This is a genomic window from Saccharothrix sp. CB00851, assembly GCF_001905065.1.
GTDB lineage: Bacteria > Actinomycetota > Actinomycetes > Mycobacteriales > Pseudonocardiaceae > Actinosynnema.
In genome coordinates this window covers 1-43687 of sequence record NZ_LWLC01000019.1, presented here as the reverse complement: position 1 = coordinate 43687, position 43687 = coordinate 1, and the positions used below count along the sequence as shown (strand labels likewise).

The 43687-nt window shown below is 73.0% G+C and carries 33 protein-coding genes and 1 pseudogene; 18 read left to right on the top strand and 16 right to left on the bottom strand.

Going from position 1 to position 43687, the window contains the following annotated elements; translation table 11 throughout:
- Nucleotides 1-200: 200 nt before the first annotated feature.
- Nucleotides 201-1691, top strand: coding sequence for a flavin-containing monooxygenase (locus tag A6A25_RS19585; protein ID WP_073892090.1), 1491 nt, complete (start codon nt 201-203; stop codon nt 1689-1691).
- A 3-nt stretch (nt 1692-1694) separates the two neighbouring features.
- Here the strand turns inward: A6A25_RS19585 and A6A25_RS19580 are convergent, their stop codons facing one another.
- A complete protein-coding gene (locus tag A6A25_RS19580) occupies nt 1695-2231 on the bottom strand; it encodes a TetR/AcrR family transcriptional regulator (protein ID WP_073892088.1) in 537 nt (178 codons plus the stop codon).
- Nucleotides 2232-2348: 117 nt separating this feature from the next.
- On the opposite strand from A6A25_RS19580, the gene A6A25_RS19575 reads away from it, so the two are divergent.
- The gene (locus A6A25_RS19575) at nt 2349-3269 is read left to right on the top strand and encodes an SDR family NAD(P)-dependent oxidoreductase (RefSeq protein ID WP_073892087.1); all 921 of its coding nucleotides are present in this window, start codon (nt 2349-2351) and stop codon (nt 3267-3269) included.
- Here the strand turns inward: A6A25_RS19575 and A6A25_RS19570 are convergent.
- The 4 genes from A6A25_RS19570 to A6A25_RS19555 all read right to left on the bottom strand — a co-directional run bounded on the left by A6A25_RS19570 (nt 3244) and on the right by A6A25_RS19555 (nt 7510).
- Nucleotides 3244-4053 (bottom strand): TIGR02569 family protein, encoded by an 810-nt coding sequence (locus A6A25_RS19570; RefSeq protein ID WP_198932776.1) that lies wholly within the window; start codon nt 4051-4053, stop codon nt 3244-3246. The genes A6A25_RS19575 and A6A25_RS19570 overlap by 26 nt on opposite strands.
- A gap of 73 nt (nt 4054-4126) precedes the next feature.
- A complete protein-coding gene (locus tag A6A25_RS19565; protein ID WP_073892083.1) occupies nt 4127-4888 on the bottom strand; it encodes an SDR family NAD(P)-dependent oxidoreductase in 762 nt (253 codons plus the stop codon).
- A 35-nt stretch (nt 4889-4923) separates the two neighbouring features.
- On the bottom strand, nt 4924-6573 hold the full coding sequence (locus A6A25_RS19560; protein WP_073892082.1) for a discoidin domain-containing protein: 1650 nt from the start codon (nt 6571-6573) through the stop codon (nt 4924-4926).
- Between the two features lie 97 nt (nt 6574-6670).
- The gene (locus A6A25_RS19555) at nt 6671-7510 is read right to left on the bottom strand and encodes an alpha/beta hydrolase (RefSeq protein ID WP_073892080.1); all 840 of its coding nucleotides are present in this window, start codon (nt 7508-7510) and stop codon (nt 6671-6673) included.
- Between the two features lie 182 nt (nt 7511-7692).
- Between A6A25_RS19555 and A6A25_RS19550 the strand changes: the two genes are divergently transcribed.
- Nucleotides 7693-9336 (top strand): RecQ family ATP-dependent DNA helicase, encoded by a 1644-nt coding sequence (locus A6A25_RS19550; RefSeq protein ID WP_073892176.1) that lies wholly within the window; start codon nt 7693-7695, stop codon nt 9334-9336.
- Between the two features lie 116 nt (nt 9337-9452).
- On the top strand, nt 9453-9881 hold the full coding sequence (locus A6A25_RS19545; protein WP_143193268.1) for an SSI family serine proteinase inhibitor: 429 nt from the start codon (nt 9453-9455) through the stop codon (nt 9879-9881).
- 108 nt (nt 9882-9989) lie between these two features.
- Here the strand turns inward: A6A25_RS19545 and A6A25_RS19540 are convergent, their stop codons facing one another.
- The 4 genes from A6A25_RS19540 to A6A25_RS19525 form a co-directional block, all read right to left on the bottom strand.
- On the bottom strand, nt 9990-13313 hold the full coding sequence (locus tag A6A25_RS19540; RefSeq protein ID WP_083668472.1) for a S8 family peptidase: 3324 nt from the start codon (nt 13311-13313) through the stop codon (nt 9990-9992).
- 188 nt (nt 13314-13501) lie between these two features.
- A complete protein-coding gene (locus A6A25_RS45170) occupies nt 13502-14167 on the bottom strand; it encodes a hypothetical protein (RefSeq protein ID WP_073892076.1) in 666 nt (221 codons plus the stop codon).
- 49 nt (nt 14168-14216) lie between these two features.
- Entirely contained in the window at nt 14217-16232 is a 2016-nt protein-coding gene (locus tag A6A25_RS19530; protein WP_073892075.1) for a xanthine dehydrogenase family protein molybdopterin-binding subunit, read from the bottom strand.
- The gene (locus A6A25_RS19525) at nt 16229-16699 is read right to left on the bottom strand and encodes a (2Fe-2S)-binding protein (protein WP_073892173.1); all 471 of its coding nucleotides are present in this window, start codon (nt 16697-16699) and stop codon (nt 16229-16231) included. The genes A6A25_RS19530 and A6A25_RS19525 overlap by 4 nt, the downstream gene beginning before the upstream one ends.
- Nucleotides 16700-16891: 192 nt before the next feature.
- Here A6A25_RS19525 and A6A25_RS19520 point away from each other — a divergent pair, with 192 nt between their 5' ends.
- Genes A6A25_RS19520 through A6A25_RS19510 form a run of 3 tightly spaced genes read left to right on the top strand, consistent with a single transcriptional unit; the run spans nt 16892 to nt 19589 of the window.
- The gene (locus tag A6A25_RS19520; protein ID WP_073892073.1) at nt 16892-17569 is read left to right on the top strand and encodes a HEAT repeat domain-containing protein; all 678 of its coding nucleotides are present in this window, start codon (nt 16892-16894) and stop codon (nt 17567-17569) included.
- Nucleotides 17563-18570: a HEAT repeat domain-containing protein gene (locus A6A25_RS19515; RefSeq protein ID WP_073892072.1), complete on the top strand. Its 1008-nt coding sequence runs from the start codon at nt 17563-17565 to the stop codon at nt 18568-18570. Before A6A25_RS19520 ends, A6A25_RS19515 begins: the two co-directional genes overlap by 7 nt.
- 44 nt (nt 18571-18614) lie before the next feature.
- The gene (locus A6A25_RS19510; protein ID WP_073892070.1) at nt 18615-19589 is read left to right on the top strand and encodes a GNAT family N-acetyltransferase; all 975 of its coding nucleotides are present in this window, start codon (nt 18615-18617) and stop codon (nt 19587-19589) included.
- A gap of 47 nt (nt 19590-19636) precedes the next feature.
- Here A6A25_RS19510 and A6A25_RS19505 read toward each other — a convergent pair whose 3' ends face one another.
- Nucleotides 19637-20032 carry a RidA family protein gene (locus tag A6A25_RS19505; RefSeq protein ID WP_073892069.1) on the bottom strand — a complete coding sequence of 132 codons (396 nt, stop codon included), beginning with the start codon at nt 20030-20032 and terminating at the stop codon, nt 19637-19639.
- A 94-nt stretch (nt 20033-20126) separates the two neighbouring features.
- On the opposite strand from A6A25_RS19505, the gene A6A25_RS19500 reads away from it, so the two are divergent.
- The gene (locus tag A6A25_RS19500; RefSeq protein ID WP_073892067.1) at nt 20127-21098 is read left to right on the top strand and encodes a helix-turn-helix transcriptional regulator; all 972 of its coding nucleotides are present in this window, start codon (nt 20127-20129) and stop codon (nt 21096-21098) included.
- Between the two features lie 67 nt (nt 21099-21165).
- Nucleotides 21166-22560, top strand: a complete 1395-nt coding sequence (locus A6A25_RS19495; RefSeq protein WP_073892066.1) for a BNR repeat-containing protein — start codon at nt 21166-21168, stop codon at nt 22558-22560.
- A gap of 51 nt (nt 22561-22611) precedes the next feature.
- Here A6A25_RS19495 and A6A25_RS43130 read toward each other — a convergent pair whose 3' ends face one another.
- Nucleotides 22612-23421, bottom strand: coding sequence for a transglycosylase SLT domain-containing protein (locus A6A25_RS43130; protein ID WP_073892064.1), 810 nt, complete (start codon nt 23419-23421; stop codon nt 22612-22614).
- Nucleotides 23422-23670: 249 nt separating this feature from the next.
- Nucleotides 23671-25014 (bottom strand): hypothetical protein, encoded by a 1344-nt coding sequence (locus A6A25_RS19485; RefSeq protein WP_073892062.1) that lies wholly within the window; start codon nt 25012-25014, stop codon nt 23671-23673.
- A gap of 229 nt (nt 25015-25243) precedes the next feature.
- Here A6A25_RS19485 and A6A25_RS19480 point away from each other — a divergent pair, with 229 nt between their 5' ends.
- Nucleotides 25244-27973, top strand: a complete 2730-nt coding sequence (locus A6A25_RS19480; protein ID WP_073892061.1) for a hypothetical protein — start codon at nt 25244-25246, stop codon at nt 27971-27973.
- On the opposite strand, the gene A6A25_RS19475 is transcribed toward A6A25_RS19480, so the two are convergent.
- Together A6A25_RS19475 and A6A25_RS19470 are read right to left on the bottom strand one after the other, a co-directional pair.
- Nucleotides 27901-29445: a bifunctional 3-(3-hydroxy-phenyl)propionate/3-hydroxycinnamic acid hydroxylase gene (locus A6A25_RS19475; RefSeq protein WP_083668470.1), complete on the bottom strand. Its 1545-nt coding sequence runs from the start codon at nt 29443-29445 to the stop codon at nt 27901-27903. The two genes, A6A25_RS19480 and A6A25_RS19475, sit on opposite strands and share 73 nt — an antisense overlap.
- 9 nt (nt 29446-29454) lie before the next feature.
- Nucleotides 29455-32439 (bottom strand): BTAD domain-containing putative transcriptional regulator, encoded by a 2985-nt coding sequence (locus tag A6A25_RS19470; RefSeq protein WP_241828800.1) that lies wholly within the window; start codon nt 32437-32439, stop codon nt 29455-29457.
- A gap of 84 nt (nt 32440-32523) precedes the next feature.
- On the opposite strand from A6A25_RS19470, the gene A6A25_RS19465 reads away from it, so the two are divergent.
- Nucleotides 32524-33081 (top strand): DUF6939 family protein, encoded by a 558-nt coding sequence (locus A6A25_RS19465; RefSeq protein WP_073892059.1) that lies wholly within the window; start codon nt 32524-32526, stop codon nt 33079-33081.
- 76 nt (nt 33082-33157) lie between these two features.
- Here A6A25_RS19465 and A6A25_RS19460 read toward each other — a convergent pair.
- Nucleotides 33158-33400: pseudogene (locus tag A6A25_RS19460) on the bottom strand (cyclase); the annotation flags it as partial.
- 83 nt (nt 33401-33483) lie between these two features.
- Entirely contained in the window at nt 33484-34113 is a 630-nt protein-coding gene (locus A6A25_RS19455) for a LysE family translocator (protein ID WP_073892058.1), read from the bottom strand.
- Between the two features lie 167 nt (nt 34114-34280).
- On the opposite strand from A6A25_RS19455, the gene A6A25_RS19450 reads away from it, so the two are divergent.
- From A6A25_RS19450 to A6A25_RS19420, 7 genes are all read left to right on the top strand, one after another.
- On the top strand, nt 34281-35486 hold the full coding sequence (locus tag A6A25_RS19450) for an ROK family transcriptional regulator (RefSeq protein WP_073892056.1): 1206 nt from the start codon (nt 34281-34283) through the stop codon (nt 35484-35486).
- 439 nt (nt 35487-35925) lie between these two features.
- Complete coding sequence (locus tag A6A25_RS19445) at nt 35926-37116, top strand: ROK family transcriptional regulator (protein WP_073892055.1); 1191 nt, start codon at nt 35926-35928, stop codon at nt 37114-37116.
- Nucleotides 37113-38630, top strand: coding sequence for a sugar ABC transporter ATP-binding protein (locus A6A25_RS19440; protein ID WP_073892053.1), 1518 nt, complete (start codon nt 37113-37115; stop codon nt 38628-38630). The genes A6A25_RS19445 and A6A25_RS19440 overlap by 4 nt, the downstream gene beginning before the upstream one ends.
- On the top strand, nt 38627-39634 hold the full coding sequence (locus tag A6A25_RS19435) for an ABC transporter permease (protein ID WP_073892052.1): 1008 nt from the start codon (nt 38627-38629) through the stop codon (nt 39632-39634). Before A6A25_RS19440 ends, A6A25_RS19435 begins: the two co-directional genes overlap by 4 nt.
- A 42-nt stretch (nt 39635-39676) precedes the next feature.
- Nucleotides 39677-40723: a substrate-binding domain-containing protein gene (locus A6A25_RS19430; RefSeq protein ID WP_073892050.1), complete on the top strand. Its 1047-nt coding sequence runs from the start codon at nt 39677-39679 to the stop codon at nt 40721-40723.
- 31 nt (nt 40724-40754) lie between these two features.
- Entirely contained in the window at nt 40755-41894 is a 1140-nt protein-coding gene (locus A6A25_RS19425; protein ID WP_073892049.1) for a Gfo/Idh/MocA family protein, read from the top strand.
- The gene (locus A6A25_RS19420; RefSeq protein WP_073892047.1) at nt 41891-42895 is read left to right on the top strand and encodes a sugar phosphate isomerase/epimerase family protein; all 1005 of its coding nucleotides are present in this window, start codon (nt 41891-41893) and stop codon (nt 42893-42895) included. The genes A6A25_RS19425 and A6A25_RS19420 overlap by 4 nt, the downstream gene beginning before the upstream one ends.
- The last annotated feature ends 792 nt before the right edge of the window (nt 42896-43687 follow it).

The window sequence follows — 43687 nt, the reverse complement described above, 5'->3', positions numbered from 1 at the left end:
GGGTGGTTGGTGGCCGGGGGTGGCGCAGGCGGTGGTTGGTCGGGGGCCTCATTTCTTCAACCGACGTTTGAGGTCAATGATAACGGCGTTTTGAGGAGTGGGGGTAGGCAGGTTCACTCCATCGTGTTCGTGGGTCCGCTGGAGTAGTTGGTGTTGGCCCAGGTGGGAGGGGTGTTGGCAGGTCCAGGACACTAGGGGGCATGACGGCTACCGAGCACCTCGACGTCGTGATCGTCGGCGCAGGACTGTCGGGTGTCGGGGCGGCCTACCGGCTGCGGACCGAGTGTCCGGGCAAGTCCGTCGCGATCCTCGAAGCGCGGGACGCGATCGGTGGGACGTGGGACCTCTTCCGCTATCCCGGCATCCGGTCCGACTCGGACATGTTCACGCTCGGCTACCCGTTCAAACCGTGGCGCGAGGCGAAGTCGATCGCGGACGGGCCGTCGATCCTCGGGTACGTCCGGGCCACGGCAGCGGAGTTCGGCATCGATCGGCTGGTGCGTTATCGGACCAAGGTGGTCGCTGCCGACTTCTCCACCGAGACCGCGCGGTGGACGTTGACGGTTCGGCGGGACGAGGGCGGTGTGGTCAGGGAGAGTTCGATCACCTGCGACTTCCTCTACTCCTGCGCGGGCTACTACGACTACGACCAAGGCCACGACCCGGTGTTCCCGGGTGTCGAGTCGTTCCGCGGCGAGGTGGTGCGGCCGCAGTTCTGGCCCGACGACCTGGACTACGCGGGCAAGCGGGTGGTCGTGATCGGCAGTGGTGCGACGGCGGTGACGTTGGTGCCGTCGATGGCCGAGACCGCCGGGCACGTCACCATGCTGCAACGCTCGCCGACGTGGATCGGCGTGGTACCGGGCCGCGACAAGCTCGCCGACAAGGTCCGCGAACTGCTGCCCGCCCGGACCGCGCACCGCCTGATCCGCACCAAGAACATCCTCTTCGGGCTGGCGTTCTACCAGTTCTGCCGCCGCTGGCCCAAGGCGGCGCGCAAAATGCTCACCGGCCTGTCCACCAAGGTGCTCCAGGACGACGACGCGGTGCGCGAGCACTTCACGCCCACCTACGACCCGTGGGACCAGCGGCTGTGCGCCATCCCGGACGCTGACCTGTTCAAGGCGCTCAAGAACGGCCGTGCGTCGGTCGTCACCGACCACATCGCCACGTTCACCCCCGACGGCGTCCGGCTGAGGTCCGGTCGGGTGCTGGAAGCCGACGTCGTGGTCACCGCGACCGGGCTGCGGCTGCTCGCGTTCGGCGGGATCGCGCCGAGCGTGGACGGGCGCGCGGTGGAGTTGTCCGAGCAGTTCATCTGGCGCGGCGCGATGATCACCGGGCTGCCGAACTTCGCCGTCTGCGTCGGCTACACCAACGCGTCGTGGACGTTGCGCGCCGACCTGACCTCACGCCTGGTGTGCCGGGTGGTCAACCACATGGACCGGCGCGGCTACGCGTCCGTCGTGCCCAAGCCGGACCGCCCGCTGGCCCGCCGTCCCCTGCTGGACCTCGCCTCCGGTTACATCCAGCGGGCCATCCACGCGTTTCCGCGCCAAGGCGACCGCGGTCCGTGGCGGGTGCGGCAGAACTACGTGCTGGACGCGGTGTCGACGTTGCGCGGTGACCTGAGCAGGCAGTTGGTCGGGACCCCACGTGCGGCCGTGCGGCGATCGACGCCGGTCCGGTAGGCGTCACGGGCGGTAGCGCAGGCCGTCCACGACGAGGTCGAGCATGCCGTCCGCCGGGCCGACGTCGGGCACCGTGAGCGCGATGCCGCCGACCGTGGCGATCACGTGCAACGGGTCCACGTCCGTCCGGTCGACCGCCGCGAGCAGCGTGGCCATCGCCTCGACCAGCCGGTCCTTGCTCTCCGCGTAGGGGTCGCCGCCGGACGCGATCACCGCGCGCAACGCCTCACCCATGCCCTGTTTGGTCGCCAGGTACTCGACGAACCGGTCCATCCACGCCCTGATCGCCTCGAACGGCGGCAGCGAGCCCAGCAGCTCGGGCACGGCGTCGCAGATCTTCGCCAGCTCGTTGCGGTAGACCGCCTCCACGAGCGCCTCGCGGGTGGGGAAGTGGCGGTAGAGCGTGCCGATGCCGACGCCCGCGCGCTTGGCGATGGACTCCAGCGTGACGTCCGCGCCCTCGGTGGTGAACGCGTCCAGCGCCGTCTCGATCAGCCGGTCGCGGTTGCGCTGGGCGTCCGCGCGCAGTGGGCGGGACAACGTGCCTCCAAACGGGTGTGACGCGGCTCTCCAAGCTAAACGGAGGATCCTCCGGTTACTGTGGAGAAGTAGCGGAGGAACCTCCGCTTCAGTCTACGACAAGGGAGACGAGCAGACATGACCGAGCACATCACCACGCCGTTCGACGCGGAGTCCACCGCGGCCGAGGTCGTCGCGGGCATCGACCTGACCGGACGGCGCGCGGTCGTCACGGGTGCCGCGTCCGGCATCGGCGTCGAGACGGCGAGGGCACTGGCGTCGGCGGGCGCCGAGGTCACCCTGGCGGTCCGCGACACGGCGGCCGGGCAGCGGGTGGCCGACGAGCTCGGCGGCGCGGTCCGGGTCGCCCGGCTCGACCTGGCCGACCAGGCGTCCGTGGCGGCGTTCGTGGCCGGCTGGGACGGTCCGCTGCACATCCTGGTCAACAACGCGGGCGTCATGGCGACACCGGAGACCCGCACGCCGGAGGGCTGGGAACTCCAGTTCGCCACCAACCACCTCGGCCACTTCGCGCTGACGAACGGCCTGCACCGGTTCCTGGCCGTCGAGGGTGCGCGGGTGGTGTCGGTGAGTTCCGCCGCACACCTCATGTCGCCGGTCGTCTTCGACGACATCCACTTCACCGAGCGGCCCTACGACCCGTGGGCGGCGTACGGCCAGTCGAAGACCGCGAACGTGCTGTTCGCCGTGGCCGGGAACAAGCGCTGGGCGGCCGACGGCATCACGGTGAACGCCCTGATGCCCGGCGGGATCATGACCAACCTCCAGCGCCACGTCGACCCGGACGCCATGGCATCGATGATCAAGGAGGCGGGTGCCGAGGGGTTCCGGCTGAAGACGCCGGAGCAGGGCGCGGCCACGTCGGTGCTGCTGGCGGCGTCACCGCTGTTGGACGGTATCGGCGGGCGGTACTTCGAGGACTGCCGCGAGGCCCTGCCGAACGACGGCAACATGGTCAGCGGCGTCGCGGCCTACGCGCTCGACCCGGAGGCGGCGACCCGGTTGTGGCAGGTCACCGAGCAGACCCTGGCGCGTTGAGCCGGGCCGTCACCAGGTCGACCGCGGGGCGGTAGGCGCGGACCTGGTCCGGTGACCAGTCACCGGAAGCCCGGTCGTGGGTGACGATCCGGTAGATCAACGCCCGCAGCAGCACCTGGTCCCACCCGGGCAGGTGCGACCACCGGTCGACCAACTCCGGCGGCGCGCCGTACCAGCACAGGCAGTCCGCCACGGCGACCGCCGCCGCCCAGGACGCGGGCCGCCAGTACGGCGGCCAGTCGATCACCGCGGGTGGCAGCCCGGCGGCGAACAGCACGTTGCCCGGCAGGTCGCCGTGCACGACCTGGGCCGGCAGGTCCACCGGGCGGCGGGCCGCGACGAGCGGTGCCAGCAGGTCCGCTGGGCCGCCGTCGAGGGGCAGTTCCTCCCAGGCGACCCGGTCGCCGATCGACCACGGGTCGTCGCGGAGGTCCAAGTAGGACGGTCGGGGCACGTCGCGCACGGCGGCGTGGAACGCGATACCGGCCCGCAGCACGTCGTCCGGCCGACCGACGTCCGGCTCACCGGCCACGAACCGGCACGCCTCCCACCCGTCGACCACCCAGTCGCCGGACGCGGACCGCACCGGAGGCGCGATCCGGAACCCGGTCGACTCCGGCAGGGCGGCGAGCACCTCGGACCGCCAGCGCGTTTCCGGCTCGAAGTCCACCGGCTTGAGCACCAGGTCACCCGCGCGCCACGTTCCGCCCCGGCCACCGGGCAGCACGACCGGCTCGGCCGTGGCGCCGAACGCGGCGAGCACGGTCCGGGGAGGTCTGGGCACGGTCGTGATCGTAGGCAACCCGGTCGCACGTGGCGGCGGCTGCCCTACCGGGTGGCCGCCGTACCACGCGTGGTCACGGCAGCTTGACGCCGGTGATCTCCGCGCACGCGTCGAGCAGGCGTTCCTGCACGTCCACGTCGTACGCGGCGGGGTTGGCGCGCAGCTCCTCGCGCCACTTGAAGTAACGGCCGGTCACCGTGGCGGCGGGCTCGTCGCTGGTGGCGAGCCACACCTGGGTGTCCGCGCCCGTCGGCAGCTCGTCGGTGGCGTTCGGGCCGCCCAGCTTGGTCTTGATCCAGCCCGGGTCGACCGCGTTGCTCACCACGTCCGGCCACCGGCGGGCCACCGCGAACGCCAGCACCACGTCCAGCAGCTTGGAGTCCGAGTACGCCTGCATGCCGTCCCACGGACCGCGCTCGTGCTGGAGGTCGTCGAGGTCCGCCACGCCCTGCGACTCCAGCCCGGAGGTCAGGTAGACCAGCCGCCGGGGCCGGGGCACCAACGCCGTCAGCAGGTACGGCGCCAGCACGTTGACCTGGAACAACAGCTCCAGGCCGTCCTCGGTGACCCGCCGCTCGGGCAGGCCGCCACCGAGCCCCGCGTTGTGGATCACCACGTCGAAGGCGCCCGCGGCGGACGCCAGCTCCCGGGTCTGCGCCAGCGACGCGAGGTCGCCGACCACCACACCGGCCGCGCCGGGCACGGCGGCCAGCGCCTCGTCACCCCGAGCCCCGTTGCGCGCGTGCAGCACCACGCGGTGCCCTTGCGCCACCAGCGTCGCCGCCGTCTCCCGACCGATACCGTCCGCCGACCCCGTGACCAGAACGCTCACCATGCGGGGCAGCCTACCGTGGGAGCGCTCCCAGCCCGTCAGCCGAAGACCTGCCACCGGGCCAGCTGCCCAGCGGGCCACCCCGTGTTGCCGCTGAACCGCAGCCGGACGTGCCGGGCGGTCACCCCGGCGGGCAGGGTGATGGTGACCGCGTTGCCGGTGGCCGGGTCGAACACGTAGCCGGTCGGGCCGAGCACGGTGGTGAACGACGTGCCGGTGCCGACCTCCACCGCGATGGTCTGCGTGCGGCGGCCCCACGCGGGGTTCGGCGGCAGGCTCAGCACCATCCGGCGCGGCGCGGTCACCGTGCCCAGGTCGACCCCGATCCACTGCGGGAACGCCCCGTTCGCACTCTCCCAGTAGGTGTGCGGGTCGGCGTCGACGGCGAAGTGGCTGCCGTAGTGCTGGGTCTGGCTGCTCTGCGAGGTCGGCCGGCCGGCGGCCAGATCACGCTCGACCACGTCGGGCATGGGCTTGGTCGGCCGCACCGCCGTCACCGCGAGCTGCCCCTTGAGCATCCGGCCGCCGTCGCCGGTGAGCCGCAGGTAGTAGTCCGACGAGCAGCGCGTGCCGTCCTCGTCCAGCGCCAGGAAACCGGAGCCGACCGGGATGCCCGCCTGCGTCTCCGGTGTCTTGGCGATCTGGTTGGCCTCGTTGTACTCGTCGAACATCGAGATGTAGATGCCCTGCGCGCCCAGCCGGACCATGTTGTAGAACTGCCGCCACATGAAGTCGCCGTGCGCCCGGTGCCGCCGCGACAGGTCACCCGGCAGCACGCACGGCTGGTAGTCGATGCCGAGCCGGTCGCACTCCGCCTGGTCCGGCGAGTTCACGTGGGTGAAGAAGTGGTCGGCGTCGGCGACGGTGGCGATCCGGCCGACCATCCACGGCGAGATCATGTGGAAGCTGCGGTAGACCTGCGAGAACCCGGGCCGCGAGTCCTCGACCTCACGCCGCCAGTGCGTGGGCACCCCGCCGATCAGGTAGACCCCCTGGCCCTTGAACCAGTCGACCACGTCCTGGCACTGCTGCGGGGTGAACGGGCGGCCGGGGTCGTTGAAGCCGAAACCCCAGATGCACACGACCGGCTTGCCGTTCTGGCGGGCGTACATGGGGGAGGACGTGTACGCGCGCATCTTGTCGAGCCAGTCGGCCTTGATCTCCGACTGCATGTTCGTCCAGTTCGTGACGTCGTACATGACGTAGAACCGCACGCCGTGCGCCTCGGCGGCCCGCCGGACGTGGGCGGTGACGGCGTCGCGGATCGGGCCCTCGCCGCCGGTCGGGTTGAACCGCTGCAGGGCGGCGGTGTCGCAGCCGTACTCGCGCATCCAGCGGAAGTGCACGTCCACGGTCTGGTAGTCGTGGTTGGAGAACACGGTCGCCGGTTGGCCGTTGCCCAGCGTGCCGAACGCCGTCGGGTACTTGTTCGCGTAGTCGGTCATGTCCGGCCAGGACGTCAACGCGCGGTTCGACGGCGAGGGCGGCTGGCTCCAGTCGTGGCTCCAGTGCCACCAGCCGTCCAGCGGCGAGTGGTCGCCCCGGGCGGCGAACCAGCCCTGGTAGCCGACGGTGATCTTGCCGACCACGTCGCCCGGCGGGCTCGCCGCGCCCGCCGGGGACGACGTGCTGGTCAGTGCGGAGGCGGCGAGGGCCGACCCGAGGAATGTCCTGCGTGACAAGGGCACCGCACGCTCCTTCGTTGGAGGGACGGCATCAGCATGCAAGAAGTGAGCAGCATCACGCAATAACTCGACAAACCGGGATTCGGGTCGCGGACCGGGACTACCGCGCCAGCTCGGCCAGCACCGCGGCTGCCTGCTTCGGGCGGACCAGGAAACCCATGTGGCTGGTGTCGAGCGTGCGCACGTCGAACGGGTTGTCCGGGAGCAGCGCGTCGGCCTCGCGGATGAACCGGTCCTGCAACTCGACCGGGACCGAGCGGTCGCCGGTCAGGCGGAGGTAGGTGTGCGGCAGGCGTGCCCAGGCGTCCGGGTCGACGCGGTCGCTGCCGCCGTCCAGGCTCTCGTCGGGCTCCAGGGTGTTCAGCGCGGCCAGGAACTCCGCGTCCGTGCCGTCGGCCAGGATCGCGGTCTTGAGCTTGGCCAGCAGGTCCGGGTCGGCGGTGCGCCAGTTCATCCGGAGCACGCCCAGGTCGGCCGGGTTGCCCGCGAGCAGGCCCGGCAGGTCGTTGAGCGCGCTCGACGCCCACTCCGGCCCCGCCATGTACCCATCGGCGGTCAGGTCGACGCAGCACCACGCGGACGCGTACACGACCCGGTGCAGCAGCTCGGGCACGGCGTTCGCCACCCCGGTCAGCGTCATCCCGCCCCGGCTGTGCCCGACCAGGATCACCCGGCCGTGCTCGCCCGCGCGGCGCACCACGTCGATCACGTGCGCGACGTTGTCGGCGTGGCTCGCGCCCTTGAGGTCGGACGGCGCGGCGGCGAGGGCGGCCGGGTCCTGCGGTGCCTGGTAGGACGCGGAGAACGTGGCGTCGAAGCCGTGTCCGGGCAGGTCGACGGCGAGCGCGCGGTGGCCGAGCAGGGTCAGTTCGCGCAGCAGCGGGGACCAGTGGAACGAGTTGCTGTTGGAGCCGGGCAGGCAGACGAAGATCGCGTTCATGAAGACATCCTCACATTCGGCCCTGACCGGGCCGGCAGCACACCTCGAATCACGACCGCGCCGCCGATCACCGCGTGCCAGGGGCTCGGCCGCGGTGGTCGACCCGCCGCCCGGTGACGGCGTGCCGGTGGGTGTGGTCCGCGACCGCGTTTGATCCCGACCCGGTGGGCAACTCCCGGGCCATGACATCAGGCGTGGTCGCCCGCGGTGCGGGAACGGGTGGGGCGGCACGCCTGCGCCGCGCCGCGCGGGACGTGTTCGGGTGGGCGGAGCTGCGCGACGAGCAGGTCGCCGCCATGGAGCAGGTGCTGGCGGGGCGGGACGTGTTCGTCGTGCTGCCGACCGGCGCGGGCAAGTCGGCGGTCTACCAGGTGCCCGGCGTGCTGCTGGACGGCCTGGTCGTCGTGGTGTCACCGTTGATCGCGTTGCAGCGCGACCAGGTCGCGGCGTTGCGCGAGAACGGCGCGCCCACGGCGGCGCTGGTCAACTCGGTGCAGTCCGAAGTGGACAACGAGGCGACGTGGGAAGCCGTGGCGCGGGGCGAGGTGCGGTACCTGTTCGTCGCACCCGAGCAACTGGCCAAGCCCGAGGTCCTGGACCGGTTGGGCGAACCCGCGTTGTTCGTGGTGGACGAGGCGCACTGCGTGTCCGCCTGGGGTCACGACTTCCGGCCTGACTACCTGCGGCTGGCGGCGGCCGTGACCCGGGTCGGCCGCCCGCCCGTGCTCGCGCTCACCGCCACAGCGGGCGCGACCGTGCGCGAGGACGTGATCACCCACCTGGGAATGCGTGACCCGGTCGTGGTGGCCGTCGGGTTCGACCGGCCCAACCTGTCGCTGGCGGTGCGCGCGTTCGTCGAGGACGACGACAAGCGGCGCGCGGTGCTCGACTGGGTGCGCGAGGCGGGCAAGCCCGGGTTGGTCTACGTGGCGACGCGCAAGGACGCCCGCCGTTACGCGGAGGAACTGGTCGCCGCGGGGGTGGACGCCGAACCGTTCCACGCCGGGATGAAGGCCGCCGAACGGGAACGCGTGCAGGACGCGTTCATGCGCGGCCAGGTGGACGTGGTGGTGGCGACCTCGGCGTTCGGCATGGGCATCGACAAGCCGGACGTGCGGTTCGTCGCGCACGCGTCCGCGCCGGGTTCGCTGGACGCCTACTACCAGGAGATCGGCCGGGCCGGGCGCGACGGCGAGCCGGCGCGGGCGGTGCTGTTCTACCGGCCGCAGGACCTCGGGTTGCAGCGGTTCCTGCAGTCGCGCCACGTCGACCGGGACGCGTTGGCGTGGTTGGCGGAGTTCGTGCGCGACCACCCCGGGCTGCGGGTCACCGAGCTGGCCCGGGAGGCGGGGCAGTCGCGCCGCAAGGTCACGTCCGGGGTGAACCTGCTGGAACGGGTCGGCGCGGTGCGGGCGGCCAAGGCGCGGTTCCGGCTGGTGGTCGAGCCGGGGGAAGCCGCCGACCTGGCGGTGGAGGAAGCACAGCGGCTGCAGCGGCTGGACCGGTCGCGGATCGAGGTGCTGCGGGCGTACGCGGAGACCAGGGCGTGCCGGCGGCAGCACCTGCTGGGGTACTTCGGCGAGGTGCTGGAGCGGGCGTGCGGCAACTGCGACACGTGCGCGAGCGGCGAGGCGGGCACCGGTGTGTCGGCCAACCCCGAGTACCCGGCGCAGTCCCGCGTCCACCACCGCGAGTTCGGCTCCGGCACGGTGGTGCAGAGCGAAGCCGACCGGCTCACCGTGCTGTTCGAGGAGGTCGGGTACAAGACGCTGTCACTGGAGGCGGTGCACGCGGCCGACGCCCTCGGCCGCCACCCGGAGGGCTGACCGGAGCCGGCCGCCGCGGTCCATCGGAACAGTCCTTTGTAGACAGGTGGTTTACTGGTCGGGCCGCCGCCCCGGTTCTCGGCTCGATCAACGCCGATCAGTTGGAGGAGACCACCGTGCCCGTCACCAGGCTCACCCGCGGCTTGCTCCCCGCGCTGGCCATCGCGACCGCCCTCGGCACCGCGCTCGCACCCGCCGCCACCGCGGCGCCGACCACCGCCGCCGAGACCGTCGCGGCGCCGACCACCGACCTCACCATCTCCGTGTACGGCATGCTCACCCCCGTCGTCCGGGAGTACCGCCTCACCTGCGACCCGGACGGCGGCGCGCACCCGCGGCCCAAGGAGGCGTGCGAGGCGATCCGCAAGTCGCCGGGCGCCATCAAACCGCCACCGCCGACCGCGAACTGCCTGGACCAGGTCTACGGCCCGCAGCACGCCAAGGTGTCCGGTGTGCTGTTCGGCGTCGAGGTCGCGGCCGAGTTCAACCGCCGCAACTCGTGCGAGGAAGACCGCTGGCAGGCGTGGCTCCCGGTCTGGGGCTGAGTCACCCGGCGGGGGTCGGTGTCGCCGACCCCCGCCGGCACCGGCGTGGACATCGGTCCCGCCGTGGCCGGTGCCCCGGACCCATCGGCCCGGGGCACCGGCTCCGGCCTAGCGGGTGATCCGGTAGGCGCGGATCACGGTGTGCTCGAACGTGTTGCCGTCACTGTCCGCGCCGGACGCCCGCAGCGAGGCGTAACCGGCCGCGTCGGGGTGCGGCACCAGCGCGGCACCACCCGCGACCGGAACCCGCCGCCACGTCTTGCCGTCGTCGAACGACACGTCCACCCGGACCTGGCCCACCTCGCCGTTGTCCGCGCCGTCCTGCTGCTCCACGGCGAGCGGCACGCGCAGCAGGCGTCCGGCGGGCGCGCTGCCCGCGGCGTCGAGCTCCGGTTCGAACCGCACCACCGACAGCGGCAGCCGGCGGCCGTGGCCGTCGGGCAAGGTCTCCATCCGGAACGTCCACGCCCCGCTGACCCGCGTGGTCAGCTCGTGCGCGGTCGGATCGCGGACGATGTCGTGCTCCACCCGGTAGTGGCCCGCGCCCTCGGGCACGCTGAACTCGCCCCACTGGTCGCGGACCTGCCCGACCAGCCGCCCGTCCCGGTACACCGACGTGCGCGCCGACTCGTGGCTGCCCCGGCCGAGGTTGCCGTCCCGGTCGTTGATCAGCGGGATCTGCGCCGTCACCCGGTCCTCGTGCACGCCGAGGTAGGTGGCCGAGTAGCCGGCCAGGCCCGGCCCGAGCACCGGGTAGGCGAACCGCTCCGCGTAACGCTCGCCCAGCCGGTACCGGCGGTGGAACGACGAGTAGTCGGCCTCGGTGCGGTACTGGGGCGACAGCCGCTGGTAGCCCCAGCTCCAGGTGAGCTGGTCGGGCGTGACGAGGTCGATCACCTCACCTCCCGCGGGCACGGGCAGGCCCACCGACCAACCGCCCGAGCCGTCCGGCGGGCTGGCGTTGCCGCTGTGCAAGTACTGGCGGTCGGCGGGGCCGGGCGCGAACGCGGTCCGCACCTCGGTCAACTCGTCCTTCTTCGGTGCGCGGGTGTACCCGGTGGGCACCGCGCCCTGCTCCATCCAGCGGAACCGGTAGTGCGTCGGCGTGCCGTCGACCGGTGGGCTCTGGAACTGGGCGCCGACCGAGACGGTCAGCTCCTCGGCGGTCAGGGTCGGGCCGACGTGGCCGATCGCCATGTCGCCGAAACCGCCGATGAACGCCGTGTTGAGCACGACGCGCCTGCCGTTGAGCAGGCGGGAGACGTTGATGTCGCCGATCATCGGCGTCGCGGTCGGGTCGGGCGCGGTGACCTGCAACGGCTTGGCCACGCGGGCGTCGAACGTGTACCGGGTGTGGTCGGCGTCCACGGTGAGCGCCGGTCGGGCCAGGACCCAGGTCTTGGGCCAGCTGCGGATGACGGTCCGGGCCATGTACTCGCCCTTGGGCACGCGTGCGGTGGCGGTGCCGTTGGGGCCGTACAGGTTCTCGTAGACGTCGTTGTTCATGCCGACGAGCGCGACCGAGTTGTCCAGGGCCGGGTTGCCCTCGGCGTCGATGTGCTCGATCGCGACGTCGTAGCTCTCGACCTCACGGGCGAGGCTGAGCGGCACGCGGGTGGGCCCGCCGACGAGCACACCGGAGAAGACGCCGTCCACGGTGCCGATCCTGGTGTCCGCGGTGACCGCCACGGTGGTCGTGCCGCCGGCGGGCACGGTGACGTGCGCCGGGTCCACCGTGACCAGACCCGCGGGTGCGGCACCGCGGAGTTCGACGGCGAGGTCGAACGTGATCGGCTCGGGGCCGCTGTTGCGGTAGGTGACGGTCTTGGTGACCGGGATGTCGTCGTGGTGCGGCCACAGCTGCTTCTCGAACGTCAGGCTCACGGGTTCCGCGCCGGTGGTCGCGGTGAGCGCGCGGGTCACGTCGACCCGGCCCGCGCCCTGGTCGAACACGCCCAGGGCCGGGTTCGGCTTGGCGGAGGCCATGAGGGCGGCCTTGAGCTGCGCGCCGGTCCAGTCCGGGTGCCGCTGGGCGAGCAGGGCCGCCGCGCCGGCGACGTGCGGGGTGGCCATCGAGGTGCCGGACAGCGACGCGTGCCGCCTGCCGACCGGTGTGCCGAGCACGCCCTTGGCGGCCTTGGCGGCGACGATGTTCAGGCCGGGCGCGGTGATGTCGGGCTTCACCGCGTCGTCGCCGTTGCGGGGGCCGCGGCTGGAGAAGTGGGCCAGGTCGTCGTCGTGCCGGACCGCGCCGACGGTGAGCGCGGCGTCGGCGCTGCCCGGCGAGTCGATCGACTTGGACCGCCCGCCGTTGCCCGCGGCGACGACGAACAGGGTGCCGGTCTTCGCGGTCAGCTGGTTGATCGCGTCCTCCAGCGGGTCGACACCGGGGGAGTCGTAGCCGCCGAGGCTGAGGTTGACGATGTCCGCGCCCTCGTCCACGGCCCACTGCACGCCGGCCAGGATCCACGACTCGGGGCAGCCGCCGTTCCCGCCGCACACCTTGCCGTCGAGGATGCGGGCGTCGGGCGCGACGCCCCGGTAGGTCCGGTCACCGCTGGCGATGGTGGCGGCGACGTGCGTGCCGTGGCCGGTGACGTCGGTGGCGTCGGGGTCGTCGGTGAAGTTGCGCTCGGCGACCTCCTTGCCCCTCAGGTCGGGGTGCGCGCCGTCGACGCCGCCGTCCAGGACGGCCACCTTCACACCCTTGCCGGTGAAGCCGGCCCGCCACGCGGTGGGCGCGCCGATCTGGGCGGTGGAGCGGTCCAGGGTGGGGCGGAGCATGCCGTCGAGCCACACCTTGGTCACGCCGGGATCGGCGAGCAGCGCGCGGAACGTCGCGCCTGCTTCGGCCTTGGGCGCCGCGGTGGCCAAGGCGCCGGGGAGCGCGCGGGCGGAGCGCAGGCCGGTGGGCGTGCCGGTGACGATCAGCGGCAGGTGGTCGGTGCGCGCGTCGTCGTAACCCGCTTCGACCAGGCCCGTCACGTCGAACAGCCGCGGGTCGAGCCTGCCCTCGGCGATGGCCTTGGCCGCGTCCTCCGGGACGACGCTCAGCCGCCCGTCCCGGTGCGTGGAGTGGAAGGTGACCCGGTCGCGGCCGGGACCGGGCTGGAACGACCCGACCGCCGCGCCCGTCACCACGACCCGGTCGCCGGTGATCAGGGTGACGGTGCGCGGCTGCCCGTCGGCCGCGGTCGGCTCGGCGCCGGTCGCGCCCGCGGTTCCGGCCTCGGTCCCCGCGCTCGCGGTGTCGGCACCGGCGAGCCTCGCGTTTTGGCCACCGGCCGCTCTCGCGGTGTCGGCACCGGCTGCCCTCGCGGTCCCGGCACCGGCCGCTCCCGCGGGTTCGGCACCGGCGACCGGCGTGGCCAGCAGCCCTAACGCCAGGACGGCGGCCCCGAGGGCTTTACCGCGCTTCCGTGGTCTGAACACACGTACCTCCCGTGTCCGGTGCGCGCGGATCGCGCACTCCGGGGGCGTCGCAGACCCGCGGTGGCGGTGGACCGGGAAGTGGCGAAGCCCCCAACGGCCTCGACGCTAGCCACCCCGCGCCGGTGCGGTCAGCGTCTGTTGGCAGGGTGTTCGGCCACCCGAATGCACCATCGGCGGCTCGTGCGCCGTCACCGGGAGAGGTCGCCGGCCTCCACCCGCGCGACGAACTCCTCGGCGTCCGACGCCACCGGCACACCGTCGGCGGCCACCACGGGAGCCGGGTCCCGGCCCAGGTCGAACGCGAGCCGTCCGCGTGCGCCGTCGTCACCGATGACCGCGCCGTGGTCGTGGACTTCCAGCGTCTCGCCTGGCGGGTAGAGCGTGAGGGACGTGTCGCCGAGCGACCCGCTGCGCCACCACGACTCGCCCTGCAGGTAACGCCGCCACGCCGCCGGCAGCGGACGGCCCAACCGCGCCTCGGCCAGGTCGAACTCCGCGTCCGCGACCGGACCCCGGTACTCGGCCTCGCACACGATCGCGCCGACGATGTCGGCGTTGAACTCGTCCAGGTCCTCGGCGGGCACCCAGTGCTCCAGCACGTCACGCCCACCGGCCTGCTGCACCGGGTAGCGGGCCAGGAAGTCCCGCCGCACGCTGAACCGCGTGACGAAACCGACGCCGCCGGCGGGCACGTTCCACTCGCGCGCGATCTTCGTGGCGTACCAGCGGTTCGCCACCGGGTAGAAGATCGGCTGGTCGGGCAGCCGCGGCGGCCACGCGCGCCACCCCGCCGCCGCCACCAGGTCCAGCTCGGCGCGTCCGGTCGGTCGCCACAGGTCCACCACGTCGTCCATGGCGCAGAGCGTAGGTCGTGGCCCGCGTGGCACCACCGGATTTCCGGCGTCAGCCCACCTCGACACCCACCGGCATGCCGGTGACGGGCCGCCCGGTGGCGAACGCGATGGCCGCCGCCGCGGGCGGGTAGGACAGCTCGCCCACCCCGCCCACCGGGGCGTCCGACGGCACCAGCACCACGTCGACGTCCGGCGCCTGGTCGATGCGCGCCCACGCGTAGTCGCGGAACGACGACTGCACGACCCGACCGTCCCGCACGGTGATCTGCGCGCCCGACACCGTCGACAACGCGTCCATCACCCCGCCCTCGACCTGCGCGCGGACCCCGGACAGGTGCAGCACCGGACCCACGTCCACCGCCGCGGTGACCCGTCGGACCCGGCCCTCGGACGCGTCGGCGATCACCGCGACCACCGAGCCGTACTCCTCGTGGCACGCCACGCCGCGGGTGACGCCGGGCCGGACGTTCCCCGCCCGTGACGCCGCCACGTCGAGCACCCGCCGCAGCCGCGAGTCGGCGGGCAGCAGCCGTCGGCGCAGCTCGACCTGGTCCAGCCCGGCGCGGTGGCCGAGTTCGGCGAGGAAGCTCTCCTCGGCGTACTGGAAGTGCCCCGCGTAGACGGAGCGCCAGAAACCCGTGCGCAGCGGCGCGTCCCGCAGGGTCAGGTCGACCCGGCCCGGCACGGTGTACGGGAAGTGGTCGCCGTTGGCCTTGACGATGTCCGGGTTGTTGAAGAACGGGAAGATGTTCAGCGGCCAGGTGGCGACACCGTGCGACCGCCACGTCGGCACCCCGTCGGCGTCGACCACGGCGGCCAGCCGGTGCACCGACATCGGCCGGTAGGAGTCGTGCCGCATGTCGTCGTCACGGGTCCACAGCACGCTCACCGGCGCGCCCACCACCCGTGAGCAGGCGATGGCCTCCAGCACCGGGTCGAACTCGATCCGCCGGCCGAACGCGCCGCCGGTCAGCGCCGTCTCGACCCGGACGGCGGCCTGGTCCAGCCCGAACTGCCCGGCCAGGATCAGCCGCAACGTGCCGGGGTCCTGGGTGGGCGTCCACACGGTCAGGCCGGTCGCGGTGACGTGCGCGGTGGCGTTCATCGGTTCCATCGGCGCGTGCGCCAGCAGCGGCAGCTTGTAGGTGGCCTCGAACGCCACCGGTCCGGGCGCGGTCGGCACGACGGGCAACGCGGTCTCCAGGTCCGCGAGCCACTGCCTGCTGTCCGCGGTCGGCGTGCCGCCGCGCCACGTCACCAGCAGCGCCTCGCGCCCGCGCAACGCCTCCGGCACCGACCGGGCGATCACCGCCACCCCGCCCTGGCCGGACGTCGCCGGGTCCAGGGTCGTCACCGCGACCACGCCGGGCACCGCCTTCGCCGCGCGGTCGTCCACGGTGTCGACCACCGCGCCGATCCACTGTGGACGGAGCACGACGGCGACCAGCGCTCCCGGCGGACGGATGTCAATGCCGTAGCGGGCCTTGCCGGTCACGATCGCCTTCGCGTCCACCCGGCCGGCCCGGGTGCGGCCCAGCAGGCGCCACCGCTCCGGCGGGGTCAACGTCACCGGCACGGTCGCCGGGTCCAACGCCGCCGCGTCCCGCACCAGGTTCCCGTACCGCAGCACGCGCCGGCCGTGGCGGACCGCGCCGTCGCGGGCCGCGCACTCCTCGACCGGCACGCCCCACCGCCGCGCGGCGGCGGCGACGAGCAGGCAGCGGGCGGTCGCGGCAGCCCGGCGCAGCGGTTCGTGGAGCTGGCGGGTGGAGAACGAGCCGCCGACGGCCTGCGACCCGAACCGGGCCGTGTCGCCGTGCGCCTGCTCCAGCCGGACGTCGTCAAGGCCGACCATCAGCTCCTCGGCCACCAGCAGCGCGACCATCGTGCGCACGCCCTGCCCGGAGTCGGGCTTGGGCGCGGTCACGGTGATCCGGCCGCGATCGTCCAGCCGGACGAAGACGTTGGGCGCGAACTCGTCGGCTGCCTGCGCCGAACCGGGCAGCGCCACGGGCACGCCGACCACCAGCACGCCACCCAGGAACGTGCGTCGACTGATCTTCATCGCCCGCCCCGCTTCAGCTGCGCGGCCCGCCGCACGGCCGCCCGCACCCGCGTGTACGTGCCGCAACGGCACACGTTGTCGCGCAGGGCGGCGTCGATCTCGGCGTCGTCGGGGTCGGGGTTGGCGGCCAGCAGCGCGACCGTCGACATGATCTGGCCGGGCTGGCAGTAGCCGCACTGGGCGACGTCCAGCTCCAGCCACGCCCGCTGCACGGGGTGGTCGCCGTCCTCGGACAGTCCCTCGATGGTCGTGATGCGCTTGCCTTCCGCCTCGCCCACCGGCGTGACGCACGGCCGTGCCGCCTTACCGTCCACAAGGGACGTGCACGCGCCGCACGCACCCACGCCGCAGCCGTACTTGGGGCCGAGCAGGCCCAGCTGTTCCCGCAACGCCCACAGCAGCGGTGTCCCGCCGGGAACGTCCACGTCCCGCCGCTCGCCGTTCACGTGCAACCGATACCGCCCCACCACGGCCCCCTCCACGTTCGGCCTGCCCTCATCGTGGTGGCGCGCGGACCAGCCGGCAATCATTCGTTCAGTCGCTGAACGATGGCTCCGGTACGGCCGACAGGCGGTTGCGCCGCTGCTCCGGACAGGGCCGCGCGGCGGATCGCGGACTTGAGGTTGACACTGTGACAAGGTCTTCACTGGGCCCAGGAGGTGGTTCCCATCAACCCGACACCCGGTAGTCCAGAGGACACCCGCCTGCTCGACGCGTTGAGCGCGGAGAGCGCGTCCACGCGCCTGCGGGCGGCCCAAGCGGCCGGCACGCGGGCCGACCCGGCGCTGGTCGAGGCGCTCGTCGCCCGGTGCGCGGTCGAGTCGGACTTCTTCGTGCGCGACATGCTCACCTGGGCGTTGACCCGGCTCCCGGCGGACGTCACGGTGCCCAGGCTCCTCGCGGAACTGCGGTCCGAGAGCGCCCAGGCCCGCAGCCAGGCGTTGCACACGCTGTCCAAGATCGGGGACGCGAGGGCGTGGCCCGCGATCACGCGGTCGTTGCTGCACGACGCCGACGACGAGATCAGGCGCAGCGCGTGGCGTGCCGCCGTGGTCCTGGCGCCCGACGAGGCGAGGGCAGGGCTGGCAACGGAACTGGCCGGACAGCTCGGTCGGGGCGACCGGACGGTCCAGCTCAGCCTCAGCCGGGCGCTCGTCGCACTCGGTGACGTGGTGGAGCCCGCACTCCGGGCGGGACTGGCCGGTGACGACCCGGTGGTGCGCGCGCACGCCCGTGCCACGGAACGGCTCCTGCACGACCCGGACGCCGGTTTCGACCCGGACGTGGACGAGGCGAAGCGGATCGTCGCGCTCGGGCCAGGGGCAACGGCGTGCTGATCGGCGAGGTGGCCCGCCGCTCCGGGGTGAGCACCCGGATGCTCCGGCACTACGACTCGCTGGGGCTGGTGCGGCCGACGGGCCGCACCGTGGGCGGCTACCGCGAGTACTCCGCCGAGGACATCCGCCGGATCTTCCACGTGGAGAGCCTGCGGTCCCTGGGGCTGTCGCTGCGCCAGATCGGCCGTGCCCTGCAAGACCAGGCCTTCACGCCGTCCGCGCTGGTCGGTGACCTGATCCGGCAGACCGAAGACCGGCTGAAGCGGGAACAGGAGCTGCTCGAACGACTCCGCGCGGTCGACGCCTCGGCGCCCTCCGGCTGGCCGGACGTCCTGCGCATCGTCGAACTGCTGCACGGCCTGAACTCGCCCAGTGCCGCGCGCCGCCAGCAGACCGTCCTCGCCCCGACCGACGACGTGCCCGTGCCCACCGAGCTGCTGGCCGAGGCGGTCCTCGCCGAAGCCGACCCGAACGTCGCCGGCGCCCTGCGGTGGGCGCTGGCGCGGGCGGGCGGTGACGGCGTGGCGAGCGTGGCGTCCGGCGCGTACTCCGACGACGTCGACATCCGGCGGCGCGCGGTCCTGGCCATCGCCGGGATGCCCGGCGACGACGCGACCGCCGTGCTCGCGGACGCGCTGGAGGACTCGGACGCGACAGTGCGCCGGCACGCCGCCCTCGCTCTGGGCGCGCGTGGCGTCACGGCCGCCGTGCCGACCCTCGTCGGCATGGTGGTCGACGGCGCGAACGACGTGGAAGCTGCCGAGGTGCTGGGCACGTTGTCGCGGGAGCCCGGGTGCGCGGACCGGGTGCTGGGCGCACTGCGGGACGAGCTGGCCACGCCCGACGCCGCCGTGCGGATCCGCCTGATCCAGGCGCTCGCCGAGCTGCCGGGGACCCTCGCGCTGGACGTGCTGCGGCACCTGGCGCGCGACGAGGACCAGGCCGTCTCGCTCGTCGCGTCCGCCTTCGTGCGCATGGTCGAGGAACGGTCCGGCGACTGAAAAACCGGGGGACAGCCCGAGGCTGCGGGATTACCGTCGCCCGCATGCCCGACCACTCCGGCTCCCTCACGTGGCGGCCACTCACCCGTGAGGACGCCCAAGCGTCGGCCGACCTCCTCAACGCCATCGAGGCCGTGGACCGGATCGGCGAGAACTACACCGCCGAGGACACGCTCCAGGAGCTGGTCGACCCCTACGCGGACCTGGAACGGGCCAGCCTCGCCGCGTTCGACGGCGACCGGATGGTCGGCTACATGAAGGTCCGCCACAAACCGGTCGCGCACGACGTCCACCGGGTGTTCCTGGACGGCGGCGTCCACCCCGACCACCGCCGCCGCGGTGTCGGTGCCGCGCTCGTGGACGCCGGGGTGGAGGCGGCGAAGGTGGTGCACACCCGGCACCACCCGGCTCTGAAGCTCGTGGTCGACGTGCACAAGGCCGAGCACATCGAGGGCTTGGCCGAGCTCGTCCGCTCCCGGGGTTTCGCGCCGGTGCGCTACTTCCAGCGCCTGGAACACCCGCTCGGTGACGCGCTCGGCGACGCGGTGATCCCCGAAGGGCTGCGGGTCGAGCCGTGGTCGGAGCGCAACGACGAGGACTTCCGGTCCGTCCGCAACGAGTCCTACCAGGACTACTGGGGCGCGGCGCCGATGCCGGTGGACTCCTGGCAGAACAAGATCACCAACCAGACGTTCCGGCCCGAGGCGAGCTTCCTGCTCCGCGACGCGGCGAACGGGGCTCCGGCGGGCGTGCTGGTGACCCTGTGCTGGGACGCCGACACCGAGGCCACCGGCATTCGCGACGCGCACTTCATGCTCGTCGGCACGGTCCGGGCCTACCGCGAGCGGGGCGTCGCCGGTGCGCTGGTCGGGCACGCGCTGCGGGCCGCCGCCGAGCAGGGCTACGACCGGGCGAGCGTGAGCGTGGACTCGGCGAGCCCGTCCGGCGCCTCCGGGATCTTCACGCGGGCAGGCTTCACGCCGACCATGCGGTACGTGCGCTGGGCGCTGGACGTGTGACCCGCCGCCCGTGCCGGTGTCGACCGGCACGAGCGGCGGACATCGGATCACGCCACCGCGGTGCCCTCCAGTTCGACCATCAGGCTGGGGATCGCCAGCCGCGTCACGCCGAGCACTGTGGTGGCCGGTGCGACCCCGGCGGCGGCCAACCGGCCCGCGAGCACGCCGTAGTGCTGGAACAGCGCGTCGACGTCGGTGGTGTAGACGGTGAGCCGGACGAGGTTCGCCGGCGACATGCCCGCCTCGCCGAGCACCGCCTCCAGGTTGTCCAGGCTCAGTGCCAACTGCGCCCCCAGGTCACCGTCGTGCTGAGGCTTGCCGTCGCCGCTCATCGCGGCCTGCCCGGCGCAGTACAGGGTCCGGCTGTGCCCGGAGACGATCTCACCCTGGTTGTACCCCAGCTCCACCGACCACGGCCACGGGTTGACCGCCGTTCGCTCCACAGCCACATCAGCTCCATTCAGGTTCTTCGACAGTGCGGCCAGCCTCGCAACGAATCACGACATCCTTTGTCGTGTATTCCGGTAGCGTTTCGGCATGCGCGCCGACCGGTTGGTCTCGCTCGTGCTGCTGCTGCGCCGACGAGGTCAGCTGTCGGCGGCCACGATCGCCCGCGAGCTGGAGGTGTCCACGCGCACCGTGCTGCGTGACATCGAGGCGCTGTCCGCGGCGGGCGTCCCGGTCTACGCCGAACGCGGCAGGCACGGCGGCTTTGCGTTGCTGCCCGGTTTCCGGACCGAGCTCACCGGCCTGAACCACGACGAGGCGCTCGCCCTGCTGATCGCCGGATCACGGCGCGGCGCGCAGGCGTTCGGCCTCGGCTCGGCACTCGCCTCGGCCATGCTCAAGGTGGTCGACGCGCTGCCCGAGAGCTACCGGGAGACCGCGGCGGGCGCGGCGCAGCGGCTGCTCATCGACCCGGAGACCGACCTGCTCTCGCGCCGCGTGGTCGCCGACGAGGTGCCCGACGATGTGGTGGCCGAGATCCGGCGCGCGGTACTGGCCGGGCACAAGCTGCGCCTGCACTACGCGGCGGCGGGCCAAGCCCCGCAGTGGCGCACGGTCGACCCGATCGGCCTGGTCACCGTGCGCGACCAGGGTTACCTGCTGGCCACCAGGTCCGGCGCGGACCGCACCTACCGGCTGTCCCGGGTGCTGGCCGCCGAGGAACTCGACGAGCCCGCGCAGCGACCGGACCGGGTCGACCTGGACCTGGCCTGGCAGGAACGCGGCACGCGGTTCCGGGCGGGCGGCGACCAGGTCGCGGTGCTGGTGCGGGTGAACCCGGCGCGGCGGGAGGACCTGGTGGGCACCGCGCTCGCCGTCCTCGCCGAGGAGACCGACGCGGACGGCTGGCTGCGGCTGGAGGTCACCTTCCAAGACCCGCGCCACGCCGAGTGGGCGCTGTGGCGGCTCGCCACGAACGCCGAAGCCCTGGAGCCGCAGTGGTTGCGCACCTCGCTGCGCGACCGCGCGGCGGCCGTCGCCGACCGCTACCGGCCGTTGTGAAACGTTTCAGCACTGTGTCAGAGTCGTGGTCCGCCGTCGACACCGACTACGAACCCCGAGGTCTTCGATGAGGAAGGCACCGCTCGCGGCGGCCGTCGTGCTGGCCGCGTCCCTGGCCCAACCCGGTGTCGCGCACGCCGCGCCGGGCGTCACGCTGTTGTCCGACACGCTGCTCGACCAGTCGGCGCTGTACTTCGTGTCCTACGACGGCCTGGTCAACAACAACGCGTTCCAGGACGCGCTGATCACCTACAACGGCCACCAGTACGCGGCCTGGTACACGTCCACCCGCCACGCCGTGGTGGCGCGGCGGGCGTTGGGCGGCAGCTGGGAGAAGGCCGTGCTGCCGCACCAGCTGAGCGCCAACGACTCGCACAACGTGATCTCGCTGGGCGTCTCACCGCAGGACGGCACCCTGCACGTCGCGATGGACACGCACAACACGCGGCTGTACTACGCGAAGTCGGTGGCGGGGTTGGTGTCGCAGCCCGGTGCGCACCGCTGGTCGCCGTCGGTGTTCGGTGCCGTGCAGCGGACCCTGGGCGGCGTCGAGCTGGGGAACATGACCTACCCGCAGTTCGTCGTCACGCCGGAGGGCGCGCTGCAGTTCAGCTACCGCACCGGCGGGTCGGGCAACGGTGTGAACGAACTGGCCGAGTACACCGGCGGCACGTGGCGGCGGTTGGGCGCCTGGTCGTCCGCCACGGGCAACTACCGCGGGCCGAACGGCGTCGTGTCCACGACCCGCAACATGTACCTGCACGGCCTCACCTACGACCGGCGCGGACGGCTGCACGCGGCGTTCACCTGGCGCGAGGGCAACGCGGGCGTGCTGTGCAGCTCCGGCGGCCTCACCAACCACGACACCGGTTACGTCTACAGCGACGACCGCGGCCGGACGTGGCGCAACGCGGCAGGCGCGGTCGTCGGTACCACCGGTGGCACCAGGGTGTCGGTCACGTCGCCGGGGCTGGTCGCCGACCCGCTGGACCCGAACCACGGGCTGATGAACCAGGAGGGCCAGAACGCGGACTCGGCGGGCACGCCGCACGTGGTGATCAGCTACGTGCCGGGCCGGTTCACGCAGTGCGTCTCGAACTACGCGCAGCAGCGCACCCAGTACGGCCGGACGTTCCACGTCGTGCGCAACGCGAACGGCACGTGGACCAAGCGGGAGGTGCCCGTGGCGCCGGGCAGCACCCAGCGGACCAAGCTCGTCTTCGACCGCGCCGACAACGCCTACCTGGTGATGCCGCGCGGCCGGATCGTGTCGGCGAGCAAGGCCAGCGGCTGGACCGACTGGACCCTGGTGTTCGACCGCCCGTCGATGAACGCGTTCGGCGAGGTCAACGTCGACACGTCCCGGCTGGCGGTGGACGGCGTCCTGTCGTTGCAGTACCAGCAGCGCTCCAGCGGCACGACACCGTCGCCGATCCGGGTCGCCGACTTCCGCCTGGGCTGACCGCGGGGCCACGGGGGTCTTCCGCCCGGGGGACCCCCGTGGCCGCGAGGCTCAGTAGCCGACGTAGCCGGTGCCGTTGTTGATGCCGACCAGGCCGGGGTGCCTGGCGAAGCCGCCGTAGCGCGCGTAGGTGTAGCGGACGCCCGCGATGATGTTGTCGACCGGCGCGTAGATGTCGTTGTAACCGGGGAGCTTGTAGGTCTGGAACGTCGGGTCGATGCACTGCATCAGGCCCTTGGACGGTGTGCCGCGGGCGGCGTTGGAGTCCCAGGTGTTCACGGCGTTGGGGTTGCCGTTGGACTCCTTGATGATGATCGTGTAGATCTCGTCGACGCTGCTCTCGTCGATCGCCGTGCCGTTGGCGGCCAGGACGCCGATCGCCTCGCGGATCCAGCCCTCGATCTGGCGCTGCTTCGGGGGCTTGCGCGCCTCCTCGGCCTCGCGCGCCTCTCGCGCCGCCTGCTCCTCGGCCGCCTTGCGCGCCGCGTAGCCGTCCTGCGCGATGCCGCTGGCCTGGTTGAACGTGTGCAGCGCGGCCAGTTGCTCCTGGCGGATGATCCGGGCGGTCTCCGAGCCCAGGTCGACCGCGTGCACGGTCTGGACCTTGCCGGTCCGGGCCGCCTCGTCCGGCACGCCGCCGAGGTCGGCGCCACCGGCGACGGGGCTGAACGTCCCGGTCATCGCGTGGGCCGCCGCGCCGGCGCCGGAGACGATGCCCACGGCCACCGCCACACCGGCGATGCGTCGGGGGAGGACCCGCTCCGACTCGGCGCGGTGAGCGCCCTTGTAGCCGGGCGGCGGCGGGGGTACCTGGAACGTGGTCTGCCCACGTTTGTTCTTGTGACGGACGTGCCGAGCCAAGGGTGCAGCCTCCTGCGGTCGGGGAACTCCGTCACCGGACCTGGCGGGGGATCCAGGTGGACGTGGGCCGTATCGGGGGATGTCGGGCCCGTGTCCCTTCGGTGATGGAACCGTGATCTGCGGCCGAGAACGTAACCGTTCGTGTTTTGCGGAGGCAAGGCATGGGCGTTAATGGGTGACGCTCGTCACGTTTGTCCCTCGTGGCGACTACTGTGCGTCCACGCAACCACACGATCGGGTGCAATACGGCTACGGACGCGGATACGGCCCGGCCTCGAACGGCGTGAACGCGGGCCGCACCGCCACGTCGGAGCCCGTCAGCGGGTTGGCGGTCAGCTGCCGTTCCGGTCCGAGCCCGGCCGCCGCGGCGTTCATCGCGGCCACGTCGGCGGTCGGCCACCGGCCCGTCCCGATCCGCTCGAACAAGGTCCGGAACGCGACGATCTCCTCGGCCGCGCTGAACCGGCAGTGCCCGGCCCGGTCGACGGTGTACTGGCGCAGCCGCTCCGGCTGGCGCACCCGGGCCGCGTACGCCGACCCGTTCGACGCGGGCAGCAGGCCGTCACCGGCGTTGTGCACGGTCAGCACCGGCCACGGCGTGCGCCCCACCGGCAGGCTGGTCCGCGCCAGGTACACCACGGCCCGCGGCTCGGGCGCGACCCTCGGCGCGGCGGCCAGCCGGTCCAGGTCCGCCTCCAGGTCGAGTCCGGCCGCCGCGTACGCCCGGGTCACCAGCGCGCGTTCGTCGGACCGGCCCAGCACCCGCCGGTAGTCGACGCCGACGTTCCCGCTCGGGTTGCCGCCCGCCCACCGCTCCAGGTCCGCCCGCGCGGGTCCGGCGGCCCAGGCGCGGAAGTGCCGCAGCCAGACCGCGGCCCAGTCGACCTGCTCGTCCACCGACGCCGGGCGCGGCGCGGTCGGGTCGAACCAGCCGGGCACGTCGGCCAGCGCCGCCGCCAGCGCGAGCCGCGGCCGGGCCGCCGGGTCACCCGCGGCCGTCGTGATCGCCTCGACCAGCCGTGCCTGGTTGGCCGCCGGGTCCGCCGCCCGCACCAGGTCGACGTCCACGTCCAGCAGCACCGACAGGGCGAACACCACGTCGAGCCCGGAGTTCCAGTACGCCGCGCCGCCCGCCGTCGCGCCGCACAGCGACAGCACGCCGTCGAACCGCCCGGGGTTGCGCTCGGCCAGCACCAGCGACGTGGCGCCGCCGATCGACTCACCTGCCGAGATCGTCCGCCGGGGCGTGCCGACCTCGCGCCCGAACCAGTCGAGCAACCTGATCTGGTCGCGCAACCCGTCTTCGGCCGACCAGCCGACCGGCGTGCGGAACAGGGACGCGCCCAACGCGTACCCGTGCGACAACAGGTACGCCTCGGTCTCGGGCCGGTCGGTCAACGCGATCCGGTCGGGTGGCGAGCCGTACGCGCCGTGGCTCCACAGCACGAGCGTCCCGTTCCACCGGTCCGGCACCATCACCCGGTACCGCGCGCCGTCGATCTCGCCCTCGTACCGCCGGACACCGCTCGCCGCCGCGGGTGCGGCGACCAACCCCATCAGCACCACCACGAGCAGAACCCCGAACCTGCGCATGACGACCTTCTTAACGCTGCGGCGTGCGCGGTGGTCCGGTTTCGCGCCCTTCCGCGCCGTTCCGCCCAACGTCGAACGGCCGAACGGCCGGACGCGGACCCGCAAGAGTGCGGTGACGTGGGGAAATAGCGGCGAAAGCGCCCGAAGCGGACCGTCCGGGCGGTTACAGTCGCCCCGTCCCCGCGTCCCGCCGGTGCGGGTGCGACGAGGCTGGCCCGCGAGGAGTCCGGTGGCCGAACACGGTGCAGGGGAACGCTCGTCGTCGGTCGAGGTCGTGGACGAGCTGGTGAAGCTCCTGCAGGAGCTGACCGAACGGCCGCGGTTCGGCGAGCTGCCGGGCCGCCGGTCGGGCGCGCGGGCCGGTGGCGACCGGGGCATCCCGCTGGTCTGCCTGGTCCGCGGCACGCAGGCGACCGGTCTGCTGCAGGCCCTGCAGGCGCACCTGCGCGGCGCCCACCCCGGCCGCGTGCCGCACGCCTACCACCGGTTCCCGGAACCGGACGCGGACCTGCCCGAGCCCGGCACGGTGGAAGCCGTCGGGTCGGTGCTGGTGCACGTCGCCCGCGAACTGGCCCACGGCGCGAACGACCGCTACGGGCGGCACGAGTTCCGCCGCTTCGAGCTCGTCTACTGGCTGATGAACCAGCGCCTGGACGGCACCGACCCGGAGTCGGCCGCGACCCTGCTGACCCGATTGCGGGAGCGGGACCTGGGGCGCCGCAGCGGTGACGACCTGAAGGACGTGCTGGACGACGCCGCCGGCACCGCGCCGTGGTGGGTGCGGCTGGTGGTGCGGCTCGCGCCGTCCTTCCTGTTCCGGGCGAAGCTGCGCGGGCTCGTGCCGGGCAGCGAGTACCGGTGGCTGCTCCGCCAGCCCTACCTCGCGCCGCACGACCCGGGCACGTTCATCGGCTTCGCCGAGCGGTTGACCTCCGCGCTGGTGCCCGGCCAGAGCGCCGAGCCGCGCGAGGACACCGGCCAGCTGGCGAAGCTGCTGGTCAACGCGTTCCTGGAGGACGTGCGCCGCGCCTATCGGCGGTCGTGGTGGCGGATCAGGTCGGCCCGCCGCACGGTGTACCCGGTCGTGCTGCTGGACGGCATCCGCCGCGACAACGGCGGCTACGCCCTGCTGAAGATCATCAACGACGTCCGCAACGACACCGGCGCGTTCGACCCGCTGGTGATCATCTCCGGCAGCGCCAAGGTGCCGCCGGACGCGGAGACCGCCGCCGAGCGCGAACCGGCGCCGGTGAGCCAGGCGAGCCACGCCTACGAGACGTGGGCGCGCAAGCTGGCCACGGACAGCCGGGCGCGCCGTCCCACCGCGTGGTTCCTGCCGCTGCGGGTGCCGGACGTGACCGTGGTGCGCGGTGAGGTGCCGCCCACGGCCACGCTGTCGGTGCGGCAGGCACCGATCTGGTCGCGCACGTCGGTGCTCGCGGTGGTGGTGCTGCTCCTGCTCGGGGCGGTGGCCACGGTCGGCTACCGGCACGTGGCGGACGTGGTCGCCGCGAACGACCGGTGGCGGTTCGAGCACTGCGGGCTGGACCGGGACAACCCCGACGCGCACACGCTGCGCCGGATCGGCGACGACTGCGTGGGCGTCACCACGGGTCCCGTGCCGCTGTTCGGCGAGGCCGACGGTGAGGACCTCCAGCGCTTCAACCGGGTCCAGCAGCTGATCGTGGACCAGAACCGGCGGGTGCTGGAGGCGCACGCGCGCGACCGCGGCCGCCCCTACGCGACGGTCGTGTACGTGTCGGCGATGGGCACGGCCCGGGACGCGCTGGCCAGCAACACCGCCCGGCTGGTCGGCGTCGCGGCCCGGCAGGCGCGGCTGCTCGACCGCACCGACTCCGACGACCCGCTGATCCGGGTCCTGCTGAGCAACGCGGGCTCGGCGATGCGGCACGGAGGAGTGGTGGCCGAGGTGCTCGGGTCGATGCTGGAGCGGGACAAGAGCATCGTCGGCGTGCTCGGCATGGCGTTGAGCAGCACGCCGACCAGGGACACGATCACCGCGCTGGGGAAGGTCGGCCTGCCGGTGGTCGCCGCGACGCTGTCGGACGACGAGATGCCCACCGCGTCCCGGATGTACTTCCAGGTCTCGCCGACCAACGACCGGCAGGCGATGGTCGCGGCCCGGCACGTGCGCGCGAACCACCCCGGCCGCGGCGGCGTGGTGATCGTGCACTCCAGCGACGAGCAGGACTCCTACTCGGCCAACCTGCGGCTGGACGTGGCCGCGCGGTTCGCCGAACTGGGGCTGCGGGTGCGCGAGCAGCCGTACCAGCCGGTGTCGGCCGGGCAGGGCTCCGACGCCAGGCGGCTCGGCCAGTCGCTGTGCGACGTCGGTGACGACGAGGTGGTGTTCTTCGCCGGGCGGCCCGCGGACTTCGGCAAGCTGATGGACGGCCTGAGCGCCGGGTGCAAGGGCGACCCGCCCGTGCTGCTGGCCGGCGACGACATCGCCCGCTACGCCGCAGACGACACCTTGCGCGGCCAGCACCCGGAGATCCCGTTCGAGTACGTGTCGTTCGCGATCGGCGCCCAGGGCTGCGCGGCGGCGACGGAGATGCACCAGGCGTTGCGCCACCTCGTGCCGGAGGAGTGCGAGGGTGGCGCGAACCCGTCGCTGGACGGCCACGCGGCGCTCACCTACGACGCGCTGTACCTGTTCGTGCACGCCATGATCCAGCTCGGGGACATCCCGGTGTCGCCCGGCCACGTCTGGAAGGAGATGAGCGACATCGGCGGCGAGCGGGCGCTGTCGGGTGAGAGCGGTGTGATCGACTTCGGGGACGGCCAGGTCCCGATCGACAAGTTCCTGGCCGTGCTCGGGGTGACCGACGGCGAGCCGCCCACCGTGCTGGCCTCGTGCGGCGACTACCCGAACCGCGATGACCTCGACCTCCGCCGCGCGCCGTGGTGCCCCACCACCCCACGCCGCAGCGAGTAGACGAACCGGTCCGGGCGCAGCACCGCCACGTCCGTGCCGTGCCGGGCGAACCACGCCGTCAACGTGCCGTCCACGTCGACCACGGACGTCACCTCGGCGGTGTCGTCGGCCGCGGTCCGCAGAACCCGCACGAACCGGGCGGGCGGTCCCTGCCAGGCCGTCGCCGTCGCCCGGTCCACCCCCGGTCCGATCACGGTGAACTCGACGCCCAGCACCGAGTCCAGCGGCTGGGGCGTCGCCGACCCCGGCAACGTCACCCTGGGCTGCGGGAACATCGTGCCGACCGCGCCGCGCCGCCTCCCGCCCGCCAGCACGCCCCGGCGCAGGGCGGGCAGCGGCTTGAACTCGAAGTGCCGCACGAAGCGCCGCACCCGAGGGACGGTCTGCACGGCCCGCAGCACGGCGTCCCGCACGGCTGCGGCGAACCGGTCGCGCACCAGGAACACCCGGCCGAGCCGCACGCTGGTCCGCGCCATCTCCTCGACGTGCGGTCGGCGTTCGGTCTCGTAGCTGTCCAGCAGCGACTCGTCGGCCCGGCCGCCCAGCACGAGGCCCAGCTTCCAGGTCAGGTTCGCCGCGTCCCGCAACCCGCTGCACAGGCCCTGGCCCAGGAACGGCGGCATCTGGTGGGCCGCGTCACCGAGCAGGAACACCCGCCCGGACCGCCACCGCGACGCGACCAGGTGGTGGAAGGTGTAGACGGTCGCCCTCGTCACCGTGAACCGCGCCGGGTCGACGTACGGCGCGACGAGCCGCGCGATGGTGTCCGGCCGGGTCATCTCCTCGGCCGTCTCGCCCGGCCGGAGCATGAACTCCAGCCGGTAGCCGTCGAACGCGCCGGGCGACACGAACGCCGGACGACGCCAGTCGCACACGAACCGCGTGGTCGGCACCCGGACCGCCCCGGGCTCCAGCGTGCCCGACACGGCCAGCCACGGCTCGGCGTAGGACGACCCGGCCAGCTCGATCCCGGCCGCCGCACGCGTCGTGCTGCGAGCGCCGTCGCACCCCAGCACGTAACGCGCGTGCACGGCCTCCGTCACGCCGGTCCGCAGGTCGCGCACCACCACGTCGTCACCCAGCTCGACCAGTTCGACGCCGGTCCGCAGCACCACGTGCGGGAACCGGTCCAGGCCCGCCCGCAGCACCGCCTCCAGCCGCGGCTGGTCGAAGAAGTGCAGCGGGCCCGCGCCCAGCCCGAAGTCGACCTCGTCCAGGGCGATCGTGGCGAACGGCCTGCCTTTCGCGTCCACGTACTCGGCGGTCGAGGGCCGGTGCAGGTCACGGGCCACCGCGAGACCGGCCTGCTGGTAGATCCGCAGCGCCTCGTCGTCGCACGAGAACGCCCGCGGCTGCCCGTGCGGCCCGGTGGCCCGTTCCACGACCAGCGTGCGGACACCGTGCAGGCCGAGCAGGTTCGCGGTCACCGCACCGACAGGGCCGCAACCGACAACTACGACGTCGAACTCCATGCGCCCATGTCAGCGGTCGGCTGTGGAATCCGTGTGGAGGTCGGTCTCCACACCGGCTGCCGCACGGGCCGACAGCAGGTAGGCGCCCTGTGCGGTGGCGAGTTCGACGGCTGCGGCGAGTTCGGCCGCGTCACCCCGGGCCGTGCCGCGGACCCGGTGCAATTCGGCCGCGAGCACCGTTTCCCCGCTGGCTTCGGCCAGCGCCAGGCCCTCGTCGGCCAGCCGCTCCGCCTCGGCGTTCTGCCCGGCGACCAGGTAGGCGTCGGCCATCGCGGCGGTGGTGATCGTGCGGGTCGACCGCAGCCCGAGCCGGTAGATCGCGTCACCGGCGGCCCGCATCGCCGTCAGCCGGCCCACGTCGCCACCGCGCACCGCCGCCCACTCGGCCACGAAGTCGCCGGTCGTCACGAAGTGCCGCATGCCCTGCCGCTCGCCGGTCTCCCGGCAGCGCCGGGCCGCGGCACGTCCCAGCGCGACGTCGTGCTCCTGCAGCGCCAGCCACGCGGTGAACAGCGCGGCGTTGGCCCGGCCGTACGGGTCGTCGGCACGTTCGGCGAGGTCGAGGGCGGCGGCCAGGTCGGCTCGGGCCGCGGTGCCGTCACCTCGCAGGGACCTCACCAGGGCGCGGAAGTTGTACGGGGCGAGCGTGGGCGTGCGGCCCGCCTGGCCGACGAGCTGCCGCGGGTCGAGGTCGCGCAGCCGGGCGACGGCCGTGCTCAGGTCGGCGTCGGCCGCGGCGAGGTGGCCGGTGAAGTAGCCGACCACGCCGAGCAGGTAGTGGCCGGCGGCGGAGATCAGGCCGTCGCCCGCCGTCAGCTGTCGGGCCAGGTCGGTGGCGATGGCGAACTCCGCCCGGTTGCAGGCCAGCTCGCCGAGCGTCCACAGCGCGGGCCGCGGGTCGGTGTCGACGTGGGGGAGCAGCGCCCTGGCCCGGGCGGCGGCCCGGTCGACGGCGTCGCTGCCGACGCCGACGGTGATCTGGAGCAGCGCGGTGCGGCGCAGGTGCACGTCCAGCTCACGTGCCGGCTGCCCGGCCAACAGCGCGGCGGCCCGGTCGAGGTGGGCCAACGCGTCCTCGTAGGCCAGCCGGTGGGTGGCGTCCTCGGCGGCGCGCAACGTCCACCGCAGGTGGTCGTCACCGTGGCCGAGGCCCACCGCCTGCCCGTAGTGGTAAGCCAGCTCCGCCGGGGTTAGCACGTCGGCGCCGGCGTCGGCCAAGCGGGCGTGCAGCGCGGCGCGTCGCGGCGGGGCCAGGTCGGCGTAGGCCGCCTGGGCGAACAGCGGGTGCCGGAACCGCACCACACCGGGACCGGCCCCGACCACCAGGTGGGCCGCGTGCGGGTGCGCGAGGAGGTCCGTGACGGCCGTACCGGACGCCTGCGCGAGCACGCGGAGGTCCAGGTCGCGCCCGGCGACGCAGAGCAGGTCCAGGCAGTCGCGGGTGGTGTCGTCGAGCGCGTTCAGCCGCACCCGGACGGTGTCCCGCACGCTCGGCGGCGGCTCTCCCTCGGCCGGGTCGGGTGAGGCGAGCAGCTCGGTGATGAAGAACGGGTTGCCGCCGGTCCGCTCGACCAGCCCCGTCACCAGGTGCGGTGAGGGGTCGGTCCCCGTCCGACCGCGCACCAGCTCGGCGACGGCGTCCGCGTCCAGACCGGCGGGGCGCAGCTGCCGGAACCCGGGTGCGCGGGCGAGGTCGGCGAGCGTGGCGACCAGGTCGGGGTCGTGCTCGTAGGGGCGGAGCGTGAGCACGACCAGCGTCCGTCCGGTGTGGACGGTGGTGGCGAGGGAGCGCAGCAGCAGCAACGAGTCCCGGTCGGCGGCGTGCAGGTCGTCCAGCACGACGACCAGCCCGGCCGGTGCGGCGACGGCGCGCACCAGGTCGGCGACGGCCTCGTAGGTGCGGAAGCGGGCCGCCTGGTCGACTCCGGACTCGGCCGGCGGCCCGTCGGCGAACCCGGCCAGCGCCGGCGTGCGGGCGGCGTCACCGGCCTGCGGCAGGGCCACCAGGGCGCGCACCACCTGCGCCCACAGCCAGAACGGCGGCGCCTGGCCCAGGTCGGGGCAGCGGCCCCAGACGACCGGGACGCCCGCGGCCGTCGCGCGGTCGTCCACGGCGCGGGCCAGGCTGGTCTTGCCGATGCCCGCCTCGCCGACGAGGGCGGCCACCCGTCCGGTCCGGCGTGCGGCGGTGAGCAGGTCCTGCAGCGCGGTCAGCTCACCCGGCCGCCCGACGAGCCCGTGGCCGGGCGCCGCGGGTGCCGGCACGTCGTGGTCGAGGATCCGGCGGTGCAGGTCGCGCAGCTCGGCGCCGGGTTCGACGCCGTACTCGTCGGCGAGCACGCGCCGGCCCTCGGTGTAGGCGGCGAGCGCGTCAGCCTGCCGCCCGGCCCGGTAGAGGGCCAGCATGAGCTGCGCGCGGGCGTGCTCCCGGCCGGGGTGGGCGGTCACGAACCGGCGCAGCTCCGGCACCACGTCCCGGCCGGTCGCGACGGCGGCGGCGAACCGCCCTTCCTCCGCCGCGAGCCTCGACTCGACCAGCCGTGCCACGTCGGGCCGGACGGCGACCACGTCGACCGGGTCACCGCGCCACAGGGCCAGCGCGTCGGTGTAGAGGCGTTCGGCGGTCGCCGGGTCACCGGCCGCGGCGGCCCGCCGCAGGAGGTCGGTGAACCGGACGAAGTCGATCGCCTCCGGCGGCACCCGCAACCGGTAGCCGCCGGGGTGGTTGCGCAGCAGTTCGCCCGACGACCGCGCCCGCCGGTCCGGCTCCAGGGCACGCCGCAGCCCGGCCACGTACGTGCGGAGGGTGACCTCGGCGCTGGCGGGCGGTCGACCGTCCCACAGGGCGTCGGCCAGCCAGTCGGCGGTCAGGGCCTGGTTGTGACGCAACAGGAGCACCGCCAGCAACCGCTGCTGCTGCGGCCCGCCCACCGCGACCGGTTCGCCGTCACGCGTCACGCGCAGCGGCCCCAGGACCTCGAACCGCAACGGCACTACCCCCAGGCTCGGTGAGGCCGCAGTTTATCGGGATTGTCGGACCTCCCTGGCACGATCGCGGTGTCGAGAAGGGGGTTGGCGATGGCGGTGCACGTGGCGAGCAGGCGGCGGGGTGCGGCGTGGCTCGCGAAGACGTACCCGGGTGCGTTCGTGGTGGACGTGACGTCGAAGGGACCGCGGCCGTGGGTGCGGCTGAGCCCGTTCTACCCGCACGGCGGCATCCCCGTGCCGTTCACGCCCGGCGTCACGGCGCAGTCGGTGGAGGGTGTCTGGCAGGCGCTGAAGGTCTTCGAGGGCGCGGACGTCGACCCGGCGAAGTTGGACGTGACGACCATGGCGGGGTTGAAGCGCACGGTCCGGCGGTTCGGCCCGGTGCGCGGCCACCGCGCCGGGTTGGCCGGTGATCGGCTCCTGTCGTACGAGGACGCGCGGCGGACCATCTACTTGCCCACGTACCGCTGGGTCCTGGAGCACCGGGCGGCGGAGGAGGTGGCCGGGCTCGCCGAGTTGAGCGGGCAGGGGGACGTGGTGCTGCTCGACTACACGACGAACGGTGACGTGACCGACCTGGCGACACCGCTGTCGCACGCGGCCTTGATCGCCGCGTATCTGGAGGACGCTCGGGTGGACGCGCGCTGACGCCTGCCCGGCACGCGCCGCCGGGCAAGGACCACCGGCCCGTCCACGGTGGACGGGCCGGTGGTGGGTGCTGTGATCAGCCGATCGTGGTGGTGGTGATCACCGGGTTGGGGTTGGGGTAGCAGCGGGTCGGTACGTTGATGTTGCCCAGGAACGAGGCGACGACAGCGGTGAACGTGAGACCGGGGTCGCTGTAGCTCGTGCCGTGCAGCTTGGTCTGGATGGTGCCGGACTGGGCGGCCTTGAGCCGGACGGTGACCGTCGGCAGCTCGAACGTCGCGCCGCCGTTGATCGGTCCGCTCGCGGAGAGGGTGCCCATGGCGCCGCCGGTCGGGTGATTATGTGTTACCCCCGGTTACCCCAACGTTTCGGGCACGTTTCCCGGCCGGGCGGCGCTCGCGATCAGCGCTCCACGGCCAGTCGGACGCCGAGCCCGATGAACACGCCGCCGGTGGCGACGTCGATCCGGCGGCGGGCGGCGTGCCTGCGGCGCAACCAGCCGCCGATCCGGCCGGCCAGCACGCCGACCGTGCCGTCCACGACGAACTCCAGCACGATCAGGATCGCGCCGAGGATGGCGAACTGGAGCCACACCCGGCCGAGGTCCGGGTTGATGAACTGCGGCAGGAACGCGATCGTGAAGGTGACCATCTTCGGGTTGAGCAGGTTGGTCGCCATCCCGGTGAGGAAGGCGCGGCGGCCGGACATGCCGCCGGTCACCGCCTCGCCGACCACGGTGCGCCCGCGGTGGCGGATGGCCTGCACGCCCAGGTACACCAGGTAGGCCGCGCCGATCGTGCGGACCACCGTGAACGCCACCGGCACCGCGGCGAACAACGCGGCCAGGCCCGCCGCCGCGACGATGACGTGGACGGCCTCGCTCGTCGCCACGCCCGCCGTGGCCAGCAGCCCGGCCCGCGGCCCGCCGCGCATCCCGCAGCCGAGGACGAACAGCATGTCGGGACCGGGGGTGATCATCGCGACGATGGTGGTCAGCGTGAACAGGACGAGCAGGTGGTGGTCGATCGGCATGCCCGGATGCAACCACCCGGTGCGTGGGCCGCGCTCGTGAATTCCCGGTGACCGGGACCGGGCCGGGACCGGGGTCGGGGCCGGGTCGGGACCGGGGTCGGGGCCGGGTCGGGTTCGCTGGGAGTGCGAGCGCGCTGCGCTGTGCACCCTGGCCGTAAATTGGTGCCATGAGCAGCGCGACGGGCAGCGGCCAGCAGCCGCGGGTGGTTTCCGGCAGGCAGTCGGAGCTGCTGGGCCTGCTCCGCGACGAGGGCGCGATGTCCCGGGTCGCGCTGGGCGAGCGGTTGGAGTTGCCGCGGGCCAAGCTGACCGCCGAGCTGGCCAGGCTGGTGGACGTCGGTCTGGTGCAGGTCGGCGGACCGGCGGCCAGCCGGGGCGGTCGGCGGTCGACGCTCGTCCACCTGGCCGACGACCTGCGCGTGCTCGGCGTGGACGTGGGCGCGACGTCGGTGACGGTCGCCGTCACCGACGGCCGCTGCGAGGTGCTGGAGAGCCGCAGCGAGGAGTGCGACGTCCGCAGCGGACCGGCGCAGGTGCTGAGCCGGGTCGCCGAACTGGCCGACGTCGTCTACGCCAAGGCGCCGGGCCGGTTGATCGGCGCGGGCATCGGCCTGCCGGGTCCGGTGAGCTTCCGCGACGGCATGCCGGTCGCACCTCCGATCATGCCCGGCTGGGACCGCTACCCCGTGCGCGACGAGTTGGCGGGGCGGTGGGGCTGCCCGGTGACGGTGGACAACGACGTGAACGCGATGGCGTTGGGCGAGCGGCACGCGGGAGTGGCCCGGTCGCTGGAGGATCTGATCTTCGTCAAGGTCGGCACCGGCATCGGCTGCGGGATCGTGCTCGGTGGCAAGGTCTACCGGGGCGTGGCGGGCACCGCCGGCGACATCGGGCACATCAGGTTGGACGACTTCGGCCCGGCGTGCGCGTGCGGCGAGGTCGGGTGCCTGGAGGCGTACTTCGGCGGTTCGGCGCTGGCCCGTGACGCCACGACGCTGGCGCGCAGCGGCCGGTCCGTCGCGCTGGCCACCGCGTTGCACGACAAGGGCGTGCTGACCGCCGAGGACGTCGGCACCGCCGCCGCGGCGGGCGACTTCGCGGCGGCGAACCTGGTGCGGGAGGGCGGCAGGCGGTTGGGGCACGTGGTCGCGTCGCTGGTCAGCTTCCTCAACCCGGGCATGGTGGTCATCGGCGGTGGCGTGTCGCGGTTGGGGCACTCGCTGTTGGCCGAGGTGCGCAGTGCGGTGTACCGGCGTTCGCTGCCGTTGGCGACGGGCAACCTGCCCATCGTGTTGTCGGAGTTGGGTGACTTGGCGGGCGTGACGGGTGCGGCCTGGTCGGCGACCGATCGGGCGTTCTCGCCGGCGGGCTGATCCACCTGGTCCGGTGACCATGGTGGTCCTGGCTGGGCGTCTGTGGTTTCTTCCGGCTCGATTTGACATGGGGCCCTTACGGGCACTCCAGGCAGGCCGAAGCCGGGCAGGCCTGGCGGGAAAAGCGTCCGCCAAGCCTGCCCGGCTTCGACCAGCCTAAAGCACCCGAACCCATGTCAAATCGAGCCTCGGTGGGCGGGTTCCGGGTCCGTCGTGGGCGCGCTGTGGGTCCGTCGTGGGTGCGGTGAGCGCGGGCTGTGGTCGGTCGGGGTTGCGAGCTTCCGTCGAAAGTGAGCGGACTTTTGCAACGAGCTGACAAAAGTCGGCCGAAGTTCTTGTCAGGTCGTGCGGCGAACTGTCAGGATCGGCCGCAACTCACCCCGGAACGTGAGTTGGACCACCTCGTTCGATCGACTCCCTCGACGAAGTCGGAGCCACGATGCAGGCGCAGACCGAAGGCAGGCGCGGGGCGAACCTCGCCCTCCTCCTGCGCACGCTCCGCGCCCGTGGCCCGCTGTCGCGTGCCCAGCTGGCGGCGGGTTCCGGTCTGTCGAAAGCCACGGTCGCCCCGCTCCTGGCGGACCTCGAACGACGTGGCCTGACCGAACGCGCGGGCACCACGACGACGCAGGGCAGGCCGGGGCAGTTGGTCCAGTTGCGTCCCGGGGCGGTCTGCGGCATCGGGTTGGACGTGCGCCCCGGCCACCTCGGCGCGACGGTCACCGACCTGACCGGCGAAGTGCATCTGCGCCGGCAGACCAGCTGTGACACCAGCGCGCCCGAGCACGCCCTGGACCGGCTCGCCGACCTGACCCGCCGTGCCCTCGAAGACGTGCCGGAGGCCGACTGGGCCGGTGTCACGGTGGCGATCCCCGGCCAGGCCGACCGCGTGACCGGCGCCGCCACCGCCGAACGGCTGCGTTGGCGTGAAGTGGCGGTGGTGGACGGGTTGGCGGCGCGGACCGGTCTGCCCATCGGCCGGCTCGGCATCGACACCGACGCCAACCTCGCCGCCCGCGCCGAGCACGACAGCGACCCGGTGGACGACCTCGTCTACCTGACCGGTGACCACAGCGTCGCGGCGGGCGTGATCGCCAACGGCACGCTGGTGCGCGGTGCGGACAACCGCGCGGGCGAGGTGGGCCACATGGTGCTCGACCCGCTCGGTAGCACGTCCTGCGCCTGCGGCCGGCGTGGGTGCTGGGAGACGCAGGTGGGGCTGGACGCGTTCCTGCACGCCTGCGCGCCGCGTCACGACCAGGTGCACGACCCGGAACTGGCGCCCGGTGAACGCATGACGATCCTGCGCACCCGCGCCGAACGCGGTGACGCCCGCACCCTCGACGCGCTGCACCGCACGGCCGCTGCCCTGGCGTCCGGCCTCTCCATCCTGGCGACCCTGCTCAACCCGCAGAAGATCGTGCTCGGCGGCTACTTCGCCGCCCTGCAGGACTGGCTGGTCGCGCCGCAGCGGCACGGGCGGACGCGGGTCAGCGCGTCCACGCTGGGGTTCACCGCGGGCGGCAAGGGTGCGGCGCTGGCCGCGTTGCGCCGGGTGCTCGACGACCCGACCGTCGTGCCCGTCAAAGCGCCCAAGGCGGGCGGTTCACACGAAGGGGCCTCGGCATGACCCTGCTCCGGATGGCCGGCATCGGCAAGACGTTCCCGGGCGTGCGCGCGTTGGACCAGGTGGACCTGGAGGTCGCCGAGGGCGAGGTGCACTGCCTGCTCGGCCAGAACGGCGCGGGGAAGTCCACCCTGATCAAGGTGCTCGCCGGCGCGCACCAGCCCGACGAAGGCGAGATCACGTGGCGTGGTGAGAGGACCGCGCTGCCGTCGCCGGTGGCCGCGTTGCGGCGGGGCATCGCCACCATGTACCAGGAGCTGGACCTGGTGCCGGACGTCTCGGTGGCGGAGAACGTGTTCCTCGGCCACGAGCCGACCCGGTTCGGCTTCACCCGCCGCCGCGCGGCCCGAGACCTCACCAGGACGTTGATGGCACGCCTGGGCCACCCCGAGATCAGCCCCGACCGCGAGGTGGGCCGGCTGTCCGCCGCCGGTCAGCAGCTGGTGTCGATGGCACGCGCCCTGGCGCACGACGCCCGGCTCATCGTGATGGACGAGCCGACCGCCGCCCTGGCCGCGGACGAGGTGGACAACCTGTTCCGCATCGTCGGCGAGCTCACCAAGGACGGTGTCGCCGTCCTCTACATCTCGCACCGCCTCGAAGAGATCCGCCGCATCGGCAGCCGCGTCACCGTGCTCAAGGACGGCCGCACGGTCGCCGCGAACCTCCCGGCCGACACCCCGACCGCCGACCTGGTCGACCTGATGTCCGGCCGCAAGGTGGAGACGGTCTTCCCGCACCGCGAAGCGTCCACCGTGGACGTCACGCGGGAGGTCCTGACGGTCACCGGGCTGACCCGCAAGGGCGAGTTCCACGACGTCGGCTTCCACGTGCACGCCGGGGAGGTCCTGGGCATCGCGGGCCTGGTCGGCGCGGGCCGCAGCGAGATCCTGGAGACGGTGTTCGGCGCGCGCAAACCGGACGCCGGGCACATCGCGGTGGACGGGAAACCGGTCCGGCCGGGCAGCGTCGTCGCCGCCGTCAAAGCGGGCATCGGGCTGGCACCGGAGGAGCGCAAGGCACAGGGCCTGCTGCTGGACCTGACGGTCGCGCACAACGTGACGCTGTCCAGCCTCTCGGCCTACAGCCGCGCCGGCTTCCTGGACCGCGCCCGCGAGCTGAAGGACTCCAAGGCCACCCTGGAACGGCTCGACCTGCGGCCCGCCGACCCGAGACGGCTCGTCGCCGAGTTCTCCGGCGGCAACCAGCAGAAGGCCGTCGTGGCGCGCTGGCTGGTCCGGGGCTGCAAGGTGCTGCTCCTGGACGAGCCGACGCGCGGCGTGGACGTCGGCGCCCGCGCCGAGCTGTACCGGGTGATCCACGAGCTGGCCGCGGCCGGCGTCGCGGTCGTGCTGGTGTCCAGCGAGGTCGCCGAGGTGCTCGGCCTCGCCGACCGCGTGCTGGTGCTGCGCGACGGCGAGGTGATCGCGGACCGGCGGGCCGACGAGCTCACCGAATCCGCCGTGTTGGACATGGTGATGGCGGGCAGCGCCGTCACCGAAGAGGAGGCGTCGTGACCGAGACGAGGGTCGTCGACCCCGAGACCGCCGCACCGGGGGAGCCGCGCAAGCATCGGCGCAACCTCGACCTGAGGCTGACCGGGCTGCTCGGCGTGCTGGTGGTGCTGTGCGTCGTCGGCTACGCCACCCGACCGGACAGCTTCCTCACCGAGGCCAACATCTCCACCATGCTGCGGCTGGCCGCGGCGATCGGCGTGGTCAGCGTCGGCATGACGTTCGTGATCATCAGCGGCGGCATCGACCTGTCCGTCGGCTCGATCGTGGCGCTGGCGGGCGTGTGGATGACGACCGTGGCCACCCAGTCCTACGGGCCGGTGGTCATGGTGCTGTGCGCGCTGCTGGTCGGCCTGGGCTGCGGACTGGTCAACGGGCTGCTCATCTCCTACGGCAGGATAGTGCCGTTCATCGCCACCCTCGCCATGTACGCGTCGGCGAAGGGCCTGGCCGAACGGCTCTCCGGCCGCCGCACCCAGGTCGTCACCGAAACCGGGTTCACCACGTTTTTCCGCGGTGACATCCTCGGCATCCCGGTGCTGATCTGGACGCTGGCCGCGGTGTTCGCGGTCGGCTGGGTGCTGCTCAACCGCACCACGTTCGGCCGCCGCACGTTCGCCGTCGGCGGCAACGCCGAAGCCGCCCGCCTGGCCGGCATCGACGTCCGCAGGCACACCGCGCTCGTCTACGGCCTCGCCGGCCTGTGCTGCGGCATCGCCGCGCTCATGGTCGTCGCCCGCACCACCTCCGGCGCGTCCACCAACGGCATGTTCTACGAGTTGGACGCGATCGCCGCGGTCGTCATCGGCGGCACGCTGCTCAGCGGCGGCCGGGGCTCGCTGATCGGCACGCTCATCGGCGTCCTCATCTTCACCGTGGTGGGCAACATCTTCACCCAGAACAACCTCGACACCGACATCCAGAACATCGCCAAGGGCGTGATCATCGTCGCCGCGGTGCTCCTCCAGCGCACCACCGCCCGCCGCCGCGGCGCGCACACCACCTGACGTCCACACCATCCCCCGACACACACCGCCCGGGAGTCAGCCATGCCTTCACTCGACCGCCGCCGCTTCCTCTGGGGAACCACCGCCGTCGGCACCGCCGCCCTGCTGGCCGGCTGCACGTCCAACGAGTCCGCCAACTCCGCGCCGAACGCCGTCGCGGGCGGCTCCGGCCAGAACAGCCAGCCCGGCAAGCAGGTCACCATCGGCTTCTCCGCGCCCGCCGCCGACCACGGCTGGATGGCCGCGATGACCAAGAACGCCAAGGCGCAGGCCGACGAGTTCTCCGACGTCACGTTCAAGGCCACCGAGGGCACCAACGACGTCAACCAGCAGATCGCCCAGGTCGAGACGCTGATCAACGACAAGGTCGACGTGCTGGTGGTGCTGCCGTTCGACGGCAAGGCGCTCACCGAGGTCGGCCGCCAGGCCATGGACGCGGGCATCCCGGTCATCAACCTCGACCGCGTCTTCGACACCCCGCTCGCCTACCGGCTGTGGATCGGCGGCGACAACTACCGCATGGGCGTCAACGCGGGCGAGTACATCGTCGCCCAGATGAAGGCCAAGAACATCTCGAACCCGATCATCGGCGAGGTCGCGGGCATCGACTCGCTGCCGCTGACCCAGGAACGCAGCCAGGGCTTCAAGGACGCCCTGGGCAAGGCGGGCTTCTCCGTCGGCCCGCGCGTCTCGGCGCAGTTCACCTCCGAGTCCGGCGAGCAGCAGACGGCCAACCTGCTCCAGTCCGCGCCCAAGCTGGACGCCCTGTGGAACCACGACGACGACCAGGGCATCGGCGTGATGGCGGCCATCGACAGCGCCGGCCGCAAGGAGTTCGTCATGGTCGGCGGCGCCGGCTCGCGCAACATGATGGACCTGATCAAGGCCGACACCGGCGTGGTCAAGGCCACCGTCCTCTACAGCCCGTCGATGGCGTCCTCGGCGATCGCCCTGGCCCGCCTGCTCGGCCAGGCCAAGGGCATCGGCGACATGGCCGAGCACGACATCCCCGCGTCCATCACCACCTACTCCGCCGTGGTGACCAAGGAGAACGTCGACCAGTACCTCGACGTCGGCTTCGACTCCTGACCTGGTTCGACACTGCTGTGAAAGGCTGCTGATGACGGAAGAGATCGGCGTGGGCATGGTCGGCCACGCGTTCATGGGCGCGGTGCACTCGCACGCCTGGCGCAGCGTCCACCGGTTCTTCGACGTGCCCCTGACGCCCCGGCTGGCCGCGCTCGGCGGCCGAGACGCGGTGCGCACCAAGGAAGCCGCGACCAAGTACGGCTGGGCGGCCGTGGAGACCGACTGGCGCGCGCTCGTCGCCCGGGACGACGTCCACCTCGTCGACATCTGCACCCCCGGCGACACGCACGCCGAGATCGCGCTCGCCGCGCTCGCCGCCGGCAAGCACGTGCTGTGCGAGAAGCCGCTGGCCAACACGGTCGCCGAAGCCGAGGCGATGGCCGCCGCGGCGGACGAGGCCGCCGCCCGCGGTGTCCGGTCGATGGTCGCGTTCAACTACCGGCGGGTGCCCGCGATCGCGCTGGCCCGCAGGCTGGTCGAGGAGGGCCGGATCGGCGAGGTCCGGCACGTGCGCGCGGTGTACCTGCAGGACTGGCTGTCCGACCCGGCGTCGCCGATGACGTGGCGGCTGCGCAAGGAGAAGGCCGGTTCCGGCGCGTTGGGCGACCTCGGCGCGCACATCGTGGACGCCGCCCAGTACGTCACCGGCGACCTGATCACCGGCGTCAGCGCCGCCACCGAGACGTTCGTCCGCTCGCGCCCCGACGGTGACGGCGTCGGCGAGGTGACCGTGGACGACGCTGCCGTGTTCCTGGCCCGCTTCTCGTCCGGCGCGCTGGGCACGTTCGAGGCGACCCGGTACGCGCTGGGGCGCAAGAACGCGATGCGGCTGGAGGTCAACGGCACGCGCGGCAGCCTGGCGTTCGACTTCGAGTCGATGAACGAGCTGTCGGTGTTCTCGGCCGACGACGGCTCGGCGGCCGGGTTCCGGCGGATCCTGGTGACCGAGGCCGATCACCCGTACGTGGGCGCGTGGTGGCCGCCGGGTCACCTGCTCGGCTACGAGCACACGTTCACGCACGAGGTGGCGGACTTCCTGACGGCCATCGGCGGCGGTGCCGACCCGGCGCCGAGCTTCGCCGACGGGCTGCGGGTGCAGCGGGTGCTGGCGGCGGTGGAGGAGAGTGCCGGGCAGCAGTCGACGTGGACGACGATTGGAGATTCCCGATGAGCCGACCGGTCACGTTGTTCACCGGCCAGTGGGCCGACCTGCCGTTCGAGGAGGTGTGCCGGCTCGCGTCCGGGTGGGGTTACGACGGGCTGGAGATCGCCTGCTCCGGTGACCACTTCGAGGTCGACAAGGCGTTGGCGGACGACGACTACGTGCCCGCCAAGCGTGCGATGCTCAAGCAGTACGGGCTGGAGGTGTTCGCGATCTCCAACCACCTGGTCGGGCAGGCGGTGTGCGACGACCCGATCGACTTCCGGCACCAGGCGATCCTGCCCGCGCGGGTCTGGGGTGACGGCTCGCCGGAGGGTGTGCGTCAGCGTGCGGCCGCGGAGATGGCCGACACGGCGCGGGCGGCGGCGCGGTTGGGCGTGGATGTCGTCGTCGGGTTCACCGGGTCCTCGACCTGGAAGTACGTGGCGATGTTCCCGCCCGTGTCGCAGGCCGTGATCGACGAGGGCTACGCCGACTTCGCGCGGCGGTGGAACCCGATCCTGGACGTGTTCGACGAGGTCGGGGTGCGGTTCGCGCACGAGGTGCACCCGTCGGAGATCGCGTACGACTACTGGACGACCCGCAAGGCGCTGGACGCGGTGGGCAACCGTCCCGCGTTCGGCCTGAACTGGGACCCGTCGCACTTCGTCTGGCAGGACCTCGACCCGGTGGGTTTCATCCTCGACTTCGCCGACCGGATCTACCACGTCGACTGCAAGGACACCAAGAAGCGCTTCGACGGCCGCAACGGACGTCTCGGCTCCCACCTGGCCTGGGCCGACCCGCGCCGCGGCTGGGACTTCGTCTCGACCGGCCACGGTGATGTGCCGTGGGAGGAATCGTTCCGCGCCCTGAACGCCATCGGCTACCGCGGTCCGATCTCGGTGGAGTGGGAGGACGCCGGGATGGACCGGCTGCGCGGGGCGGAGGAGGCCGTCGGCTTCATCCGACGACACCTGTTCGACCCACCGGCGGCATCCTTCGACGCCGCTTTCAGCACGGGCGAGTGAACCCCCGCCGGCGCCCACCCACCAGCGGGCGCCGGCCCCACCCAACCCCCATACTGACAACTCCCGCAGGGGCCCACCGGAAACACGATCGGGTGATCATCGCCCGAAAATGTACGGAAACACCGTTACCGCCCCTCGGTTGCAACATGAGGAACCGCGACCACCCACACCCCCCGCACCGCCACCCCACCCCGACCCCGATCACCACCCAGCCCACCGCCACCACTCACCTCCCGGCCCCGGCTCACACCGCCGCCGGGCTGACACCGCCGGGCTGCCGCCGCCACCGAGCTCACACCACCGCGCGGCCTGCCGCCGCCCGGTCCGCCGCCACTTGGTCCGCCGCCGGGGCCCGGCCCCGCCACTGCCCGGCCTGCCGTCGCCCAGTCCACCGCCACCTGGTCCATCGCCCTCTCGGTCCACCGCAGCCCAGCTGACTCCCGCGTGGACCGCCGCCGCCGTCGATCCGCCGTGTCGACCGCAGCGCCCGTGGCCACAGCGCATACCCGGCCCGCCGAGAGCACCCTGTCCCGACCGCCACCGCTCCCGCCGCCGGCTTGGCCCTAGCCGATACCCGGCCCGCCGCCCGCACCGCACCTGCCGCCGTCGGCCGGCCACGTCGGCCGCCGTGCCGGTCGCCACAGCCCTCACCCGGCCCGCTGTCCGCACCGCCCCCGCTGCCGGTCCCGTCGTGTCGCTGCCGGCACCGCGCCCGCACCGCGCCCGCTGCCGGCACCGCGCGCGCCGCTGCCCGCACCGCGCCCGCTGCCGGCACCGCGCGCGCCGCTGCCC

What these genes read in the sequence shown, in the direction of transcription:
- A6A25_RS19585 (WP_073892090.1), top strand. Translation starts at nt 201, where the DNA reads ATGACGGCTACCGAGCACCTCGACGTCGTGATCGTCGGCGCAGGACTG.
- A6A25_RS19575 (WP_073892087.1), top strand. Translation starts at nt 2,349, where the DNA reads ATGACCGAGCACATCACCACGCCGTTCGACGCGGAGTCCACCGCGGCC.
- A6A25_RS19565 (WP_073892083.1), bottom strand. Translation starts at nt 4,888, where the DNA reads ATGGTGAGCGTTCTGGTCACGGGGTCGGCGGACGGTATCGGTCGGGAG.
- A6A25_RS19555 (WP_073892080.1), bottom strand. Translation starts at nt 7,510, where the DNA reads ATGAACGCGATCTTCGTCTGCCTGCCCGGCTCCAACAGCAACTCGTTC.
- A6A25_RS19550 (WP_073892176.1), top strand. Translation starts at nt 7,693, where the DNA reads ATGACATCAGGCGTGGTCGCCCGCGGTGCGGGAACGGGTGGGGCGGCA.
- A6A25_RS45170 (WP_073892076.1), bottom strand. Translation starts at nt 14,167, where the DNA reads ATGGACGACGTGGTGGACCTGTGGCGACCGACCGGACGCGCCGAGCTG.
- A6A25_RS19530 (WP_073892075.1), bottom strand. Translation starts at nt 16,232, where the DNA reads ATGAAGATCAGTCGACGCACGTTCCTGGGTGGCGTGCTGGTGGTCGGC.
- A6A25_RS19510 (WP_073892070.1), top strand. Translation starts at nt 18,615, where the DNA reads ATGCCCGACCACTCCGGCTCCCTCACGTGGCGGCCACTCACCCGTGAG.
- A6A25_RS19500 (WP_073892067.1), top strand. Translation starts at nt 20,127, where the DNA reads ATGCGCGCCGACCGGTTGGTCTCGCTCGTGCTGCTGCTGCGCCGACGA.
- A6A25_RS19495 (WP_073892066.1), top strand. Translation starts at nt 21,166, where the DNA reads ATGAGGAAGGCACCGCTCGCGGCGGCCGTCGTGCTGGCCGCGTCCCTG.
- A6A25_RS19485 (WP_073892062.1), bottom strand. Translation starts at nt 25,014, where the DNA reads ATGCGCAGGTTCGGGGTTCTGCTCGTGGTGGTGCTGATGGGGTTGGTC.
- A6A25_RS19475 (WP_083668470.1), bottom strand. Translation starts at nt 29,445, where the DNA reads ATGGAGTTCGACGTCGTAGTTGTCGGTTGCGGCCCTGTCGGTGCGGTG.
- A6A25_RS19465 (WP_073892059.1), top strand. Translation starts at nt 32,524, where the DNA reads ATGGCGGTGCACGTGGCGAGCAGGCGGCGGGGTGCGGCGTGGCTCGCG.
- A6A25_RS19455 (WP_073892058.1), bottom strand. Translation starts at nt 34,113, where the DNA reads ATGCCGATCGACCACCACCTGCTCGTCCTGTTCACGCTGACCACCATC.
- A6A25_RS19450 (WP_073892056.1), top strand. Translation starts at nt 34,281, where the DNA reads ATGAGCAGCGCGACGGGCAGCGGCCAGCAGCCGCGGGTGGTTTCCGGC.
- A6A25_RS19445 (WP_073892055.1), top strand. Translation starts at nt 35,926, where the DNA reads ATGCAGGCGCAGACCGAAGGCAGGCGCGGGGCGAACCTCGCCCTCCTC.
- A6A25_RS19440 (WP_073892053.1), top strand. Translation starts at nt 37,113, where the DNA reads ATGACCCTGCTCCGGATGGCCGGCATCGGCAAGACGTTCCCGGGCGTG.
- A6A25_RS19430 (WP_073892050.1), top strand. Translation starts at nt 39,677, where the DNA reads ATGCCTTCACTCGACCGCCGCCGCTTCCTCTGGGGAACCACCGCCGTC.
- A6A25_RS19425 (WP_073892049.1), top strand. Translation starts at nt 40,755, where the DNA reads ATGACGGAAGAGATCGGCGTGGGCATGGTCGGCCACGCGTTCATGGGC.
- A6A25_RS19420 (WP_073892047.1), top strand. Translation starts at nt 41,891, where the DNA reads ATGAGCCGACCGGTCACGTTGTTCACCGGCCAGTGGGCCGACCTGCCG.